Source organism: Tepidimonas fonticaldi (assembly GCF_001675355.1).
Lineage (GTDB): Bacteria > Pseudomonadota > Gammaproteobacteria > Burkholderiales > Burkholderiaceae_C > Tepidimonas > Tepidimonas fonticaldi.
In genome coordinates this window covers 1-54,962 of sequence record NZ_LZDH01000067.1, presented here as the reverse complement: position 1 = coordinate 54,962, position 54,962 = coordinate 1, and the positions used below count along the sequence as shown (strand labels likewise).

Sequence of the window (54,962 nt, the reverse complement as noted above, 5' to 3'; positions counted from 1 at the left end):
GCGCGTGCGGCTGTAGCGGTGGGGCTGAAAGGCCAGCACCAGCCGGCGCCCGGGGAAGGCCCCGCGCGCCGCGGCCATGGTGGCGGCCATTTCGGCCGGGTGGTGACCATAGTCGTCGATGACGGTGGCCGTGCCGCCCGTGGGCAGCGGCACCTCGCCATAGGGCTGAAAGCGCCGGCCGACGCCTTTGAACTCCGCCAGCGCCTGCAGCACGGCCGTGTCGGGGACACCCAGTTCGACCGCCACGGCAATCGCCGCCAGCGCGTTGCGCACATTGTGCTCACCCGGCAGGTTGAGCACGACCTCCAGATCCGGCAGCGCCACGCCGTTGCGCCGCTGCACGCGAAAATGCATTTGCGCCCCGACCGCACGCACGTCCAGGGCGCGCACCTGGGCGTCCTCGCTCAGGCCATACGGTGTGATCGGGCGCTGGATGGCCGGCAGCAGCGCGCGCACGTGCGGGTCGTCGATGCAGACCACGGCTGCGCCGTAGAACGGCATGCGATGCAAAAAGTCCACGAAGGCCTGCTGCAGCCGGCCGAAGTCGTGGCCATAGGTGTCCATGTGGTCGGCGTCGATGTTGGTCACGACCGCCATCACGGGCAGCAGGTTGAGGAAGGAGGCGTCGGACTCGTCCGCCTCGACGACGATGTATTCGCCCTGTCCCAGCCGCGCGTGCGCGCCGGCGCTGTTGAGCCGCCCGCCGATGACGAAGGTCGGATCCAGCCCCGCGGCGGCCAGGACGCTCGCCACCAGGCTGGTGGTGGTGGTCTTGCCGTGGGTGCCGGCGATGGCGATGCCTTTCTTCATGCGCATCAGCTCGGCCAGCATGACGGCGCGCGGCACCACCGGCAGCAGGCGCGCCTGGGCGGCCAGCACCTCGGGGTTGTCGGGTTTGACCGCCGTCGAGACGACGACGCAGTCGGCACCGGCGATGTGTGCCGCGTCGTGGCCGAGCAGCACGCGCGCGCCGAGCTGGCGCAGGCGCTCGGTGGCGGCGCTGTCGGCCAGATCGGAGCCGGAGACGGTGTAGCCCAGGGTGAGCAGCACCTCGGCGATGCCGCTCATGCCGGCGCCGCCGATGCCGACGAAGTGGATGTGACGAATCGCGTGTTTCATGATGGGGTGCGGGGGCTGGGTCGGGCCAGCGCGGTACAGGCGCGCACCATGGCATCGACCGCCTCGGTCTTGCGCTGGGCATGGGCGCGCTCGGCCCGCTGGCACAGGTCGGCGCGGGTCAGACTGCGCAGCCAGTCGGCCAGCCACGCGGGGGTCAGCTCGGCCTGCGGGCGCAGCCACGCCGCGCCCTGATCGACCAGAAACCGCGCATTGGTGGTCTGGTGGTCGTCCACCGCGTGCGGGAACGGCACGAACAGCGCCGCCGCCCCGACCGCGGCGATCTCGGTGACGGTGCTGGCACCGGCGCGGGCAATGATCACATCCGCCTCGGCAAAGGCCGCGGCCGTGTCGTCGATAAAGGCCACGCACTCCGCCTCGACCCCGGCCTGGGCATAGGCCGCGCGCAGCGCCTCCAGGTGGCGCTCGCCGCTTTGGTGCCGCACCTGCGGCCGTTGCCCGGCCGGCAGGCGGGCCAGCGCCTGCGGCACGGTCTCGTTGAGGGCCTGCGCACCCAGGCTGCCGCCCACCACCAGCAGGCGCAGCGGCCCATGGCGACCGGCAAAGCGCTGCGCCGGCGCGGGTTGCTGCACGAACGCGGCTCGCAAGGGGTTGCCGATCCACTCGCCCTGGGGCAGCACCTTCGGAAAGGCGCAAAACACCCGGTCCGCCACCTGGGCGAGCACGCGGTTGGCCAGCCCCGCCACCGAATTCTGCTCGTGCAACACGAGCGGCCGGCCCGCCAACACCCCCATTAGCCCGCCGGGGAAGGTGATGTAGCCGCCCAGACCCACCACCACGTCCGGCCGCACGCGGCGCACCACACGCCACGCTTGCCAGAACGCGCGCAGCAGGCGCAGCGGCAGCAGCGCCAGCGTCAGCGGCCCTTTGCCGCGCACGCCGCCAAAGGCCACCGCCTCGAACGCAAAGCCGCGCGGCGGCACCAATCGGGCCTCCATGCCGCCGGGCGCGCCCAGCCAATGCACGCGCCAGCCCTCGGCGCGCAGGGCCTCGGCCACCGCCAGCCCGGGGAAGATGTGCCCCCCGGTGCCACCGGCCATCACGAGCGCGCAGGGCTGCGTCATGCGCGACCTCCGTGCATCAAGGCCTTGTTCTCCCAGTCCACGCGCAGCACGAACGCGACCGCGACCAGATTCATCAGGATGGCCGATCCCCCGTAGCTCATGAACGGCAGCGTCAGCCCCTTGGTCGGCAAGGCCCCCAGGTTGACGCCGATGTTGATGAAGGCCTGAAAGCCGATCCACAGCCCCACGCCCTGCACCGCCAGCCCGGCGAACACCTGGTCCAGCGCGATGGCCTGACGGCCGATCTGCATCATGCGTCGGGTCAGCCACATGAACAGCGCGATGAGCGACAGCACGCCCACGAAGCCGAACTCCTCACCGATGACGGCGAGCAAAAAGTCGGTGTGCGCCTCCGGCAGCCAGTGCAACTTCTCGACGCTGGCGCCCAGCCCGACACCGAACCACTCGCCGCGGCCCAGCGCGATCAGCGCGTGCGTGAGCTGGTAGCCCTTGCCCAGCGCGTGCTGCTCGCTCCACGGGTCCAGGTAGGCGAAGATGCGCTCGCGCCGCCACTCGTTGGTCAACACCACCATCGCAAACGCCGCGACCACCACCAGCGCGATCAGGAAGAACATACGCGCGTTGACCCCCCCCAGGAACAGGATGCCCATGGCGATGACGGCGATCACCATGAAGGCGCCCATGTCCGGCTCGGCCAGCAGCAGCACGCCAACCAGCCCGACCGCCATGGCCATGGGCCAGACGGCGCGGAAAAACTTCTCTTTCACCTCCATGCGCCGCACCATGTAGCCGGCGGCATAGAGCAGCACGGCAAACTTGGCCAGCTCGGACGGCTGGAAGTTCATCACCCCGAGCGGAATCCAGCGCCGCGCCCCGTTGACCCCCTTGCCAATGAAGGGCACGAGCACGATGACGAGCAGCGCGATCGCCACCAAAAAGAGCGGATTGGCAAGCGTCTGCCAGCGGCTCGTCGGGACCTGGAATGCGATCACTCCGGCCACCGCGCCGATGCCGATCGCCAGCGCATGCCGCAGCACGAAGTGGTATGGGCTGTAACTGGCAAAGCGGGGGTTGTCCGGCAACGCGACCGAGGCCGAGTACACCATCACCAGCCCCCACGACAGCAGCGCCACCACCACCCACAGCAGTGGCTGGTCGATGCCACTGGCGCTGGCCGCCGGCGCGGGCGATCGGGTCCAGTCCCGGCGCATCAGCCGCACCGGGATCTCGCCACCCGCGGCGGCAGCCGCCCGCGGGCCCGAGCGGCCCTGGGGCAGCAGCGCGGCCACGGCGGCCAGCCAACGGTGCCAGCGCTCGCGTGCGTTCATGCGGGCGTGCCCTCCTCGTGCTGGAGCGCGCGCACGGTCTCGACGAACACCTGGGCGCGGTGGGCATAGTCGCGGAACATGTCCAGGCTGGCACAGGCGGGCGACAGCAGCACCGCATCCCCTGCCTGCGCCTGCGCAGCGCACCAGCGCACCGCCGCCGGCAGATCGTCGAAGCGCGCACGCAACACCCCGGTGTCGGCCAGCGCCGCCTCGATCGCCGCGGCGTCGCGGCCGATCAACGCCACCGCGCGGGCGTGGCGGGCAACAGCCGCCGCCAGCGGGCGGAAGTCCTGCCCCTTGCCATCGCCCCCCAGAATCACCAGCAGGCGGCGCTGCGCCCCCAGGCCCTCGATGGCCGCCAGCGTCGCGCCCACATTGGTGCCTTTGCTGTCGTCGATGTATTCCACGTCGCCGACGATGGCCACCGACTCCACCCGGTGCGGCTCGCCGCGGTAGTCGCGCAGCGCATGCAGCAGCGGCGCGAGCGGCACGCCCGCCGCCGTCGCCAGGGCCAGGGCGGCCAGCGCATTGGTGGCGTTGTGGCGCCCCTGGATGCGCAGCGCTTCGGCCGGCATCAGGCGCTGGATGTGCAGCTCGGCATCGGCGGTGCGCGGACGGCGCGATCCGGCCTCGTCGTCCGGCAAGGCCCGCACCAGCCAGGTGATGCCGTTGACCGTCTCCAGCCCCCAATCCCCGGGGCGTGTGGGCACGCCGGTGCCAAAGCTGGTCCACGCGCGCCCCGGCGCGGGGCGCCCGCGCGGCCCCCCGGCGGGCGGCTCGGGCGGCTGCCACGCGGCCACGATGGGGTCGTCGCGGTTGAGCACCATCAGCCCCTGCGTGCCAAAGATCCGCGCCTTAACGGCCGCATACGCCGCCATGGTGCCGTGCCAGTCGAGGTGGTCCTGCGTCACGTTGAGCACGGTCGCCGCGGTGGGTTCGAAGCCCTCCACGCCATCGAGCTGAAAGCTCGACAGCTCCAGCACCCAGGCACGCGGCAGCGCCTGCGCGGCCAGCCGCTCGGCCAGCGTGTCGAGCAGGGACGGGCCGATGTTGCCGGCCACCGCCACGTCCCAGCCCGCGGCACGCAGCAGGTGCCCGGTCAGAGCGGTGGTGGTCGTCTTGCCGTTGGTGCCGGTCACGGCCAGCACGGCCGGCCGGTAGGCGTGCGACTCGGCCAGCGCCCGCAGCGCACCGTCGAACAGGCCCAGCTCGCCCAGCACCGGCACGCCCACGGCGGCGGCGGCCGCGGCCAGGGCCGCCATCTGCGCGGGGGCGATGCCGGGGCTGCGCACCACCATCGCCCACGGCGCGCGGGCGAACAGGTCGGCATCGAACGCCACCCCCGTCCACAGCCGGCTGCCCGGCGCCGCCTCGGCCAGGGCCGCGACCTGGGGCGGTGCCGGGCGGGTGTCCGCCACGCTCACCCGGGCACCGGCCGCGTGCAGCCAGCGCGCCACCGCCAAGCCGGTGGCGCCCAGCCCGAGCACGAGCACGTCGCGCTCTCGCACACCGGGCAGCCAATCGTGGGTCCAGGGCATGGGGTTCACCGCAGTTTGAGCGTGGACAGGCCGATCAGGCACAGCAGCATGGTGATGATCCAGAAGCGCACCACCACCTGGGTCTCGCGCCAGCCGGACTTCTCGAAGTGGTGGTGCAGCGGCGCCATCTTCAGCAGGCGACGGCCCTCGCCATAGCGGCGCTTGGTGTACTTGAACCAGCCCACCTGCAGCATCACGGACAGCGCCTCGACGACGAAAATGCCGCCCATGATGGCCAGCACGATCTCCTGCCGCACGATGACGGCGATGGTGCCCAGCGCCCCGCCCAGGGCCAGCGCCCCCACGTCCCCCATGAAGACCTGCGCCGGATAGGCGTTGAACCACAGGAACGCCAGCCCCGCGCCGGCCATGGCGGCGCAAAACACCAGCACCTCGCCCGTGCCGGGGATGAAGGGCACGAGCAGATAGCGCGCAAAGACGGCGTTGCCCGTCACATAGGCAAACACCCCGAGCGCCGAGCCCACCATCACCACCGGCATGATGGCCAGGCCGTCCAGGCCATCGGTCAGATTGACCGCGTTGCTCGCACCCACGATGACCAGATAGGTCAGGAGGACGAAACCCGTCACGCCCAGGGGATAGCTGATCTCCTTGAAAAAGGGCACCATCAGGCCCGCCTGCTGCGGCAGATCGATGGTGAAGCCGGAGCGGATCCAGTCGGTGAACAGCGCCCACACGCCGGCGTTCGACCCCTCCGAGATGGCGAACACCAGATAGAACGCCGCCACCAGCCCGATGACGGACTGCCAGAAGTATTTCTCGCGCGAGCGCATCCCCTCGGGGTCCTTGCGCACCACCTTGCGCCAGTCGTCCACCCAGCCGATCGCCCCCATGGCCCAGGTGACGGCCAGCACGACCCAGACGAAGCGGTTCGACCACTCGAACCACAGCAGCGTCGAGACCGTGATGGCAAACAGGATCAGCACCCCGCCCATGGTCGGGGTGCCGCTCTTGCTCAGGTGGGCCTGCACGCCGTAGGCGCGCACCGGCTGGCCGATCTTGAGCGCGGTCAGGCGCCGGATGAACCACGGCCCGGCCGCCACGCCGACCAGCAAGGCGGTCATCGCGGCCATCACGGCGCGAAAGGTCAGGTACTGGAAGACGCGCAGGAAACCCAGCTCGGGCCAGACGCCCTGCAGCCACTGCGCCAGACTAGGCAACATGCGTCGAGCCCTCCCCATCCGTGGCGCGCGCCAGCGCCTCGCAGGCGGCGATCACCCGCTCCATGCGCATGAAGCGCGACCCCTTGACCAGCAGGCTGCCCCCGCCGGCCGGCACGGCCGCGGGCAAGGCGGCCAGCAGCGCCTCCACCGAGGCGAAATGCCGCACCGGCGCCGGCGCGGTGGAGTGGGTGGCGGACACGGCGGCCGACGCGCGCCCCATCCAGTCGCCCGCCAGCCAGATGCGGTCGATGCCGCGTGCGAGCGCGTGGCGCAGCACCTCGTCATGGAAGGCCAGCGCCTGGTCGCCCACCTCGCCCATGTCGCCCAGCAGCAGCCAGCGCGGCCCGGGCAGTTCGGCCAGCACATCGATGGCCGCGCGCACCGAGTCCGGGTTGGCGTTGTAGCTGTCGTCCACCACGGTCCAGGCGGCGCCGGCCAGCCGCAGCGACTGGGTGCGGCAGCGGCCCGTCACGGGCTCGAAGGCGGCCAGCCCCGCCGCGATCGCGTCCAGCGCCACCCCGGCCGCCAGCGCGCAGGCCGTGGCCGCCAGGGCGTTGCGCACATGGTGGCGGCCGGCAATGCGCAGCCGGGTGTCGAATACCCCGGCCGGCGTCGTCACACGCAGCGCCCAGGCCCCGTCCACCCAGTCCGCCTGCGCGGACACGTCGGCCCCCGCCGCACCAAAGGTCAGCGTCGCGCGGCCCGCCGCCAACGTGCGCCACAGCGGCGTGAACGGGTCGTCGGCCGGGAACACCGCGGTGCCCTCGGCCGGCAAGGCGGCCAGCACGGCGCCGTTTTCGCGCGCCACGGCCTCCACGCTGGCCATGAATTCCTGGTGTTCGCGCTGGGCGTTGTTGACCAGGGCCACCGTGGGGCGGGCCATCGCGGCCAGCTGGGCGATCTCGCCTGGGTGATTCATGCCCAGCTCCACCACTGCCAGCCGGTGCATGGGGCGCAGGCGCAGCAGCGTCAGCGGCACACCGATGTCGTTGTTCAAATTGCCCTGGGTGGCCAGGGCCGCCTCGCCGACCGCCGCGCGCAAAATCGCCGCGGTCATCTGCGTGACGGTGGTTTTGCCGTTGCTGCCGGTGACGGCGATGAGCGGGCCGTGCCAGCGGGCGCGCCACGCCGCGGCCAACTGACCCAGGGCCAGGCGGCTGTCCGGCACCTCCACCCCGGGCAGCCCGGCCGCGGCCAAGCCCCGCTGCGCCACCGCCCCGATGGCGCCGGCTGCGGCGGCCTGCGGCAAAAAGTCGTGCGCGTCGAAGCGTTCGCCGCGCAGCGCGACGAACAGATCGCCCGCTTGCAGGGTGCGGGTGTCGGTGTGCACCCGTTGCGGGGCCAGCGCCTCCACGTCGCCGACGGCGCGGGCGCCCGGCAAAGCGGCCAGCAGGGCCCCCAGGCCCTCCATCGGCAGCCGCTCCAGCGGTGTCCGGGGGGGCGTCATGCGTCTGCCCCCCGGCGCCGGCGCAACGCGGCGCGCGCCTGGTCGAAATCGGAAAACGGCCGGCGCACGCCGGCGATCTCCTGGTAGTCCTCGTGCCCCTTGCCGGCCAGCAGCACCACGTCACGGGCCTGGGCCTCGCGCACGGCGCGGTCGATGGCGGCGGCGCGATCGGGCTCGACCCAGGCACGCGCCGGCGCCGCCAAGCCGGCCTGCATCTGGGCCAGGATCTGCAACGGGTCCTCGCTGCGCGGGTTGTCGCTGGTCAGCACCACGCGGTCGGCCCCCTGCTCGGCAGCGGCGGCCATGAGCGGGCGCTTGCCGGGGTCGCGGTCGCCCCCGCAGCCCAGCACACACCACAGTTGCCCGCCCCGGCGCGCGGCCAGGGGGCGCAGCGCCTGCAGCGCCTTGTCCACCGCATCCGGCGTGTGGGCGTAATCGACCAGCACCAGCGGCAGACCGTCCGCGGGACCGTCGGCCGCCCCCCACGCCGACTGCATGCGGCCGGGCACGGGGGTCAGCCCGTGGCTGGCGCCCACGATGGCCGACCACGGCAGCCCGCGGCTGCGCAACACCGCCATGGCGGCCAGCAGATTGCCCAGGTTGTAGTCCCCCACCACCGGCAACTCGAACGTGGTGTGGGTGGCGCCTTCGGCGACCGTGAAACGGGCCCCGTTGGGCAACCATTCGCGCGTCAGCAGGCGCAGGCGGGCGTCCGTCGCCGCCGGGCCGGTGGCATAGGTCCAGAGGTCCAGCCCCCCATCCGCCGGACGCGCGGCCAGCGCCTGCGCCAACTCCCGCCCGTAGGGGTCGTCCACGCACACGACCGCCACCTGCAGGCCCGGCCAGTCGAACAGGCGCCGCTTGGCGGCCCAATAGGCCTCCATGGTGCCGTGGTAGTCCAGGTGGTCCTGCGTCAGGTTGGTGAAGATGGCCGTGTGGACACGGGCACCGTCCAGCCGGCCTTCCTCGATGCCGATGGAGGATGCCTCCAGCACCACCGCGCGCAGGCCATCGTCAGCAAAGGCGCGCAGCGCGCGCTGCAGCGTCACGGGATCGGGGGTGGTCAAGCCGGTCGGCACCAGGGCCGCGTCCGGCCGACCGATGCCCAGCGTGCCGATCAGGCCCGCCCCCACGCCGGCCGCCTGCAGCCACTGCGCCGTCCACCACGCGGTGGAGGTCTTGCCGTTGGTCCCGGTCACGGCGATCAGATCGAGCGCGCGGCTGGGCGCATGCCAGAACGCGCTGGCCAGCGGCCCCGCCGCCGCGCGCAGGCCGGCATAGGCAACCACCCGCGCCGGGCTGGAGGGGGCATCGGCCGGGGCGAGGTCGAAAGCCGCATCGGGGTGAGCGCTCAGCCAGCCGGCCAGCCCCTGCGCCTCCACGACGGCGGCCACAGCGCCGGCCTCGAGGGCCGCGCGCACGAAGCGCCGGGCATCGGCCGCCGCGCCCGGCCATGCGACGAACGCATCGCCGGGGCGGACCTGGCGGCTGTCCGCGCACAACCCGGTGGCGCCGCGCGCGCGCAGCCACGCCAGCAGGGCGTCGAGGGTAGCGCAGGACGGTGCCATCAGACCGGCTCCTCCTCGATCACGTCGGCGACGATCTGCGGCTGCACCCGCATGTCGGGCGGCACGCCGAGCAGGCGCAGCGTCTGCTGCGCCACGTCCGAAAACACCGGCGCGGCCACCGCCCCGCCGTAGATGACGCCGTTGCCCGGCTCGTCCACCATCACGGCGATGACCACCCGCGGCTGATCCACCGGCGCCAGCCCGACGAAAAAGCTGCGGTATTTGCGCGCCGCGTAGCCCTTGCCCTCCTGCTTGCGGGCGGTGCCGGTCTTGCCGCCGACCGAGTAGCCGACCGTTTGCGCCAGTTGGGCGGTGCCCCCGGGCCCCGCGGCCATGTGCAGCATGCGCCGCACGGCCAAGGCATTGCGTTCGCTGAACACGCGCACGCCGTGCGCGGGCTGGTCGGTGCGCATCAGCGTGATCGGGACCAGCTCGCCATCGCGGGCAAACACCGTGTACGCCTGGGCCAGTTGCAGCAGCGACACCGACAGGCCGTAGCCGTAGCTCATGGTCGCCTGCTCGATGGGCCGCCACGTCTTGTAGGCGCGCAGACGGCCGCTGGTCGCACCGGGGAAGGGCACCTGCGGCTTGTGCCCGAAGCCCGCGCGCGTGTAGGTCTCCCACATGTCGCGCGGCTGCATCTGCATCGCCATCTTGACGGTGCCGACGTTGCTGGACTTCTGGATCACCTCGTTGACGGTCAGCACGCCGTACGCATGCACGTCCGAGATGGTGAACCCGCCCATCTGCAGCCGGCCCGGCGCGGTCTGGATCGGCGTCTCGGGAGTCACCAGCCCCTTGTCCAGGGCCAGCGCGGCGATGAAGGGCTTCATGGTCGAGCCCGGCTCGAAGCTGTCGGTCAGCGCCCGGTTGCGCAACTGCTCGCCGGTCAGGTTGCGGCGGTCGTTGGGGTTGTAGCTGGGGTAGTTGGCCAGCGCCAGCACCTCGCCGCTCACCGCATCCAGCACCACTGCGCTGCCGCCGCGCGCGTTGTGCTGCTGCACCGCCTCCTTCAGGCGCTGGTAGGCAAAAAACTGGATCTTGCCGTCGATGGAGAGCTGCAGGTCTTTGCCATCCACCGGCGGCACGATGTCGCGCACATCCTCGACGATGCGCCCCAGGCGGTCCTTGATGACCCGGCGCGACCCGGGGCGGCCGAGCAGCTCGCGCTCGAACGCCAGCTCCACCCCCTCCTGGCCGCGGTCCTCGACGTTGGTGAAGCCGACCACGTGCGCCACGGCCTCGCCCTGGGGATACTGCCGCTTGTACTCCTTGCGCAGATACAGGCCCTTGATGCCCAGCGCCTGCACCTGGCGCGCCACGGGTTCGTCCACCTGGCGCTTGATCCAGACGAAGTTCTTCTCGCCCACGTCCAGCCGGCGCTGCAGCTCGGCCAGCGGCATGCCCAGCAGCCGCGCGGCGTCGCGCAGCCCGGGGTGGTTGCGGTCCACGTCCTCGGGGTCGGCCCAGACGCTTTGCGCCACCACACTGGTGGCCAGGATCATGCCGTTGCGGTCCAGAATGCGCCCGCGACTGGCCGGCAGCTCCAGCGTGCGCGCGTAGCGGACCTCGCCCTGGCGCTGGAAGAAATCGTTGCCGATCACCTGCACATAGGCCGCGCGCGCCGCCAACCCGACGAAGGCGAGCGCCAGCATCCCGACGATGAGGCGGCTGCGCCAGACCGGCGTCGCGCTGGTCAGCAGCGGGCTGCTGCCATAGGGAATGCTGCGCGCGGACACGGGCGCGGTGACGGGCCGGCGACTCATGGGCGGCCTCCCGCAGCGACCTCGGTCGACGACAGGGCCACATACTCGGTGATGCCGGGGTGGGCCGGGCGCATCTGCAACTGGCGCTGGGCGATCTGCTGCACGCGCGAGGGGGCGGCCTGGGCGCGCTGCTGGGCGACCAGGCGCTCGTGCTCGGCCGCCAGCCGGCTGGCCTGCGCGCGCGCGCGTTCGTTGGCCACATACAGCCGCCGCGATTCGTATTGCAGCGTCACCAAATAGAAGCTGCTGGCCAGCACGGCCAGCAGGAGGGCGAGGTTCAGGCGCGTCATGCCCGCCGCCTCCCGACCGGCCCCGCAGCCCCCATGCCCTTTCCGGCGCCCGCGGCCAGCGGGGCGGCGGTGCGGGTCGCGGCGCGCATCACCGCGCTGCGCGCCCGCGGGTTGGCCTCCACCTCGGCCGCGCCGGGCATGGTGCGCGCCACGTGCGCAAGCAGCGGCGGCGGCGGCTCGACCATCGGCGCGCGCCGGTCCACGGCCGGCCGGGCGTGCCGGGCCATGAACTGCTTGACCATCCGGTCCTCCAGCGAATGGAAGCTGATCACCACCAGCCGCCCACCCGGGCGCAGCACGCTCAGACTGGCGTCGAGCGCTTGTTGCAGCTCTTCAAGCTCGGCGTTGACGTGAATCCGAACAGCCTGAAATGTGCGCGTTGCAGGGTCCTTGCCCGGCTCGCGGGTTTTGACCGCGCCAGCCACGATTTCGGCCAGCTCGGCGGTGGTTCGAACAGGCCCCCGTTCCTGTCGGCGACGATCAATCGCCTTTGCAATCGGTGCAGCAAACCGCTCTTCGCCGTATTCACGAATCACCTCCGTCATCTCGGCCACCGAGGCCGTGGCCAGCCACTCGGCAGCGCTCGTGCCGCGCGTGGGGTCCATGCGCATGTCCAGCGGGCCGTCGTGGCGGAAGGAAAAGCCGCGCGCCGGATCGTCCAGTTGCGGCGAGCTGACCCCCAAATCCATCAGCAGTCCGTCCGCGCTGGCCGGCGGCAGCGTGCCCAGGGCCGCAAAGCCCTCGTGCCGCACCGCCACGCGCGCGTCCTGCGCGGCCAGCGCCTGCGCCACCGCGATGGCCTGGGGGTCTTTGTCGAACACCGTCAGGCGCCCCGCCGGCGACAGGCGCGCCAGGATCGCGCGGCTGTGGCCGCCGCGACCGAAGGTGGCGTCGATGTAGTGTCCGTCCGGTTGGATCTGAAGGGCCTCGACCGCTTCGTTCAACAGGACGGTGCGATGGGGGTAGGTCATCTGCACCGCCCGGCCCTCAGAAAGAAAAGTCCTGGAAGGCCTCGGGCATCTCGCCGCGCATCGCCTCGGCCTCCTGGGCCGCGTAGGTGGCCGCGTCCCACAGCTCGAAGTGGTTGCCCATGCCGAGCAGCATGGCCTCCTTGGTGATGCCGGCGGCGGCGCGCAGCTCGGGGGCGATCAGCACGCGGCCCTGGGCGTCCATCTCCACGTCCTGCGCATTGCCCAGAAAGATGCGCTTCCACCACTGCGCCGACATCGGCAGCTGCGCGATGCGCTGGCGAAACGCCTCCCACTCCGGGCGCGGAAAGATCATCAGACAGCCGTGCGGATGCTTGGTGATGGTGAGCTGGCCCGCCGCGGTCGCGCTCAGGACGTCGCGGTGCCGGGTCGGCACCGAGAGCCGGCCTTTGGCATCGAGACTGAGGGACGAGGCGCCTTGGAACACGGGTCAGATCCGGCTGAGGGGAACCACTTTTCACCACTTTTTTGCACTTGTTCCCACTGTAGCACCAAAAGCCGGTGCATCACAAGCCGGTCATCGCCTTTTTTCTTGTGAAATCAAAGACTTAAGGCCGATTTGCAGGGCAAATCGGCCTTCAAAAGACACGCAAAATCAAGCGTTTGCAAAACAGCTTGAAAGCGGCACCTGAGGAGTAAAGCCCCCCTCAAAGGATGAAGCGCGACAGATCCTCGTTGCGCGCCAGCGCCGCCAGCCGCTCGTCCACGTAGGCCACGTCGATCGTGACGGTCTGCCCCGTGCGGCGGGACGCTTCGAAGCTCACCTCGTCGAGCAGATGCTCCATCACCGTGGCCAGCCGGCGCGCGCCGATGTTCTCGGTGCGCTCGTTGACCTCCCAGGCGATGGCGGCGATGCGGCGGATGCCGTCGTCGGTGAAGGCGAGCGTCACCCCCTCGGTGGCCAGCAGCGCCTGGTACTGGCGCACGAGGCTGGCATGCGTCTGCGTCAGGATCGCCTCGAAGTCCTGCACCGACAGCGGCTGCAGCTCCACCCGGATCGGAAAGCGTCCCTGCAGCTCCGGGATCAGGTCGCTCGGCTTGCTCAGGTGGAACGCCCCGCTGGCGATGAACAGGATGTGGTCGGTCTTGACCGGCCCGTACTTGGTCGAGACCGTGGTGCCCTCCACCAGCGGCAGCAGGTCGCGCTGCACGCCCTGACGCGACACGTCGGCGCCGGCCACGTCGCTGCGCGAGGCGACCTTGTCGATCTCGTCGATGAAGACGATGCCGTTCTGCTCCAGGTTGTGGATCGCCTCGGCGCGGATCTCTTCCTCGTTGACGAGCTTGGCCGCCTCCTCCTCGACGAGCAGGCGGCGCGCCTCGGCGATGCACAGCTTGCGCGTCTTGCGCCGGCCGAGGTTGAGCTGGCCGAACAAGCCGCGCAGCTGCTCGGCCATCTCCTCCATGCCGGCCGGGGTCATCACCTCCAGCTGCGGCTGCGGCGCGGCCAGCTCGATCTCGATTTCCTTGTCGTCGAGCTGACCCTCGCGCAGCTTCTTGCGGAACACCTGCCGCGCGGGCCCGTCGCGCTCGACGTCGCCGTCGCGCGGCGGCGGCAGCAGCGCGTCCAGGATGCGCTCCTCGGCCACGTCCTCGGCGCGCGTGCGCACGCGCGCCATCGCCGCCTCGCGCGTCTGCTTGACGGCCACGTCCGCCAGGTCGCGGATGATGCTGTCGACATCCTTGCCGACGTAGCCGACCTCGGTGAACTTGGTCGCCTCGACCTTGATGAACGGCGCGTTGGCCAGCTTGGCCAGCCGGCGCGCGATCTCGGTCTTGCCGACCCCGGTTGGGCCGATCATCAGGATGTTCTTCGGCGTGATCTCGGGCCGCAGCTTCGCGTCCACCTGCTGGCGGCGCCAGCGGTTGCGCAGCGCGATGGCCACCGCGCGCTTGGCGGCCTGCTGGCCGATGATGTGGGCGTCCAGCTCGGAGACGATCTCCTGCGGCGTCATCGCGGCACTCATGCCAGCACCTCCACGGTGTGGTGTTGGTTGGTGTAGATGCACAGGTCCCCGGCGATGCGCAGCGCCTCGCGCACCACGGCCTCGGCCGGCAGCGCCGTGTGCTCCAGCAGCGCGCGCGCCGCGGCCTGGGCGTAGGCGCCACCGGAGCCGATGGCGACGATGCCGTGCTCGGGTTCCAGCACGTCGCCGTTGCCGGTGATGACGAGGCTCGCCGTGCGGTCGGCCACCGCCAGCATCGCCTCCAGCCGGCGCAGCACGCGGTCGGTGCGCCAGTCCTTGGTCAGCTCCACCGCCGCGCGCAGCAGGTGGCCCTGGTGCTTCTCCAGCTTGGCCTCGAAGCGCTCGAACAGCGTGAAGGCGTCGGCCGTGGCGCCGGCAAAGCCGGCCAGCACCTGGTCGCGGTGCAGGCGGCGGATCTTGCGCGCGCTGGCCTTGACGACGATGTGACCGAGCGTGACCTGGCCGTCGCCGCCCATGGCGACCTGAAACCGCCCCGGCTCCGCGGGATCGGGGCGGCGCACACAAACGATCGTGGTGCCGTGAAAGACGGCACCGGCAGAGGATTCTCGTTCCATGGTCAGTATTGTCGCAGCCGGACGGTGGCGACCTCGTCGATGCCCACCACATGGAACAGCGCCGCCAGCAGGTGGTTGACGCCGTCCAGCTCGACCCGCACGCCCCGCCCGCGCGCCGCCAGCAGCCACTGCAGCAAGGCCCCGGCCGCCGCAAAATCGACGCGCTGCAGCCGCCGTGCGTCGATGACGAGCACGCGGCTCGGGGATGACACCGCACCCTCCCCCGGCGATGAGGTCCGGGGCGCCACACCCTCCACGGCGGCATCGAGTGCCTGGAGCGCCTGGGCCATGTCGCCCTGCAAAACGCCCTCCAGGTGGACGGCCGGCCCCGCCTCGCCCCCCTGGGTTTGGATCGACCAGCCTGCCATTTGGGTCGGTACGGCGGGGAACTCGGACTCGCCGGCCGTCACCGAGCTGACGACCCCGGGCCATGCGAGCGTCGATTCGGCCGGCGCGGGCTCGGGCGGCACCTCGGTGGGGGACGCGGCCGGGGGGGGCTCGGGCAGCACCTCGGCCGGCTCGACGTGGGCCACCGGGTCGTGCCATGTGGGCGGCAACTCGCCGTAGGTGACGCAGTAGTCCAGCGCGACCAGATCGAATTCGTCGCGCCGCCCCATCAGGCGCAGCGCCGCCAGACGCAGGCGCCACCACACGGGGGGGTTCTCCCGCCGCCCGGACGGGGTGCTGGCCTTCAGGCGCCGCCGCAGCACCGCGCCGCCCCGCCAGCGCATCGTCAGGGGCTGGTCGGCCCAGTGCTCGAACAGGGCGGCCAGGCGTTCGGCGGCCTCGGCGTCGGCCGACAGCAGGTCCGACCAGTCGAGCCATGGGGCCCCGTCGCTGCGCTCGGCCAGCGCGGCCAACGCCGTCACCGCCGCCGCATCCAGCAGCGGCGGACAGACCCAGGTGTGCCAGGCGGCGGTCGCTGCGCCCCCCGACGTGCCTCCGGACGTGCATCCCGATGCGGCGCCCGACGTGGACTCGGCGGGCGGCACAGGCTGCCGCACCACCGGCCAGCGCGGGACCGGCTGCCGAAAACGGTCCGCCCATTCGGCGGCCCATTCCTCGAAGCCCTCCACGTCGCCGGCGGCCCACAGCACCTCCAGCAGCATCAGGCCGGCCAGGCGGGCCAGCGGCGTTCGCACCTCCTGGGCCTGCACCGTCTCCAGCACCTGCCGCGCCTCATCCAGCCGGCCGTTGGCAAAACGGACGGCCGCCTCGGTCAGGGCGGGATGGGTGAGCAGCGCCTGCGGCTCGGCCGCTGGCGCGGACGGCTCGGCGGTCACCAGATCGATGCTCATGCCAAAGCCATCGGCACGCGCCTGCAGATGGCGGCTGACGATGGGGCCGGCGGAGGCCGGCGCTGGCGCACCGATGCGCAGGCCCGAGGATTCGGCCGCGCGCGGCGTCCAGTGCTGCGCCATCTGCGCCTCGATACGCGCAATCTGCTCGATGGTGTGGGACTTGTCCGGCCCGCGGCGGGGCCACCCGCTGCGCGCGCCAGCGGCGCCGGGCAGGCTGGGTGGGCTGGCCGACGGCGATTCCGCGGGTGGGGCGGCGGCGCGCTGGGCGCGAATCCACGCCCGCAGTTCGTTGAGTTCGTTGTGGCGTACCCGGTCGTTGCGGCGCTTGCGCAGGATGGCCGCCTTCAGGGCGCGCCGCTCCTCGTCCAGGCCGCGGACGGCACCGTCCTCCGATGCCTCGGTGCGCAGCCGCCAGATTCGGCTCCACCAGCCGCCGCTGTCCGGGGGATTCGGCGGGGCGGACATGGTGGCGGATGGGGGAGAGTGCCGGCCCCGAGGGGCCGCGCGGGACTCAGTCGCCGAACAGCTTTTGCTTGAGCTCGCGGCGCTGCTGGGCCTCGATGGACAGGCTGGCGGTCGGCCGCGCCAGCAAGCGGCCCACGCCGATGGGCTCGCCGGTTTCTTCGCAATAGCCGTAGTCGCCGCTGTCGATGCGCGCCAGCGACTGCTCGATTTTTTTGAGCAGCTTGCGCTCGCGGTCGCGCGTGCGCAGCTCCAGGGCGTGCTCTTCTTCGATCGTGGCGCGATCGGCCGGATCGGGCACGACCACCGTGTCCTCGCGCAGATGCTCGGTCGTCTCGCCGGCGTTGTTCAGGATGTCCTGCTTGAGCGCCTGCAGCTTGCGCCGGAAGTAGGCCAACTGGACGTCGTTCATGTATTCCGCATCCGGCATGGCCAGGATGTCGGCGTCCGTGAGCTGCTCCAGGGGCAGCTTCTTCCAGTTGTCGGCTCGTGCGGGGTCTTTGCGCAGCGCGGCGGCTGCGGGCGTGGCGGTCGTGGTCATGACGGGTTCGGGTGAATAACTGGCCTTGGCCGCATGCGGATCGTGGGTCGGCGCGACGGCCTCGGTGGTCTGCGCACGCATGGCCGCCTTCTCGGCGCGGCGGGCGGCCGCGGCGGAGGGTTTGCGCGCCGCGCGCGCCTTGTCGTCGCCCCCGGCCGCGGCGGGCGGGAGGTCGGAACCGGCATCGGGGGACGGGGCCCCGCTCGACGGCGGACGGTTCTTCACGGCGCATCTCCTCTGGCTGGCCGGGTGCTGCCGCGCTGCGGCGGCGGCCCCGCAACCTCCCTGTCGCGGGGGCGCACCCGTCCGAATTGGGGGCCGATTGTAAGCGCAGTCATCAGCGCAGTCGCCAATGCCGCCGCGCACGGCCGATGCGGGCGTTGCGGCCAGGGCACACGCGGCTCAGGCCAGCGACTGCTCCAGCCCCTGCGTCAGGATGTCGCGCGGCAGGTCGATGCCGATGAACACCATCTTGCTCTCGCGCTTTTCGTGGGGCTTCCACACCGGGCCGAGGTCGCTACCCATGAGCTGGTGCACCCCCTGAAAGATCACCTTGCGGTCGGTGCCCTGCATGTGCAACACGCCCTTGTAGCGCAGCAGCTTCGGTCCCCAAACCTGCACCACCGCGCCCAGAAAATCCTCCAGCTTGTGCGGATCGAACGGCCGCTCGCTGCGCCAGACGAAGCTCTTGACATCGTCGTCGTGGTGGTGGTGCCGGGCATGGCCGTGTCCATGCCCATGGTCGTGGTCATGGTCGTGCGCGCAGTGCCCGTGGTCGTGGTCGCAGTGGCTGTGGTCGTGGTGATCGTGCGCGTCCGCCTTCAGGAAGTCCGGATCGATGTCGAGCTTGGCGTTCAGGTTGAACCCCCGCAGATCCAGCACCTTGGCCAGCGGTACCTGACCGAAGTGCACGGTCTCGATCGGCGCGCGCGGGTTCATGTGCTTGAGGCGATGGATCAGCGCGTCGAGCTCGTCGGCCGACACCAGATCGGCCTTGCTGATGAAGATCTGGTCCGCGAAGCCGACCTGGCGGCGGGCCTCCTGCCGGTCGTCGAGCTGCTGCTGGGCGTGCTTGGCGTCCACCAGCGTCACGATCGAGTCGAGCAAAAAGCTCTCGGCCACCTCGTCGTCCATGAAGAAGGTCTGCGCCACCGGCCCCGGGTCCGCCAGACCCGTGGTCTCGATGACCACGCGGTCGAACGCCAGCAGCCCCTTGCGCCGCTTGGCCGCCAGCAGCGACAGCGTGCTGCGCAGATCCTCGCGGATGGTGCAACAGACGCAGCCGTTGCTCATCTGGATGATCTGCTCCTCGGTGTCGGCCACCAGGATGTCGTTGTCGATGTTTTCCTCGCCGAACTCGTTTTCGATGACGGCGATGCGCTGGCCGTGCGCCTCGGTGAGGACGCGCTTGAGCAGCGTGGTCTTGCCCGAGCCCAGAAAGCCGGTCAGGATGGTTGCAGGAATGAGTGCCATGGCATCAGTGTAGGGGGACTGTCAAGGCCTGGGCGCCGTCAGGGCCGGCGCCAGACCACCAGGCCCTTGAGGTACTCGCCCTCCGGGAAGGCCAGCCCCGTCGGGTGATCGGGGGCGCCGCCGTGGCGGGCCAGGATGGTCGCCTCCACACCCGCCTCGTGCGCGGCACTGGCGACGATCTTCTGAAACAGCTCCACCCCGACCGCGCCGGAACACGAGTAGGTGAACAAGACACCGCCGGGCTGCAGCAGCTTGAAGCCCAGCCGGTTGACATCCTTGTAGGCGCGCGCGGCGCGCTCCAGGTGCGCCGCGGACGGCGCGAGCTTGGGCGGGTCGAGCACGATGGCGTCGAAGCGCCGCCCCTCGGCCCAGAAAGCACGCAGGCTGGCGTTGACGTCCGCGTCCAGAAAGGTGCAGCGCGCCGCGTCGAAGCCGTTGAGCGCCACGTTGCGCCGCGCGCGCTCCAGCGCCGGGCCGGAGGAATCGATCGACGTCACATGGCGCGCACCCCCCGCGAGCGCCGCCACCGTGAAGCCGCCGGTGTAGCTGTAGCAGTTGAGCACATCGCCCCAGCCAAAGCGCCGCGTCAGCTCGGCGCAGGCGCGCCGGCTGTCGCGCTGGTCCAGGTAATAGCCGGTTTTGTGGCCCTCGGCCACGTCCAGACTCAGGCGCCAGCCGTTTTCGTGGATCACGCATTCGGTGGGCCCGTCGCCGCGCAGCCAGCCGGTCGCCGGCGGCAGGCCTTCGAGCTGCCGCACGCTCGCGTCCGAGCGCTCATACAGACGCTGCAGGCCCGTCACCCGCAGCAGGGCGTCGGCGATCACGGCCTTGTGCCGCTCGGCGCCGCTGCTGCCAAACTGGGCCACGAGGACATCCCCGTAACGGTCCACCACCAGGCCCGGCAGGCCGTCGGACTCGCCGTGCACCAACCGAACCCCGTCGCTGTCGATGGCGAGCCGCTCGCGCAACTGCACGGCCGCGCGCAACCGGCGCTCGAAAAACGCGGCATCGATGCGCTCGGCTTCGTCGAAGCTCCACACGCGCACCCGAATCTTGGAGCTGGGCGCATACGCCCCCCACGCCAGAAAGCGCCCCTCGGCGCTCTCCACCCGCACCGTCTCGCCGGGATCGGCCCGGCCGCGGTCGATGGCACCATCGAACACCCAAGGGTGATGGCGCAGCAGCGAGCGTTCCTTGCCCGCCTTGAGTCGGATCGTCTTCATGGGGGTGGATTGTCCCACCCCGGGCGGCGCGGACTCAGGGCCGCAGGTAGACGAAGCCCTCGCGCGCCTGCAGCCGCGCGACTTCGGCCACGCCGGAGGGCACGATCTTGGCCTCGGGCACCAGTTTGGCGGCGTCGATCTTGCGCGACACCAGGGTGTTGTTGCACACGCGGAACTCGATGCCGCGGTTGGCCAGATCGGCCACTGCGCCGGCAAACGGCTGCTCCATCTGGTTGGTGGCGCCTTCGAGCAGGAAGTCGATGCCCAGGCCGTGCGTCACGACCACGATCTTGGCCGACGGATCGGCCGCCAGGTGGTTGCGGATGTTCTGGACCGCGCGCGATGCCTGGGGGATGCCTTCGCTCAGGTGGTAGACGACCTTGACGGGTTCGGCCGCCTGGGCCGCCGCGGCAAAGGCCAATGAGGCGAAAAACAGCGTGAGGGTGCGCCAGAGGGCTTTCATGGACCGGTCTCCTAATGAGGATGTGGCAGGGGCCGGGGAGGTCTGGATCGCCTCCCGGTCGGGTTGGCCATTGTCGCGCGAGCGGATACCCGACTACCCATCGGGGTTACCCGCAGCGGCGGGCGGTGTGGACTCTGCCGCGCCCGGCCCGGCCGCATCGCCGGCGCCACGGCGGGCGCGCGGATGGGCGGCCTCGTACACCCGGCTCAGGTCCTGAAAGTCCAGCCGCGTATAGATCTGGGTGCTGGCAATGCTGGCGTGGCCCAGCAGCTCCTGCACACCGCGCAGGTCGCCGCTGGACTGCAGCACATGGCTGGCAAAGCTGTGCCGCAGCATGTGGGGATGCACATGCACGGGCACGCCGGCCTCGGCCGCCCAGGCCGCCAGACGGCGGCGCGCCACCTGCGGCGTGAGCCGCTCGCCGCGCGCGCCGACGAAGAGCGCCGGCTCGTCCGGCAGCCGCAGCAGTTGCGCGCGCACCGACAGCCAATCGGCCAGCGCCGCCAGGGCCGGGCCGCCGACCGGCACGGTGCGCCATTTGCCCCCCTTGCCGCACACATGGGCCTCGCCCGCCTGGGCATCGACCCACCCCCGGGCGTGGGGCCCGGCCTGCACGTCCAGCCCCAGCAGCTCCCCCAGGCGCAGGCCGCTGCCGTAGAGCAGCTCCACCATGGCCCGGTCGCCGCGGCGCTGCGCATGCGCGAGCGCCTCGGCCGCCCGGTCACCGGACACGGCCTGCCCGGGGCCTTGCGCCAGCCGCAGGGCCTCCTCCACCGCCAGGGCCTTGGGCAGCGGCTTGCCCGCTTTGGGCGGCCGCACCCCCTGCAGGGGGTGGCGGTCGATGCCCCCCGTGCGCCCCATCCAGTCGTAGAACCCGCGCCAGCTCGACACCACCAAGGCAATACCGCGCGGCTGCCGGCCGGCCGCGTGCAATTGGGCCACCCAGCGGCGCGCCTGGGACGGGGTCACGGCCTTCAGTCCGGTGCCCTCGGCCTGGGCGCGGTGATACAGATCGTGCAAATGCTCGGCGTACAGCGCCTGGGTGCGTGCGGCCAGCCGCTTTTCCACCCGGACATGGGTCAGATAGTCCGCGATCAACGCCAGATCGTCGGTCGCCGCATCCATCGCAAGCGCCGGCGCACCGCCGGTCCGGTCAGTCCACCGCCGGCAGCAGGCGGCTCAACGCCGCGGCCGCCTGATCGCCGATGCGGGCCAGAAACTCGGTCCCCGCACTGGCCTGGAACCGGCGCGCATCGGGCGAGGCCAACACCAGCAGCCCAAAGGCGGGTGCGTCCTCCGCGCGCCGCAGCGGCAGCAGCGCCAGCGACACCGCGGCGTCGGGGTTGGCCAGCCACTGCACCGGCTCCACCCCGGGGTTGGCACCACAAAACGGCTGGCGCAAGGAGGTGGCAAAGGCCCGGGCATCGTCGCTGGCGCCCTGCGCAAACGGCGCATCCGCCCACGGCGGGGCCACCCCCCACAGCTTCAGCGCGACCTGCGGCACGTCAAAGCGCACCGCCAACCCGTCCGTGACGGCAGCGGGCAGCGCAGCCGGGTCGTTGACCGCCAGCAACTCGCAGGTCCAGCGGTGCAGACGGTCGAGCAGGCCGGTGTTCTCCTGGCCGTGGCGGATCATCTCGGCCGCCCGCAGCTCGAGCTGGCGCAGCCGCTCGCGCAGGATCTCGACCTGCCGCTCCATCAGGCTGACCGCACGGCCGACGTGCGGGCTGGTCAGTTGCACCGACGCGAGCAGTTCGGCGTGGCGTTCGAAAAAGTCCGGCGTGTTGACCAGAAACTGGGCGATGTCGTCCTCGGTGATGGGCTGCAGCGGGGCGGTGGGGTTCAAGGGCGGGTCTCCGGCGTGCGCCACGGGGCGCGAGCAGCCCCGATTGTGGCGCAGGACGGGCGGCGCGCGGGCGCCTGCCGCGCCGCCGTGGCGCCGTCAGCGCAGGTCCGGCACCTCCACCACGCCCGTGAACACCGGCTCGGCCGGCCCCGTCATCCGCACGGGGGATTGCACGCCCTGGCGCATGGGCCACTCGATGGTCAGGCGGCCGCCCGGCAGGTCCACATCCACGCGCTCGTCGAGCCAGCCCAGCCGGATGCCGGCCACCACGGCCGCGCAGGCGCCCGTGCCACAGGCCAGCGTCTCGCCGGCGCCGCGCTCGTAGACCCGCAGCCGGGCGCGGTCGCGCCCGAGGACCTGCAAAAAGCCGACGTTGACCCGGCGCGGAAAGCGCGGGTGCGACTCGATCGCCGGCCCCCACTGCGCCACCGGCGCGGTGTCCACGTCCTCGACGCGGAGCACGGCGTGCGGATTGCCCATGGACAACACCGCCACCGGCACGGGCGCGGGGCCCGCCGCCGCCACGGCCAGCGGCCAACGCTCCCAGGCGCCCTCGGGCATCGGTTGCAGGCCGGCGGGGTCGAACGGCACCCGGGCCGGCTCGAACACGGGGGCGCCCATGTCCACGGTCACGCGCCCGTCGTCCTGCAGCGCCAGCGTCAGCACCCCGGCGCGGGTCTGCACCCGCACGGTGCGCTTGGGCGTCAGCCCCGCGTCGTGCACGTAACGCACGAAGCAGCGCGCCCCATTGCCGCAGTTTTCCACCTCGCCGCCGTCGGCGTTGTGGATGACGTATTCGAAGTCCACCTCCGGCGTCGGCGCCGGCCGCACCGTCAGAATCTGGTCCGCCCCGATGCCGAAGTGCCGGTCGGCCAGCCAGCGGTACTGCGCGGGGGTCAGACCGTGGCGCTGGCGCGTCTCGTCGAGCACGACGAAATCGTTGCCCGCCCCCTGCATCTTCGTGAACGACAGCCGCATCAGCTCGCCTGCTCCGCGACGAAGATCTCGACCCGGCGGTTGCGCGCGCGCCCCTCGGCGGTGTCGTTGCTGGCGACGGGCTCGCGCGATCCGCGCCCGTCGATCGCGATGCGCCCGACCGCCACACCCCGTGTGGTCAGGTAGTCGCGCACCGCCGCCGCGCGCTGGACCGACAGGGGGTTGTTGATCGCATCGCTGCCGGTGCTGTCGGTGTGGCCGACGATGGTCACGCGCGCCGCAGGGTTGCGGTTCAGGCCGGCGGCAAAGGTGTCGAGCACGGCCCGGAAGTTGGGCTTGATGTCGGCACGGCCGACGTCGAACGAGATGTCGCTCGGGATTTCGAGCTTCAGGCGGTTGTCGGCGGTTTGCGTCACCGCCACGCCGGTGCCGGCGGTGGCCTGCTCCATCTCGCGCTTTTGCTGCTCCATGCGGTTGGACCAGACATAGCCGCCGAGCGCCCCGGCCCCGGCCCCGATGGCCGCGCCCCGCACCGCCCCCTTGCCGCCATCGGTCACGGCACCCAGCACAGCCCCGGCGGCGGCGCCGATCATGGCACCCTTGGCGGTGCCCGACTTTTGCTCTTCGGACATGTTGGCGCAACCGCCCAGCGCCACGGCGGTGGCGAGCGCGGCGACCCAAACGCCGTGCAACGGGCCACGGGATGGGCCTTGGGACGGCCCCTGGGAACGGACGAAATCCAATGGTGTCATGGCGGGACTCCTGCGTGACGCGCCCGGTGGCGCGGGATCGCTACCATTGTGATCCAGATCCGCCCGGCCGGCCACTGCGGGGCCGCCGCTGTTACCAACGGTGACAACCGATACACGCCATGGTCCGCCCCCACCTGCGCCTGCGCCCGCCCCAACCCCCTGCCCCCGTGCGCCCGGCGGCGACCGTGCTGCTGGTGCGCGATGGCGACGCGGGCCTGGAGGTGCTGATGACCCGGCGCTCGGCGCGCGCCAGCTTCGCGCCCGGCGCGTACGTCTTTCCCGGCGGCGCCATCGACGAGGCGGACCGCGACGCCGCGCACGACCCGGCGCTGGCCTGGCGACCGGACCAGGACGAAACCCTGCGCCCGGCCCTGCTGGCCGCCGTGCGCGAGAGCTTCGAGGAGCTGGGCGTGCTGCTCGCTCGCGACGCGCACGGCCGCTGGGTCGACCCCGCCACCCTGGCGGCCCTGGACCGGCACGGCCCACTGCTGCCCCAGTGCCGGACGCACGGTCTGACGCTGGCGCTGGACGCGCTGTGGTGGCTGGCGCACTGGATCACGGACCGCGATCTGCCCAAGCGCTTCGACGTGCCCTTTTTCATCGCCCGCATGCCGCCGGATCAGACGCCGCAGGCCGACAACCGCGAGCAGTTCGAACCCATCTGGGTGGCCCCGGGCGAGGCGCTGCGCCGCCACGCGGCCGGGGACTTTCCCATGGTCTATCCGACCGTGCGCACCCTGGAGTATCTGCAGCGCTACCCGGACAGCGCGGGCCTGCTGGACGCCTGCGCGGCCCGCCAAGGCCCGCAATGGGTCAGCTGCCCCCGCGCGGGCTGGCTGCGCGGGCAGGAGGCGCGCTTCATGGAGCACGAGCCGCCCTTTGGCGAACTGGAGCTGACCTGCCCCGACGGGCAACTGGAGCACCACCTGGACTGGCGGCATGACGCGCCGGTGGCCCTGACCCGCCATGTGCAGCGCCTGACTGCCGCCAACGCCGGGCCGATGACCGGCCCCGGCACCAACAGCTACCTGGTGGGCGAGGCCGCCACTGGCTACATGGCCATCGACCCCGGGCCCGACGACGCCGATCACCTGCGGCGGTTGTTCGAGGCGGCGGGCGGTGACTTGCGCGCCATCGTCTGCACCCACTCGCACCCGGACCACTCCCCGGGCGCCTACCCCTTGCAGGCGCTGTGCCGCGCCGCCGGCCGCCCCGCCCCGCCGGTACTCGGCCTGCCCAGCGCGCCGACGGCGCGGGCGCACAGCCATTTCCGCCCCGAACGGGCGCTTTCGGACGGCGAACGGCTGGTGCTGTCCGCGGCCGATGGCGGCCATCGCCACACCCTGCGCGTGCTGCACACACCCGGCCACGCCGCCAATCACGTCTGTCTGGTGCTGGAAGAAGACGGCCTGCTGTTCAGCGGCGACCACATCCTCAATGGCAGCACCACCGTCATCGACCCGCCCGACGGCGACATGGATGCCTACCTGGCCTCGCTGCGGCGGCTGCGCGCGGCCTGCGACGAGCACGGCATCCGTTACATCCTGCCGGCACACGGCCACGTGCTGGGCGATGCCCCGCGCGCCATCGAACGGCTGCTGGCCCACCGGCTGCAGCGCGAGGCCAAGATCGCCCGCGTGCTGGCCGAACACCCCGACGGCGATCTGGCGGTCTGGGTGCGCCACGCCTATGATGACGTGCCGCCGCACCTGTGGCCGGTGGCCCGGCGCTCGCTGCTGGCGCACCTGCAGCGCCTGGACCGTGCACGTTTCGATGATGCTTGGATGGAGGACCGACCGTGAACCCCCTCCCGCTGCCCCGGTCGCGGGGCATGTTGCCGCGCTGGGCGCTCACCGGGCCGACGCCGCCATGGCGCTCGACAAAGGCTGTCTGAGCTGCCACGGTGACCCGCCGCGCGGCAAGGCGCCGACGATGGCGGCGCTGGCACAACGCTACGCCCAGCTGAGCGCCGACGAGCTGACCAAAAAAGCCGAGAAGCTGTGCGAGCACCGGCTGCTCGGCGGCGTCGCGGCGCACGAAAAGCTCACGCCCGAAGAATCGCTGCGGCTGGTGCGCTGGATCGCCACCGGCGCGCGCTAACCGCGCGGCCTGCAGCGCGCTCGTAAAGGGTGAAGTCCGCCGGTACGCCGGATTCTGTGCACGGGGCCCGAAGACCCCGCGTGACCGCCATTCCTCTGGGCCGCCGGTCACCCGGACGGCTCGATGCCACCTACCCACCGACACGGCCCGCGGGACCACGGGTGGCCCCGGACTTGCGCCCGGAGCCGGCCGGCCTACTTGGTGTTGCTGCGCGTAGAGATTGCCCGTTTCACCCGAACTGAATCGGCTCGTCTCTGTTGCTCTGATCCTCACCTCGCGGTGGAGAGGCGTTACCTCCTACGCTGCCCTGCGCAGTCCGGACGTTCCTCCAGCGCACCCTTGCGGGCCTTGCGCCAGCGACGGTCTGGCAGACTTCACGGGCAGATTATCCTTGGTATTGACGTCGTGCGCTTGGCCCGCACCCCGGGTCTGCGTATCATCTGCGCCCATGCCCGATCACCACGGGCCCCGAGGACCGACGCATGATCCGCATTGCCGAACTGAAGCTGCCGCTGCAGGCCCTGCCCGTCGAAACCCGTCGCGCAGCCGACGCCCCGGCCGAGACCGAGGCCGACCGCGCCCCGCCCCCACACCCCATCGCCGCGCTGCGGGCACTGGCCGCCCAGGCGCTGGACGTACCCCCCGACGCGATCGCCCGGCTGGAGGTGCTCAAGCGCGCGTTCGACGCACGGGGCGCGCAGATCCGCGCCGTCTTCATCGTGGACGTGGCCCTGGCCGATGCCGCCCAGGAAGCCGCCGTGCTGCAACGGTGGGCGGGCCATGCGCACATCCAGCCCACGCCGGACATGTCGTGGCGGCCGCCCGCGCGGGCGGTACCGGACGCGGCGCCCGCCGATGGCGAGCGGCCCGTCGTGGTGGGCTTTGGGCCGTGCGGCATTTTTGCCGCGCTGACGCTGGCCGAGATGGGGCTGCGCCCCTTGGTGCTGGAACGCGGCCGCCCAGTGCGCCGCCGCACGAAGGACACCTGGGGGCTGTGGCGCAAACGGGTGCTCACGCCCGAGTCGAACGTGCAATTTGGCGAAGGCGGTGCCGGGCTGTTTTCGGACGGCAAGCTCTACAGCCAGATCAAGGACCCGCGGCACCTGGGGCGGCGGGTGATGCAGGCCTTCGTGGACGCCGGCGCGCCGCCCGAGATCCTGTACGAGGCGCACCCGCACATCGGCACCTTCAAACTCGTCAAGGTGGTGGAGGCGCTGCGCGAGCGCATCACCGCGCTGGGCGGCGAGGTACGCTTCGAGCAGCAGGTGACGGACTTCGTGCTGGAGCGCACGGCCGACGGCCGGCTGGCGATGCAAGGGCTGCGCGTGCGCGACCTGGCCAGCGGCCAGGAGACCACTCTGAGCGCGCGCCGCGTGGTGCTGGCGCTGGGCCACAGCGCGCGCGACACCTTCGAACAGCTCCACCGCCACGGCGTGTTCCTGGAGGCCAAGCCGTTTTCGATCGGCGTGCGCATCGAGCACCCGCAAAGCGTCATCGACCGCGCGCGCTGGGGCCGCCACGTCGGCCATCCGCTGCTCGGTGCGGCGGCGTACAAACTGGTGCACCACGCCCACAACGGCCGCGCTGTGTACAGCTTCTGCATGTGCCCGGGGGGCACGGTGGTGGCGGCCACGAGCGAGCCGGAGCGCGTCGTCACCAATGGCATGAGCCAGTACTCGCGCGCCGAGCGCAACGCCAACGCCGGGCTGGTGGTGGGCATCGGCCCCGCGGATTTTCCGCAACACGACGCTGCCGCCTGGCGCGCCGCCTTTGGCGACGACGCGGGCAGCCGCTACGCCGCCGAAGCCGCCGCGCTGGGGGCCCACGGCGGCGCCCACCCGCTGGCGGGCGTGGTGCTGCAGCGGCAACTGGAGAGCGCCGCCTACCGCGCCGGGGGCGGCGGCTATCTGGCGCCGGGCCAGTTGGTGGGGGACTTTTTGGCCGCCCGGCCCTCCCGCGCCCTTGGGGACGTGGTGCCGTCGTACAAACCGGGCGTTACCCTGGGCGATCTGGCCACGGTGCTGCCCGCCTACGCGGTGCAGGCCATGCGCGAGGCGTTGCCCGTCTTTGGCCGGCAGATCCGCGGCTACGACCGCGCCGATGCCGTCATGACCGGGGTGGAAACCCGCACCTCGTCGCCGCTGCGCATCACCCGCGGGGCGGACTATCAAAGCCTCAACACCGCCGGTCTGTACCCCGCGGGCGAGGGGGCCGGCTATGCGGGCGGCATTCTGTCGGCGGGGGTGGACGGCATCAAGGTCGCCGAGGCGCTGGGCTGCCACCTGCTGGGGGTGGAGCCGCCGCCGCCCGACCGGAGCACCCGTCTGGCCGTCACCTACGGCTGACGGCGGCGGGCGCCCGGTGCATGCGCTGCCGGGCCAGGGCCGCGGTCAGGCCGCCTGCAGCGCCGCGATGCGCTCTTCGATCGGCGGGTGGGTGCTGAACAGCTTGCCCAGCCCGCCAGTGATGCCCAGCGTCTGCATGCCCTGCGGCAAAGCCCCGGGCTGCAGCCCGCCCAGACGCGCCAGCGCATTGATCATCGGCTGCTTGCGCCCCATCAAGGCCACGGCACCGGCGTCGGCGCGGAACTCGCGCTGGCGGCTGAACCAGGCCACGATGATCGCGGCGAGGAAGCCCAGGATCACCTCCATCACGATACTGGTAATCAGGTAGCCGATGCCGGGGCCGGACTGCTCGCTGTCGCCACGGCGCAAAAAGCTGTCCACCACGTAGCCGATCACACGGCTCAGGAACACGACGAAGGTGTTCATCACGCCCTGGATCAGCGTCATCGTCACCATGTCGCCGTTGGCGATGTGCGCCACCTCGTGGCCGATGACGGCCTCGACCTCTTCGCGCGTCATGTTTTGCAGCAGGCCCGTGGAGACCGCCACCAGCGCCGAATCCTTGAACGCCCCCGTGGCGAAGGCGTTGGGCTCACCTTCGTAAATGCCGACTTCCGGCATGCCGATGCCGGCCTTGTCGGCAAAGCGGCGCACCGTGTTGACGATCCACGCCTCGTCGGCGTTGCGCGGCTCGTTGATGATGACCAGCCCGGTCGTCCATTTGGCCATGGGCTTGCTCATCAACAGCGAGATGAAGGCGCCGCCAAAGCCGATGACGAGCGAGAAGATCGCCAGCGCGGTCAGATTCAGGCCGTTGGCGCTGAGGAAGCGATCCACGCCCAGGATGCGGGTGGTGATCAACAGCACCGCCATCACGGCGAGGTTGGTCAAGACCAGCAGCAGGATGCGTTTCATGGAGTCTCCGTTGCAAGGTTGAGAGGGGCCGTGCCCTCGGCACCGCCCGCGTCCCCCACATGAGGCCGCGCCAGCGCGGCTTCAAGGGACGGTGGGTCGATGGTAGCAAGCGCTCAGAGTCGGGCGGGCGCGGCGAGTTCCAGCAGCAGCGGCTGGTGGTCCGACAGCCGGGTGTCGGGGTCCAGCCGCACGGCCCGCACGCCGTCCGCCAGCCCCGGGGTGACGAAGATAAAGTCGCAGGCAACGGGCGTCTCGCCGGGCTCGTGCACGCGAAACGTGGGGGGCTGGGGCTGCGCGCCGCGGGCCAGACCCCAGGCATCCAGAAACGCGGGGGGTGCCGCCCCGTCCGGCTCGACCAGGGTGCGGTAGGCGTCGCTGCCGGGCGCGGCGTTGAAGTCGCCGCACAGAATCGCGTCACGAGCCTGCACCCGCGCCTGAAAGGGGGTGTCCGGAGGCTCCACATCGGTGCGGGGAGGTGCCTCGGCGCCGGCCGCCGCCTCGCGCTGCCACGCGACCAGGGCACGTGCCTGTGCCAGGCGCTGGGCGGCGGAGTAGTAGGCCAGGTGGGTGCAGCCCACGCGCAACGGCCCCCAGGGGGCCTCCACCGTCAGCGCGGCCAGAACCCGGGGCATGGACGGCACCGCCGGATCGGCCGGGTACGGCAGGGGCAGGTGCCGCACCTGCCACACCGGCACCCGGGTGGCGATCAGGTTGCCGAAGCGCTGGCGCGTGGCACGCCCCGGGCGCCAGTCGTCCACCGCCGCGGCGAAGAACAGCTCATACCCGGGCAGCGCTGCCGCCACGGCAGCGAGCTGGTCGGTCTCCCCCGCACCGGCCAGGCCAGGCAAGTGCTGCGCCACCTCCTGCAAGCACAGCACCTCGGGCCACTCCCCCCAGCCGAGGGCGTGCGCCAGCACCCGCGCGACGTCGACGCGGCCATCCATGCCGCGAAACCACTGCACGTTCCAGGTCAGGATGCGCATCATCACCTCCATGCCGTCGCCGCCGCACGCGCATCCGCTGTGGCCGCGGCCGCACCGGCTGCGGGGTCGCGCGGCGGACGAAACACGCGAACGTCGTCGTAGAACGACGGATCAGCATTGTCGGGCCACCAGCCCGGAATGCCCAGCACCGGCAGCGGCGTGAAGGGCTTGGCGGCCCAGGTGTCGCCGCTCCAGCCGTCGATGCAGGCCGCCAGAGCGGCGTCCCAGGGATGGGGGTCGGCTCCCGTCCCGGCCCCGGCATCGGCCCCGACGGCGGGCATGGGCACACACAGCACGTGGGCCGTCAAGGCTTTGTGCGGCTGTTGCAACTGTTCCAGCAGCGCATGCCCGAACAGCACCACGGCTGCCTCGCGCCACCAGGCGCGCTGCGTGGACGAACAGCGTGCGCCAATCGCGTGCCCGCAAGGCCGCCCACAGGGCGGGCGGCGCATGCAGCAGGGCCCCGTTTTCGTCGAAGACGGTGAGCGCATCGCGCACCGGACCGCGCCGGGCGCCGACGCCCAGGCGGGCGATCTCGGTCGCCTGCAACCGGTTCAAGCGCGCCTTGGTGGCCGGGAAGCGCCACCAGACCAAGCCGTTGAACCCATCGTGATCGTTGTCGCGCGTGGGGACTTCGCCGGTGCGGCGGATGTAGGCCTCGTAGGCCTCGCCCGCCGGCAGCCGCTCGTGCGGTACGAACACCGGCACCTCCGCAGCAGCGCCGGATTGGCGCCGCAGGGCCTCCAACCGCTCGGCGGTGCGCCAGGCGGGCGACGCCGTCTGCAGCCGCGCCAGCAGCCCAGCGTAGGGCCGCAGCCAAGGCGCGACCGCCGCCGGGAGGCTCACGCCACCAGACGCCAGCGCAGGGTCTCGCCGGCGCGCAGGGGCTTGACCACCGCCTCGCCGAAGGGGTAGGACTCCGGCAACGCCCACGCCTCGCGCCGCAGCGTGACGCGCTCGGTGTTGCGCGGCAGACCGTAGAAATCCGGGCCGTGGAAGCTGGCGAACGCCTCCAGCCGGTCCAGCGCGCCCGCGTCCTCGAATGCCTCGGCATACAGCTCCAGCGCGGCCGGCGCCGTATAGCAGCCGGCGCAGCCGCTGGCGTGCTCCTTGAGGTGCGCCGGGTGCGGGGCGCTGTCCGTGCCCAGGAAGAAGCGCGGGTCGCCGCTGGTGGCGGCGGCGACCAGGGCGCGGCGGTGCTCCTCGCGCTTGAGCACGGGCAGGCAGTAGTAGTGCGGCCGGATGCCGCCGGTGAAGATGGCGTTGCGGTTGTAGAGCAGGTGGTGCGCGGTGAGGGTGGCCGCCAGGTTCTGCGGCGCCGAGGCCACGTACTGCGCGGCCTCCTTGGTCGTGATGTGCTCCATAACGATGCGCAGCCCGGGGAAGTCGCGCCGCAACGGCGCCAGCACGCGCTCGATGAATACCGCCTCGCGGTCGAAGATGTCGATCTCGCCGTCCGTCACCTCGCCGTGCACCAACAACAGCAGGCCCTCGCGCTGCATCGCCTCCAGCGTGCGGTAGGTCTTGCGGATGTCGGTCACGCCGGCATCGCTGTTGGTGGTCGCCCCGGCCGGATACAGCTTGAGCGCGAAAACGCCCGCGGCCCGCGCGCGGCGGATCTCTTCCGGCGGCAGGTTGTCGGTCAAGTACAGCGTCATCAGCGGCTCGAAGCGCACCCCGGGCGGCACCGCTGCGAGGATGCGCGCGCGATAGGCCGCGGCCTGCGCGGCGGTGGTCACCGGCGGGCGCAGGTTGGGCATGATGATGGCGCGGGCGAACTGCGCCGCCGTGTGCGGCACGACGGTGGCCAGCGGCGCCCCGTCGCGCACGTGCAGGTGCCAGTCGTCGGGGCGGGTCAGGGTCAGGGTGGCGGGGGCATCCATGGCGCGATTCTCGCATCGCCACGCTCCCGGGTTCACGACACGCCTGCGCACCTGGCTGGACCTGCGGGAGACCCCAAGGCCACGGCGGCCGACGCCCACCTGGGCGCCCTGGTTCGCCCGGCCATGCTCAGAGCGTGAAGTCGCCGCTGGCCTCGGGCTGGAACAGCAACGCCAGCACGCGCGCGCCAAAGCGGCGGCCGTCCGGCGAGGACCAGTGCACCTCGTCACCCACCCGCGCGCCCAGCAGCGCGGTGCCCAGCGGTGAGAGGACCGACAGGAAACCGGCGGCCGGCTCCGCGTCGTCCGGGTAGCACAGCGTGACGCGGCGCGGCACACCGCCGCCGGCGTCGGCCAGCAGCACCTGCGAATACATCGTCACCAGACCGGGCGGGACCTCGCGCGGGGGCAACAGATCGGCGTTGTCGAGCAGATCGCGCAGCAAATCCTGCGCGCCGGCCTGCGGCAGCAGGCGCAGGATGCGGACGTGATCGAGCGCACTGAGGGTGCGCGGGTGGGAGGAAACCATGAACGCTCTCCTGAGCGAAGGCCCGGGTCGCGGCACGGTGCGCGACGGCCAGGGCGGCGCCTGGCAGGTGCCCGGGGTCCAGGGGTGGCGCGAAAGGGTGGGGGCCGGACCGCCGGGCTCAGGACTCTGCGGCCGCGCACGGCGACCGCGGCAGCGTCGAGGGCAGGCGCACACCGGCGGCCGCGCGCCTGACGGCAGCGCAGCACGGCGACATCCGGTGCGCGGGAACGTTCATGATGTCATTGTAGGCAGAAAACGCTCAGTGCGACAAGATCTTGTTGAGGAAATCCTTGGTGCGCGGCTGGCGCGCCTCCGGGTTGCCGAAGAATTCCTCCTTCGGGCAGTCCTCCAGGATCTTGCCGCCGACGTCCATGAAGATGACGCGGTCGCTGACCTTGCGCGCAAAGCCCATCTCGTGCGTGACGACCATCATGGTCATGCCTTCCTGCGCCAGGCCGATCATCACGTCGAGCACCTCGCCGACCATCTCCGGGTCCAGCGCCGAGGTCGGCTCGTCGAACAGCATCACGATCGGGTCCATCGACAGCGCGCGCGCGATCGCCACGCGCTGCTGCTGACCGCCGGAGAGCTGCCCGGGATACTTGTCCTTGTGCGCGATCAGGCCGACGCGCTCCAGGTACTTCAGCCCGTGCTTCTTGGCGTCCTCCGGGTTGCGGCCCAGCACCTTGATCTGCGCCAGCGTCAGGTTCTCGGTCACCGTCAGGTGCGGAAACAGCTCGAAGTGCTGGAACACCATGCCGACGTGGCTGCGCAGCTTGGGCAGGTTGGTCTTGGGGTCGTGCACCGGCTGGCCGTTGACCCAGATCTCGCCCTTCTGGATCGGCTCCAGCGCGTTGATGGTCTTGATCAGCGTCGATTTGCCCGAGCCCGACGGCCCGCAGACCACCACCACCTCGCCCTTGCGGATCGCGGTGGAGCAGTCGTTGAGCACCTGCACGGCGCCGTACCACTTGGACACGTTCTTCAGTTCGATCATCGGTCGTTCCATGACGACTCCTCAGCGTTCGGATGGGGAGCACGCGGGCCGCGGTGTCGGCAGCCCTGCGGTCCCGGGGTTCAACGGATGATGGCGATGCGGGCGTGCAGGCGCTTGACCAGCGCCGACAAGCCGTAGCAGATGGCGAAGTACACCACCGCGGCAGCCAGATAGGCCTCGATGGGGCGGCCGTAGTTCTTGCCCGCGACCTCGAAGCCCTTGAGCATGTCGTAGGCCCCGATCGCGTACACCAGCGAGGTGTCCTGGAACAGAATGATGGTCTGCGTCAGAAACACCGGCAGCATGTTGCGAAACGCCTGCGGCAGGATCACCAGGCGCATGTTCTGACCATACGTCAGCCCCAGAGCGTGGCCGGCCATCACCTGCCCGCGCGGGATGGACTGGATACCGGCGCGCACGATCTCGCTGAAGTAGGCCGCCTCGAACGCGATGAAGGTGATGATCGCCGACAGCTCCGCACCGATCGGCCGGCCGATGACGAACGGCACCAGCAGGAAGAACCACAGAATCACCATCACCAGCGGGATGCTGCGCATGCCGTTGACATAGATGGTGGCGGGCAGCTCCAGCCATCGGCGGCCGGACAGCCGCATGAGCGCGAGCACCGTGCCAAACGCCACGCCGCCCAGGGTGGCCACCACCGTCAGCAGCAGGCTGAACTGCAGCCCCTTGAGCACGAAGCTGCTGATGACGTCCCAGCGGTAGAAGGACCAGTCGAGGTTGAGCATCTCAGTGCCCCCCCGCCGCGCCGCTGGCGATGAAACCCGGCACGCGCACGCGCCGCTCGATGAAGGCCATCAGCCGGTTGATCGCAAACGCCGAAACGATGTACAGCCCCGTGACCGCCAGATAGATCTCGATGCCGCGCGCGGTCTCCTCCTGCGCCTGCATCGCAAACATCGTCAGCTCCGCCACCGACACGGCAAACGCCACCGACGAGTTCTTGAAGATGTTCATCGTCTCGCTCGTCAGCGGCGGGATGATGATGCGAAACGCCATCGGCAGCAGCACATACCGGTAGGCCTGCGCGGTGGTGAGTCCAAGCGCCAGCGCAGCGTAGCGCTGGCCGCGCGGCAGGGCCTGGATGCCGGACTTGACCTGCTCGGCAATCCGCGCCGAGGTGAACAGACCCAGTGCGATCACCACCAGCACGAAGCCGGGCACGCCCTTGAGCGCCGGCACCAGTGCGGGAATGACGTGGTACCACAAAAAAATCTGCACCAGCAGCGGAATGTTGCGAAACAGCTCGACCCAGGCGTTGCCCAAGCGCACGATCCAGGGGCTGCCGGGCAAGGTGCGCAGGGTGCCGATCACGCTGCCCGCCAGCAGCGCCAGCACCAGGGCCAACAGCGACACCGACACCGTCCAGCCCCAGGCGGACAGCATCCAGTCGAGGTAAGTGATGTCGCCGCCCTGCCCAAAGCAGCGCGGCTGGACGTCGCGGGTGATGGTGTCCTCGCAGAACACCTGCCAGTCCCATTGCATGCGATGTGCTCCCGTACCAAAACAAAAGACCCCGAGGCGCCGGACGCGCCCGGGGTTCAGCAGCGCCTTCGGGACCGGTTACTTGGCCGCGTAGGCCTCCATCGGCCGGTCGTTCGGGCTGGCGATGGCGGCCTTGAGGGCCTCGCTCATCGGCATGTTCATGCGCACATTGCTCGGCGGCGTGGGCTGCATGAACCACTTGTCGTAGATCTTGGCCAGCTCGCCGGACTTCATCATCGCGACGATGGAGTCGTCCACCGCTTTCTTGAACGCCGGGTCGTCCTTGCGGAACATGATGGCGATGGGCTCGACGCTGAGCACCTCGCCGACGATCTTGAAGTCGGCCGGATTCTTGGAGCGGGCGATCAGGCCGGCCAGCAGCGAGCCGTCCATCACGAAGGCGTCGGCGCGGCCCGACTCGAGCAGCAGGAAGCTGTCGGCGTGGTCCTTGCCGTACACCTCCTTGAAGTCCACGCCGCCGGCGCGCTCGTGGCGGCGCAGCGTCTGCACCGACGTGGTGCCGGTGGTGGTCGCGACGTTCTTGCCGTTGAGGTCCTTGATCGAATTGATGCCCGAGTTGGCCTTGACCGCGATGCGCACTTCTTCGATGAAGGTGGTGACGGCAAACGCCACGTCACGCTGGCGCGCCTGGTTATTGGTGGTGGAGCCGCACTCGATGTCCACGGTGCCGTTTTGCACCAGCGGGATGCGGTTTTGCGAGGTCACCGGCTGGTACTTGATGTCCAGCTTGGCCAGGCCGAGCTGCTTCTGGATGTCGGCCAGCACCCGCTGGCAGATCTCGACGTGGTAGCCCGTGTACTTGCCATCGCCCAGCGTGTAGGACAGCACGCCCGACGATTCGCGCACCCCCATGGTGACCGAGCCGGTGGACTTGATCTTGGCCAGGGTGTCGTTGGCCTGGGCGTTCGCGGCGGTGGCCGCCAGGGCCGTCAGGGCCAGTGCCAGCAGTTGCTTCTTCATGCAGCAATCCTTTCCATTGGGATGAACGGTAACGCGAATCTTACAAGCATCCGCCATGCCAGGCCCGGGGAAAAACCCGCGCCACGCGCGCCGACAGTCAGGGGGGCGAGCCGCCCAGGCGTTGCACATCCTCCCAAAACCGCTGGGCGGCGGCCTTGGGGCGCCCGCCGCGCGCGCGGTACAGACGGATGTCCAGCTCGCCTTGCCAGGTGCCCTCCCGCGGGGCGGCGGGCACCAGCCGGCCGTCGGCCAGCGCCGGCTGGACCGCGCTGGTCGGCAAAAAGGCCACCCCGTGCCCCTCGATGGCCATGGCCTTGAGGCTCTCGGCCATGTCGGTCTCGTACACCCGGTCCAGGTAGGCCGGCTCGGCGGACTGGCGCAGCACCCAGTCCACCACCCGCCCCAAATACGCGCCCGGGGCATAGGCCAGGTACGGCACCGGTGCACGCGCCGCACCAGGCAGGCGCATCAGCGGTCGCCCATCGGGGCCGGGCCGGCTGAAGGGGGCCAGCACCTCGCGCCCCAGGGGCAGCATCTCGTAGCGCGCGGCGTCCAGCTCGATCGGCTGCGACGCGTGGTGATACGCCAGCAGCAGATCGCACCCGCCTTCGGTCAACCGCATCACCGCGTCGTGCACATTCAGCGCCACCAACCGCGTCTTGATCGGCCCGAGCTCCGCCCGCAGCCGCGACAGCCACGCCGGCACGAAGGTGAACGCCAGCGTGTGCGGCACGGCAAACTCGATCGTGTCCTTGGCCACCGCCGTGTGCTGGCGCAGCAGCGCCCGCGTGGTCTGGAGGGTGTGCAAGATTTCGATGGCCTGGGCGTACAGCGTCTGGCCGGCCTCGGTCAAGCGGGTGGGGTACGAGGAGCGGTCCACCAGGTCCACCCCGGCCCACGCCTCCAGCGACTGGATGCGGCGCGAGAACGCCGGCTGCGTGACGTGGCGCAACTGCGCCGAGCGGCTGAAGCTGCGCGTCTCGGCCAGACTGACGAAGTCTTCGAGCCACTTGGTTTCCATGCCCTCCTCCCTGTGCCCCGCCGGCCCGATCAGGCGCCGTCGGCACCGCTTTGCTGCAACGCCCACATCTGGGCATACCGACCCCCTTGCGCCAGCAACTCGGCGTGGCGGCCGCGCTCGACGATGCGGCCGTGCTCCAGCACCACGATCTCGTGCGCATCGACCACGGTGGACAGCCGGTGGGCGATGACCAGCGTCGTGCGGTCGCGCGCCAGCCGGCGCAGCTCGGCCTGGATGGCGCGCTCGTTGGCCGAATCCAGCGCGGAGGTGGCCTCGTCCAGGATCAGAATCGGCGGGTTCTTGAGCAGGGTGCGCGCAATGGCGACGCGCTGCTTTTCGCCGCCCGAGAGCTTGAGGCCGCGCTCGCCCACGACCGTCTGCCAGCCCTGTGGCAGGCGCTCGATGAAGTCGAGGATGTGGGCCGCCCGCGCCGCCTCGCGGACCTCGTCGGCCGTCGCATCGGGGCGCCCGTAGCGGATGTTGTATTCGATGGTGTCGTTGAACAGCACCGTGTCCTGCGGCACGATGCCGATGGCCCGGCGCAGGCTGGCCTGGGTGACGTGGCGCACATCGTGGCCATCCACGGTGATGCGCCCCGCCGCCGCGCGGGCCGCGTCGTCTTCGCCCGGGCGGCCGACGTCGTAGAAGCGGTACAACAGCCGCGCCAGCGTCGATTTGCCCGAACCCGAAGGGCCGACCACCGCCACCGTGCGCCCGGCCGGAATGACCAAGTCCACGCCGTGCAGAATGTCGCGCTCGCGCTCATAGCCAAAACGCACCGCCTCGAAGCGCACCTGCGGTGCGTGCGCCACAGCCAGTTCGCGCGCATCGGGGGCATCGCGCACCTCGCACTCCCGCTCCAGCAGATCGAACATCCGCCCCAGATCGGTCAGACCCTGGCGGATCTCGCGGTACAGCACCCCCAGAAAGTTCAGCGGCAGGTACAGCTGGATCATGAAGGCATTGATCATGACCAGATCGCCCAGCGTCATGCGCCCTTCGGTCACCGCGACGGTGGCGCGCCACAGTATGGCCACGAGGGCCACGACGATGATGAGCTGCTGGCCCGCGTTGAGCAGCGACAGCGAGGCCTGCGTGCGCACCCGCGCGCGCCGCAGGCGGTCCAGGCTGTCGGCATAGCGGCGTGCTTCCCAGGCCTCGTTGTCGAAGTACTTGACCGTTTCGTAATTGAGCAGCGCATCGATCGCCCGGGTCTGGCTGGCCGACTCCAGCTCGTTCATCTGGCGCCGGATACCGGTGCGCCACTGGGTGACCTTGACCGTGAACGCCACATACGCCACCAGCGCCAGCCCCGTCGTCCAGACGTACCACGCCTCGAACCGGGTGCCCAGCAACGCCAGCACGAGCGCCACCTCGATCAGCGTGGGCACCACGCTGTAGAGCGAATACGAGATCAGCGACTGCACCGCGCGCGTGCCGCGCTCGATGTCGCGGGTCAGCCCCCCGGTCTGGCGCTCCAAGTGAAAGCGCAGGCTCAGCGCATGCAGATGCGAAAACACCTGCAGCGCGATGGCGCGGGTGGCGCCCTCGGTGGCCTTGAGGAACACCAGCTCGCGCAGCTCGGCAAACAGCGTCGCGCACAGCCGCAGCGCGCCGTACGCCAGCAAAAGCCCCACCGGCACCACGAGCAGCCCCGTTGCCTGCGCGGACAGGCCCGGCAGCGGCGTCAGGGCGTCCACCAGCTCTTTGAGCAACAGCGGCACGCCCACCGTGGCCAGCTTGGCCCCCACCATCAGGACCAGGGCCGCGGCCACGCGCCAGCGGTATTCCCACAAATACGGCAACAGGCGGCGCAGCGTCTGGCCGTCGCTGCGCGCCGGCGCGGCGGCAGCGGGCAAGGGTCGCGGCGCGGCGCCGGCCATGGCACGCTCACGCATGATCGACAATCGGGTTCATGACAGACGCCATCGTACCCTCAAGCACGGACACCCCGCCCGCCGCCGACGCCTCGTTGCCGCAGGACAAGGAGCTGGTTTTGCGGGTCATCCCCATGCCCGCCGATGTCAACGCCAACGGCGACATTTTTGGCGGCTGGGTCATGGCCCAGGTGGACCTGGCGGGGTCGGTCATCCCGGCACGGCACATGGGCGGGCGCTTTGCGACCGTCGCCGTCAACCAGTTCCTGTTCAAGCAGCCGGTCAAGGTCGGAGACCTGCTCAGCTTCTACGGCACCATCGTGCGCATCGGCAACACGTCGATCACGGTGCAGGTGGAGGTGTGGGCCGAGCGCCAGCGCCCCCACTACCAATGCGTGAAGGTGACCGAAGCGACGCTGACCTACGTGGCCATCGACGAGCAGGGCCGCCCGCGGCCGGTACCCCGCCCGGCGCCGGCCTGAGCGCGCGGGCGCCGCCCCCAGCGCCACCCAACCCGGCAGAAAAAAGCCGCCGGGGTTGAGCCGCGGCGGCCAAAGTCCATCACAGGACGTCGTTGGGATTCGGTGGACGACCGCAGATGGGCAATCCGCCCGCCGCGCCTGGCACACGGCGGGGGTTGCCGACACGCCCCGGCCAATACCGGGGCCGTGTCGGGCCCCTGGCTTTGGCCCTGATGGGTGTTGTTGTGTTGGGCCAGGGCGCGTGGGCGTGTGACAGCGTCCGGATCCAATTGTGCGCGCAAAAAGCGCCGCGCCGCCTCCCCTGTTTGGGGGAGGCGGCGCCCCGTTCAGCGCGCGTCGGGCGCCAGCCGCCGCCCGGCCCACGTCACCAGCAGCAGCACGGGCACCCCCAGAACCGACGTCAGCACGAAGAACCCGGGGTAGCCCAACGCATCGACCATACCGCCCGAGTAGCCGCCCAGAGCCTTGGGCAGCAGGGTCATGAGCGAGCTGAAGATGGCGTACTGCACCGCCGTGAAGCGCACCTGCGTCAGGCTGGACAAAAACGCGACGAATGCCGCGCTGGCAAAGCCCGCGGCCAGGTTGTCCGCCGCCACCACCGCATACAGGAAGGGCCGCTGCGGCCCGGCCAGGGCCAGCGCAACGAACCCCAGATTGGTCAGGGCCGACAGCACGGCCCCCCACCACAACGAGCGCATTACCCCCATGCGCGTCGCCAGAATGCCGCCCAAAAATCCCCCAGCGATGCTGACGATGACCCCAAAGGTCTTGACCGCCGTCGCAATGTCCGGTTTGGAAAACCCCAGGTCCTGGTAGAAAACGTTCGAAATCACCCCCAACACGATGTCGGAGATGCGGTACAGGCCGATGACCGCGAGCAGCAGCGCCGCATCCGCCCAGCCGTGGCGCACGAAAAACGCCCGCACCGGCTCCACCCACGTCTGCCGCGCGGCCACCCGGCTGGCCACCCCCGCTCGCACCAGCAGCCCGCCCGTGACAAAGGCCACCCCCAGCGCCACGGCCAGGCGCACGCCCTCCCACCCCAGCGTCGGCAACGGCCCCAGCGCCCCCGCGCCCAACGCGGTGCCGGCCGCCCCCAGGGACCAGAACACCCCGACGAACGCCGCGACCGCCAGCGCAAACACCGCCAGCAAGCGGGCGTGCTCGCCCGCGGGGGCGGGCGCCTCGGCGTCGGAAAGGCGGGGCTCCGGCACCAGCGCCGTGGTCACCAGGCCCGTCACCATGGCCAGCGCCGCCACCGCATAGGCCGCCGCCCATGCGCCGTAGTCGTACCCCCCCTTGGTCGATCCCCATGCCGCGGCCAAAAACAGCACCCCTGCCCCCGCCACCACCATACCGATGCGGTAGCCCGCGATGTAGGCCGACGACAGCACCCCCTGCTGCTCGGGGGCCGCAATCTCGATGCGGTAGGCGTCGATGACGATGTCCTGCGTGGCGGACATGAAGCCCAGCAGCACCGCAAACCCCGCCATGCGCACCAGCGCCGCCGGGCCCGCGGCCGGGTCGGTGCTGGCCATCCCCAAGATGGCCACGACCACCCCCACCTGGGCCGCCAGCAGCCAGGCGCGCCGCCGCCCCAGGCGCGCCGTCAGCCCCGGCAACGGCAGCCGGTCCACCAACGGCGCCCACACAAACTTGAACGAATACGCCAGCGCCGCCCAGCTGAAGAACGTGACCGCCCGGCGCTCCACCCCCGCCTCACCCAGCCAAAGGGACAGCGAGGAAAAAATCAGCAGCAGCGGCAAACCCGCGGAAAACCCCAGCGCCGCCATCGCGGGCACGCGCCAGTCCCACAGCACCCGCCACCACGGGGCGGGCGGGGACGAATCGGCGGGGCGGGCAGGCGGCGCGGACATGGATGCGAACGGGCGACGAGGTTACAAATGACACGATCGGTCACGACACAGGCCACCGATTGTGCCTATCATGCGCCCATGTGCTGGATGTGCGATGCTCGAGCCGCCCTGTCGGGCCGACGGGGATTTTTGCGCGCGGCGACGGCGGCGGCCGGGGCGAGTGCGCTGGCGCCGGTCTGGGGCCAGGTGCAAGTGGGGCAGCCCTCCGCGCTGCGCTCGCTGGTGCCCGCCGCGCAGTTGGAATCCGCGGCCAGCCAGCAATATGCCCAACTGCTGGCCGAAGCCCGCGCCAAGGGTGCGCTGGCGCCGGAGGGCCATCCGCAGCTGCGCCGGCTGCGCGCGATCGCCCAGCGGCTGGTGCCGCATGCGCTGCCGTGGAACGAGCGCGCGCGCCAGTGGCGCTGGGAGGTCAACCTGATCGGCAGCAAGCAGATCAACGCCTTCTGCATGCCGGGCGGCAAGATCGCCTTCTTCACCGGCATCCTCGACCAGCTGCAACTGAATGACGACGAGGCGGCGATGGTCATGGGCCACGAGATGGCGCACGCGCTGCGCGAGCACGCGCGCTCGCGCATCGCCAAGACGCAGGCCACCGGCCTCGGCCTGTCGCTCGGCGCGCAGCTGCTCGGGCTCGGCGACCTCGGCCGGCTGGCGGCGGACCTGGGCACGCAGCTGCTGTCGCTCAAGTTCAGCCGCGAGGATGAGACCGAGGCCGACCTGGTCGGGCTGGAGCTGGCCGCGCGCGGCGCCTACGACCCGCGCGCCAGCGTCGCGCTGTGGCAGAAGATGGCGCAGGTCGCCGGCGGCAACGGGCTGGAGTTCCTCTCCACCCACCCCAGCGGCCCGAGCCGGATCCGCGACCTGGAGGCCAACATCCCCAAGGTCGAGGCGCTGTACGAGCAGGCGCGCCGCGCGGGGTAGTGCCGGCCCGTTGCACCGCCACCGCGGCCGGTGCTATGCTGCAACATGTTGCAACGAGGAGCCTGCGCCGTGTCCACCCCCGCCGCCGTCCGTGTCGCCCGTGCCCGCGAGCGCAAGCGCCGCAGCGGCCTGCGGCTGGTTCAGCTCTGGGTGCCGGACACGCGCCAGCCCGGCTTTGCCGAAGCGTGCCGGCAGCAGAGCGCGCGCGTGGCGCAGGCCGACGCGCGGGATGCGGGGCTGGCGCGCTGGATGGACGAGGCCCTGGCCCAAGTGGACGGCTGGACCGACTGACGCGGGGCGAGCGCAATGGCGCACCGCGGCGATCTGGTGACGGTGGCGCCGGCCAACGGCCTGCGCAAGACCTCGCAGGTCATGGTCGACAAGGTGATGACGCTGCCGCGCGACAAGCTCGGGCCGCCGTTCGGCCGGCTGGAGGCCGACACGATGCTGCAGATGGAGCGCTGCCTGGCGCTGTTCCTCGGGATCGCGCGCTGATCAGGTCCCGCCGACGAACGGGTTGTGGCGGCGCTCCTCGCCGAAGGTGCTCTCCGGCCCGTGGCCGGGGATGAAGACGGTGTCGTCGCCCATCGGCCACAGGCGCTGCGTGATGCTGTCGATCAGCTGCGCGTGGTTGCCGCCGGGGAAGTCGGTGCGGCCGATGCTGCCGGCGAACAGCACGTCGCCGACGAAGGCGCGCCGGATCTGCGGCGCGTGAAACACCACGTGGCCGGGCGTGTGGCCCGGGCAGTGGCGCACGTGCAGCCGCTCCTGCCCCACGGTGACCTCGTCGCCGTCCTCCAGCCAGCGCGTCGGCGCAAACGGCCTGGCCGGCGGAAAGCCGAACATGCGGCTCTGCTGCGGCAGGCCGTCGATCCAGAACTGGTCGCCGCGGTGCGGGCCGACGATCGGCAGGCCGAGCCGCTCGGCCAGCTCGCCGGCGCCGCCGGCGTGGTCGATGTGCGCGTGCGTGAGCCAGATCTGGCGCAGGTCCAGTCCCAGCCGCCGCACCTCCTCCAGCACGGCGTCGAGGTCGCCGCCCGGGTCGATCACCGCCGCCTCGCGCGTGGCGTCGCACCAAACGAGCGAGCAGTTCTGGGCGAACGGGGTGACCGGGATCGTGGCGTAGCGCAGCATGGCGGCCATTGTAGGCAGCGGCCGCAGGGCCGGCCGCGCGGGGCGCGTCAGACGTTGGTGGCGGCGATGACCTCCGCCAGGTCGGTCAGGCCGGCCAGCACCTTCTCGATGCCGTCCTGGCGCAGCGTGTGCGTCCCGGCGGCCAGTGCGCTGGCGCGGATCTCGCCGGCGGAGGAGCGGCGGCGGATGTGGTGGCGGATGGTGTCGTCGCTGAGCATCAGCTCGTAGATGCCGAGTCGGCCATGGGGAGCGGGCGGTAACGCGGGCAAAGTCCGTGTCATTGTGCCCGGTTTGTCCCCATGCGGGGCACGTGCGGGCCCCCACGCCTTGCGGGACAATAGGCCGATGGACACACCCACCCCCTCCTCGCGCATCGCCCTGGTCACCGGCGCCAGCAGCGGCATCGGCCGGGCCTGCGCCATCGCTTTGCTGCGCGAAGGCTGGACCGTCTGGCTGGTCGGCCGTCGCGCCGAAGCCTTGCAGGAGGCCATCACCCAGGCCGCCCTCGGCCACCCGGACGTGGCCGCCCGTGCGCACCCGGTCGTGGCCGACATTGGCGACCCCGCCGCGGTGGAGCGGACGTTTGCCGCGGTGCGCGCCCGCCATGGGCGGCTGGATCTGCTGTTCAACAACGCCGGCGTCTTCACCCCCGCCGCAACGCCGGACGCCACGGCGCTGGAGCACTGGCACCAGTCGGTGCAGACCAACCTCAACGGCGCGTTTTACTGCCTGCGCGCGGCCTTCGCGCTGATGCGTGAGCAGTCTCCGCGCGGCGGTCGCATCATCAACAACGGTTCCATCTCGGCGCACACGCCGCGGCCGGGCTCCATCCCCTACACCGCGACCAAACACGCGATCACGGGCCTGACCAAGGCGGCAGCGCTGGACGGCCGGGCATTCGACATCGCGGTCGGTCAAATCGACATCGGCAACGTCGCCAGCGACATGACCGAGCGCATGGGCGCCGGCGTGCTGCAAGCCGATGGCAGCGTGCGCCCCGAAGCGCGCATGGACATGGACGCGGTGGTGCAGACCTTCATGGCCATGGTGCGCCTGCCGCTGGAAGCCAACGTGCTGTTCACCACCGTCATGGCCACCAAAATGCCCTTTGTCGGGCGGGGGTGAAGCCTCTCGCTCAGCGCTCGCCCAGGGCCGGAAACGGCGGCAGCGCGGGCGCACCGGACGGCTCGGTGTCGGCGAACGCCGCCGGGTCGATGCCGTCCAGCACGACTTGGTTGCGACCGGCGTGCTTGGCAGCGTAGAGGGCGCGGTCGGCGCGCATCAGCAGCGCATCGGCGTCCTCATCGGGCAACGCCACCACCGCGCCGACGCTGACGGTGGCCTCCAGCGCCGCGCCGTCTGGCAGCTCGAACGGCGGCTCGGCCACCCCGGCGCGCAGCCGCTCGGCAATCGTGCCGATCTGGCCGGGATCGGCACCGGGCAGCATGGCACCAAACTCCTCCCCGCCCAGGCGGCCGAGCACGTCGCTCGGGCGCAGCGCCGCCTGGCAGCGCTGCACACAACCGCGCAGCACGACGTCGCCCGCCGCGTGGCCATGGGTGTCGTTGATGGATCGCGTTGCCCACGATGGCCTGCAACTGCCCGTCGTCGTCCAGCACCGGCGCCAGCATGCTGCGGTGGTAGCACACCCGGCCGTCGCGGTGCAGCACGCGGTAGGTCAGCGGCGGCAGCACCCGCCGCTCGCGCAGCGTGCGCGCCAAAAAATCCTCGCACAGCGGCACGTCCTCCGGATGGACGAAGGGGCGAAAATCGCGACCGATCACCTCCTCCACCGGGTGCCCGAGCAGCACGGTCCAGCTCGGTGACACGTAGGTCAGACGGCCGGCATTGTCGATGGTGTAGATGATGGACTGCGTGTGCTCGGCCAGCAGCCGGTAGCGCCGCTCGGCAGTCTGCAGTGCCAGCAACAGCCGCTGCCGCGCGTCGATGTCGACGTCGCAGCCATGGCCGCCATCGGGCTCATCGATATCAAGGGCGTTCTCCCGGTGGCCACCTTCCCTGTGCCGGCGAACCCTCCCCCCGGCCAGCCGGCCAGCTTGGTACTTTGTAGCACAGCGCGGCCTCGCAGGCCACCCCTTGACCATCAACCGTCCAGCGGCAGCGCGCTGGTGCATTTGATCTCGTCCAGACAGACGCTGGAGCGCACGCCGTTGACGCCGGGCAGCTGTGCCAGCGTGCCGAGCAGAAAGTCCGACAGCGCCTTCAGATCGCGCGCCACCACCTTGAGCACATAGTCGAAATCGCCCGTCACTGCGTAGCACTCCTGCACCTGCGCCATGTCGCGCACCCGCTGGCGGAATCGCTCCACCTCGCGGATGTGGCCGCGCTCCATCGTCACATGCACGAACGCGGTCACGCCCAGCCCCAGCCGCGGCGCGTCCAGCCGCGCCTCGTAGCGGCGCACATAGCCCTGCTCCTCCAGCCGGCGGTGGCGGCGGTTGCACTGCGCCGGGGACAGATGCACGGCTTCGGCCAAGGCCTGGTTGGTGATGCGCCCGTCCTCCTGCAAACGGGCCAGGATGCGGCGGTCCACCGCGTCGATGGAAGGGCTGGACGTCATGGGGCTCTCCTGGGTCAGAACAGTGCGGGTTTTACCCGAAACCCGCAACGATTTTTCATGATTGCGGGTTTTCCGGTCGTCGAAACGCAAGCCCATTGCGCCGACACGGACATATGCTTCCGGCTTTCAATTTCAGTGCAGGAGTCGTGACCATGGCCGACCTCTTCGACAACCCCATGGGTCTGTGCGGATTCGAGTTCGTCGAATTTGCCGCGCCCACCCCCAACGTGCTGGAGCCGCTGTTTCAGGCGCTGGGCTTCACCCGCATCGCGCGCCACCGCTCCAAGGATGTGGAGCTGTGGCGCCAGGGGCAGATCAACTTCATCATCAACCGCGAGCCGCGCAGCCTGGCCGATTACTTTGCGCAGGAGCACGGGCCCAGCGCCTGCGGGCTGGCGTTCCGCGTGAAGGACGCCCACAAGGCCTACTACCGCGCGCTGGAGCTGGGCGCGCAACCCATCGACATCCCCACCGGCCCGATGGAGCTGCGCCTGCCGGCGATCAAAGGCATCGGCGGCGCGCCGCTGTACCTGATCGACCGCTACGAGGACGGCAAGAGCATCTACGACATCGACTTCGAATTCCTGCCCGGCTTCGAGGACCCGGCCAACCGCCACCCCGTGGGGCATGGGTTCAAAATCATCGACCACCTCACGCACAACGTCTACCGCGGGCGCATGGCCTACTGGGCACAGTTTTACGAGCGCCTGTTCAACTTCCGCGAGATCCGCTACTTCGACATCCAGGGTGAGTACACGGGCCTCAAGAGCCGCGCAATGACCGCGCCCGACGGCCTCATCCGCATTCCGCTCAATGAGGAAGGCGGCTCCGGTGGCAACGGCCAGATCGAAGAATTCCTGATGCAGTTCAACGGCGAGGGCATCCAGCACATCGCCCTGCTGACGGACGACCTGCTGGCCAGCGTGGACGCCCTGCAGATGGCCGGCGTGCCGCTGATGAGCGCGCCCAACGACATTTACTACGACATGTTGGAAGAACGCCTGCCGGGCCACGGCGAGCCGGTGGCCGAGCTGCAGGCCCGCGGCATTCTGCTGGACGGCTCCACCGCGGGTGGTGACAAGCGCCTGCTGCTGCAGATCTTCAGCCAGCCGCTGCTCGGGCCGGTGTTCTTCGAGTTCATCCAGCGCAAGAACGACGAGGGCTTTGGCGAAGGCAACTTCAAGGCCCTTTTCGAAAGCCTGGAACGCGACCAGATCCGACGCGGCACGCTCAAGGTCGAGACCGCCGCAGCCTGATCCCCACAGAAGGAAAACCACCATGACCAAGCTCGAAGGCCCCGCCCTGCAAGCCGCTCTCGCCCAATTGCCCGCCTGGACGTTCGACGCCGAGCGGCACGCCATCCGCCGGGCGCTGCGCTTTGCGGACTTCAACGCGGCCTTCGGCTTCATGACACGCGCCGCCCTGGAGGCCGAGCGCCGCGACCACCACCCGGAGTGGTTCAACGTCTACAACCGGGTGGACATCCTGTTTTCCACGCACGATGCCGGGGGGCTGACCGAGCGCGACATCGCGTTTGCGCGCTGGGTCGACGCGACCGCCCCGGCCATGGGGGCGATCGATGAGCGCAACCGCTGAACCCGTCCTGCACGGCCTGGCCGCCGGCGAGGCCGGACGCCCGGACAGCCCGGACTGGACCATCCCGCAAAACTGGGCCGCCTACACCCCGCAGGAACACGCCACCTGGGCCACGCTGTACCAGCGCCAGATGGCCCTGCTGCCCGGCCGCGCCTGTGAGGCCTTCGTGGACGGCATGCGCCGCCTGCCCATCGAGCCCGACCGCATCCCGGACTTCGAGCGCCTGTCCGAGGTACTCATGCGCCACACCGGCTGGCAGGTGGTCGCCGTGCCCGGACTGGTGCCCGACGACGTGTTCTTCGAGCACCTAGCCCACCGGCGCTTTCCGGCCGGACAGTTCATCCGCCGCGCCGACCAGTTGGACTATCTGCAGGAGCCCGACGTTTTCCACGACGTCTTTGGCCACGTCCCGATGCTGATGCACCCGGTGATGGCCGACTTCATCCAGGCCTATGGACACGGCGGCCTGCGCGCGCAGCGCCTGGGCGCGCTGGACATGCTGGCCCGCGTGTACTGGTACACGGTGGAGTTTGGCCTGGTGCGAGAAAGCGGCGCGCTGCGCATCTACGGCGCAGGCATCGTGTCGTCTGCGTCCGAGAGCCGCTTTTGCCTGGAATCCCCCTCGCCCCACCGCCTGGGCTTCGATCTGGCGCGGGTGATGCGCACCCGCTACCGCATCGACGACTTTCAGCAGACCTACTTTGTGCTCGACCACCTGGACGACCTGCTGCGGCTGGCCGAGATCGACTTCGCCCCGCTGTACGAACAAGTGAGCCGTTTGGACACTCTGAGCGCCGACGCGGTGCTGCCGCAGGATACGGTGATTACGCGGGGCGACGGGCGCTACCACCGACAGCGCGCGCTTGAGCTTCAGGATCGCTGATTCACAACTCTCGGGGCGCTCGCCGAGGCCGAGCCAGCAACAGCCACGCCAAAACCACGGACCGCGGAAAAGCCTTGGTAACCTGTGCGCCGCGCTGGCAACCAAGGGAAAACCCCTGTGGCGAATATCACGAATTTTTTCTAAGAAAGGTCTGCACAACCCCCGCTGGGGCGGCTGTTGTCGGCTGATGTTTCAGATGGCGATATCGTGGGGCGTTCGATGGGCAATTTCGGGGTCTTTTCGGCCCCGTTTGAGGCCCCGTGGCCCATTTGGCGAAGCCTTTTCAGGCTTTTGGGCGCACTCATCCCTGTGCCCCCATGTTCAAAAGTCGCTTGCGCACCATCCACAGGTTGGACAGCGCGAACAGCGTCATCAGGTTGGCCGTGTTCTTGGCCAGCCCGCGGTACTTGACCTTGACATAGCCGAACTGCCGCTTGATGACCCGAAACGGGTGTTCGACCTTGGCGCGGATGCGCGCCTTGATGCGTTCGAGCTGCTCAAGCACGGCGCCCATCGGGCAGTTCTTGTCCAGCGTACGGCGTTTGCCCGGTCGCATGGCCACATGCCACTGGGCGTTGATGTCTTGTGTCTCCGGCCGCTTGGCCACACCCTGGTAGCCCGCATCGGCAAACACATCGGTCTCTTCACCGTGCGCCAGCCGGCTGGCCTGCGTCACATCGTTGACGTTGGCAGCCGTGCCCACCACGGTGTGCACCAGACCCGAATCAGCATCCACGCCAATATGCGCCTTCATGCCAAAGTGCCACTGGTTGCCCTTCTTCGTCTGGTGCATCTCGGGGTCACGCAACCCATCCTTGTTCTTGGTCGAGCTGGGCGCCGCAATCAGCGTGGCGTCGACCACCGTGCCCTGCTTGAGCAGCAAGCCCTTGGCCATCAGCGTGGCGTTGACGGTGGCCAGGATTTGCAACGCGAGGTTGTGCTCTTCGAGCAAATGCCGGAACCGCAGGATGGTGCTCTCATCGGGCAGGTTGTCTTCGCCGATGTCCAGCCCGGCAAACTCGCGAAACATGGGCGTGTCGTACAGCGCCTCTTCCATGGCCGGGTCGGACAGGTTGAACCACTGTTGTAGGAAGTGGATACGCAGCAGGGTCTCGACAGCAAACGGCGGGCGTCCGCCCTTGGGGCTGCGCGCCGGTGCATGCGGGGCAATCAGCGCCACCAGTTCGGCCCACGGCACCACCAGGTTCATCTCATCCAAGAACTCGCGCTTGCGAGTCCGCTTGGTCTTGCGCTCGAATCCAGTGGTGCCAAGGCTCATCTGCTTCATGTCGTTACTGTCTCATATCCGGCGGTGACCGCCGGGGTTGTGCAGACCTTCCCTAACGATCGTTCGCTTCTAGGGCGCCATTGACTACCATGACGTTGCAGTATGCCGACCGGGCCATACCGCCCCATCGTTTTTCGCGCACAAATTCAATCCAAGAGGAGTCTGTCGTATGCAAAAGAAAATTGTGGCTGCCCTGGCGCTGTGCGGCGCGGGCGTGGCAATGGCCCAGTCCGCCGGTACCAGCAAGGTGGAGCTGTGGGGTATCGTGGATGCCGCCGTGCGCCACACCAACAACGAAGGTGCCGGCAAGGATGGCCTGACGAGGATGATCGGTGGCGGCATGTCGCAAAGCCGCTGGGGTATCAATGTGGAGGAGGACCTGGGTAGCGGGTCCAAGGCCCTGGTGGTGCTGGAAAACCGTCTCAATGCCGATGACGGCAGTGTTTCCACCCCCTTCTTCCAACTGTCCTATCTGGGTCTGCAAGGCCCTTATGGCCGCCTGACTGCCGGACGTCAGTGGAACGTCCTGTTCGACGTGGTGACCAGCACCTACGCTTCGTTCCCGTACTCCCCCTACATGGAAGCCTACAAGCCTGAGTTGGGAATGGCCATGGGCGCGCGTACCAGCAACATGCTGAAGTACACCTTCGCAACGCCGGACCGCAGCTTCGTAGGCTCGCTGCAATATTCGTTTGACGAGAACAACGACACCAAGGCATTGGAAGCTGGCCTGCCTGCCTCGCAGGCGCAAGTGCCTGCCTTCGTTGCAGGCACCCTGGGTGGTGGCGCCTGGAAGACGGTTGGCGGCTACCTGCGCTACTCCGCGAGCGGGTTTGCCGTCGGCGGCGGCTACATGCGCACGACGCTGCCAGGCGGCACCGACGTAGACGCCTGGACTCTGGGCGGTTCGTACCGCACGGGTCCGTGGTACTTCAGTACAGGCTATGGCCTGAACAAGGCGAAATACGCTAAGGTGACCAACCCGATCCAGGGTTTCCGTAATACCGTCGACGGACTGATTCTGGGGCAATTCTGGGCCGGCCAGACCAATGGCGGCTTCCAGCCGGGCGACGCCAACAAGCGCCAGCTGTTCAAGGTGGGCGTGGGCTATCAGCTGACTCCTCAGGTGAACCTGGGTGCGCACTACTTCCGCGGTAAGCAGTCGGGCTCGGCCACGGGTGCTTCCAACGGCAACGCCAACTTCTACGTGGCGGTGGTGGACTATGCCTTCAGCAAGCGCACCGATGCCTACTTCGGCGTGGACCACACCAGCATCAGCGGCGGCAGCGCGGTCGTGCTGGATCAGCTGAGCCGCGCACGCAGCCGTACCGGCATCACCGTGGGTGTCCGCCATCGCTTCTAACGCGTATTGAGTGGACAGGGGAAGGGTCCTTGTGGGCCCGCCACGATTTCAAACAACCTCCTTCGGGAGGTTGTTTTTTATGTGCGCCCGTGCCGGGCGCACATAAAAAAGCCGCGGCGTATTTTCCGCGGCTTCGGTCGTTCTGTGGATGCATGCGGCCCGATCGGGCCGCTGGGGACTCAGAACGTATGCTTCAGACCGACGCCGAAGCGGCTGTCCGGCGCACCGGCGCGGCCGTTGACGGCAGCGGCGTTGGCGTCAAAGAAGCCGGCGTACGCCGTGGTCCGCTTGGACAGCGCGTAGGCAGCCGCCACGCTCCAGCCACGCTCGGCCTTGCCGCCGTCTTGCTTGCTCTGGGCGTAACCCACCGAGACCACCAAGTTCGGTGCCACCGGCACGTCCGCGCCAATCGACCACTCATCCACATCCGCGTTCTTGGCGCGGCCGTAGGTGCCCAGCAGCTTGGCCACGCCCAGGTCGTAGGACGCGCCGAGGCGGGTGTACTTCTCGTTGGTCAGCTCGTCATCCTGATAACCCAGCGCGACGAACAGCGGGCCACCTTCGTACTTGACGTGGAAGGCCGAGACACGGCTGTTGGCCACGCCTTCGCGCAGGTTGGTGCTGAACGCACCGCTGAAGCCACCGAACGACGGCGAAGCGTAGTAGAAGCCGTTCTTCGGGTTGGCGGTGTACTCGTACTGGCTTTGGAAGATCAGGGCAACCGGGCCCAGGACGTTGGCGTTGAACGCCGCGTCGGTGGCGCCACCGATGTCGTCGTACGCCGTCCAGATCTTGCCCAGCTTGATCTCGCCAAAGCCACCCGACAGGCTCAGGTAGGTTTGACGGTCAAAGCCAGGGCCGGCAGCGCCGTTGTCGAGGGCAATCGCTTGCTCGTACAGGAAGCCGGCCTTCAGACCGCCACCCAGATCTTCCTCACCCTTGATGCCCCAACGGCTGGTGGAGACACCACCGCTGGTCAGTTTGGTGGAGGCGTTCTTGTCCTTGTGCAGAACCATGTCCGCAACACCGTACAGCGTCACGGACGACTGGGCCATGGCAGCGCCCGAGGCGGCCAACACGGCCAGCGCAATCAGAGTCTTCTTCATGAGGTTCACCTTTCGACGGGTTGAGGGTGTTCGCCGCATCCGGCAGGAATGCAGCACACAGCCCAATGGTAGTGGCATTTTCTTGACGATCAGGGTTTTCCCCCATTTTGGGCATCCCGTTCGTTGCAAAGCCGCAACACGCCAGCCGGTTCGTGCGAACGAACACGCAACTCATGCAAAACACAGGCCAACAAAAAAGCCCGCTGCGGCAGCAGCGGGCTTTTCATCCGACGACCCGGCGGTCGATCAGAAGTTGTGGCGGATACCCAGACCGAAGCCACCGACGTCCTTGCGCGCCGTGGCTGCCTTGAAGGCGCCATCTTTCTTCTTGCCGTCACGCAGGTAAGCGGCGTAAGCGAAGGTGCGCTTGGACAGCGGATACTTGGCTTCCAACACGAAGTCGGTGTCCTTGGCGTCGGTGTCGCGGACGAAGTCAGCCGTCAGCGTGACCGTACCGACGGTGGTGCTGCCACCGATCGAGAAGCCCTTGGCGGTACCGGCCGGATCGATCCACGCACCCGCGACCTTGAAGCCGCCGAAGTCGTAGCTCGCGCCCAGGTGCTTGTTGTTACCGGTGCCGCCCGCATTGTTGTTGTAGTTGAACGCCACCACCAGCGGGCCTTGGCCGTAGCGCAGCGACAGATCGTTGCTGGCCTTGGTGCCATTATCACCCTTCAGGCGGTGACCAAACTGGGCCACGAAGCCGTTCATGTTGGGCGACGTGTACATGATCATGTCGCTGGTGCGGATGCCGACCAGCACACCGCCGAACTGGCTCACGACGGCCGAGTAGTTGGCGGCGCCGGTCAGTTCCCACGCGGCGGCGGTGTTGAACGCCGGGTTCAGACGGCGACCCAGGCTCAGTTCACCGAAACCACCCGACAACGTCATGAACGCGTTGCGGCCAAAGTAGTTGCCGCTGAACGTGCCGGCGGCGCCGTTGTCGAGCGACAGGCCCGCTTCGAAGTTGAAGCCAGCCTTCAGGCCACCGCCCAGGTCTTCCGTGCCACGGATGCCCCAGCGCGAGGTGCCGTTGTTCATCGTGCTCGAGCTGTTCAGTTGCAGCTTGGAGCCAGGCGCATTGGTGTCCTGAATACCGATATCCGCCACACCGTACAGGGTGACCGACGACTGGGCAAACGCCGCACCGGTGGCCGCAACGGCGGCCAGGGCGATCAGAGTCTTTTTCATTCGAATCTCTCCAAGAGTGTCCAGGGTTTGGAACAGGGGCCGGGGTCCGCCCGACCGGCCTCCGTGGGGAAGCTGACCCGTATTGCACCAGAAGAGGTGCCGGGTACGGTTAGGGTTCCCCCTAATAATGCATGCTTGTGTCGCTTTCGCGCAACACTCGCCGCGGCTACGTGCCGCCTCCACCCACTCGCTGTGCCACCGCCTCGCACAAACGCTCTACGGCGACGCTCTACGGCGTGCTGCAGAGCAGGCACGCCTTGATGGGCCGCCATCAACGCAGCGTGCAAGTCGGCATCGGACTGCTGATATTCGTGGATCAGCCGGTTGCGCAGCTGGCGCAAGGCCACCCACTCATCGGTGCGCGACCCAAACACCCGCACCTGGGCACCGTCACCCAGCTCGGCACGCAACGGCGGCCCTGCCCGCTACAGCCGGTACGCATACTCCAGCGTCAACGGCGCATGGTCGCTGAACCGCTGGGCCTTGTAGATGCTGGCTCGCTGCGCGGTCGCCGCCAAGCCCGGGGTCGCCAAGTGGTAGTCGATGCGCCAGCCCACGTTCTTGGCCCAAGCCTGGCCGCGGTTGCTCCACCAGGTGTAGCCGTCGCCCTCCGCGTCGGGGTGCAGGCGCCGGTACACGTCCACCCACGCGCCGCCGCCGAGCAGTTGGGTCATCCAGGCGCGCTCCTCGGGCAAAAAGCCGCTGTTCTTCTGGTTGCTGCGCCAGTTTTTCAGGTCTTTTTCGGTGTGGGCGATGTTGACATCGCCGCAAACCAAACACTCGCGCTCGGCCGCCAAGCGGGCGAGCTGCGGCGCGATTTCGTCCAGAAACCGAAACTTGGCCTGCTGGCGCTCGTCGCCCGAGGATCCGCTGGGAAAGTACACGCTCACCACACTGAAGGCGCGCGCCGGCGTGTCGAAGCGCAGCTCCAGATACCGCCCCTCGTCGTCGAACTCCGGCACACCGATGCCGACGACGACGTCACTGGGCTCGTGCCGGGTGTAGATGCCCACACCCGAGTAGCCTTTCTTGACGGCGCAGTGAAAATACCCTCGCAGACCCGCCAGGGTGTCGAAACGGCCGGCCATGTCGGGGGGCTGGGCCTTGAGCTCCTGCACGCACAGCAGGTCCGGCGCCGTGGCGGCGACCCAGTCCTCCAGCCCCTTGCTGGCGGCAGAGCGGATTCCGTTGAGGTTGAGGGTGGTGACGGTCAGCATGGGCGCGATGGCGTGCAACGAGGGCCTGTCTGAATTTTTGTGTGCGAGGCGGTTTTCTGAATCAGCCTTTGTGCCGCTCAGCGCGGCGTGAGGGTGAAGCGGTCTCCGTACAGTATCGCAAACTGGTTCATTGCCGATTTCCACTCCTTGCTCGAGCGCTTCCAGTCGGCGGTGATGTTGCGCAGGGCCAGCCAGATCAGCTTGGTGGCGGCCTCGTCGCTCGGGAAATGCCCGCGGCTCTTGATGATCTTGCGCAGCCGCGAATGCACGCTCTCGATGGCATTGGTGGTGTAGATGATCCGCCGCACCTCGGGCGGAAAGGCGAAGAACGGAATCACCCGGCCCCAGGCCCGCCGCCAGGCCGCCACGACGGTCGGG

General features: G+C 70.0%; 54 protein-coding genes, 1 other RNA gene and 2 pseudogenes (1 of these 57 running past the window's edge). 12 read left to right on the top strand and 45 right to left on the bottom strand.

All coding sequences use genetic code 11. The features are described from left to right. The 22 genes from murC to A9O67_RS13905 form a co-directional block, all read right to left on the bottom strand. Positions 1-1,119, bottom strand: the 5' portion of a protein-coding gene (gene murC / locus A9O67_RS12710) for a UDP-N-acetylmuramate--L-alanine ligase (protein WP_068610929.1). It extends 315 nt beyond the left edge of the window; 1,119 of the gene's 1,434 nt are visible here — the first part of the coding sequence; the start codon lies at positions 1,117-1,119; its stop codon lies beyond the left edge, outside the window. Continuing rightward, entirely contained in the window at positions 1,116-2,201 is a 1,086-nt protein-coding gene (murG, locus tag A9O67_RS12705) for an undecaprenyldiphospho-muramoylpentapeptide beta-N-acetylglucosaminyltransferase (RefSeq protein ID WP_068610927.1), read from the bottom strand. Before murG ends, murC begins: the two co-directional genes overlap by 4 nt. After that, on the bottom strand, positions 2,198-3,490 hold the full coding sequence (ftsW, locus tag A9O67_RS12700; protein WP_068610924.1) for a putative lipid II flippase FtsW: 1,293 nt from the start codon (positions 3,488-3,490) through the stop codon (positions 2,198-2,200). The genes murG and ftsW overlap by 4 nt, the downstream gene beginning before the upstream one ends. Beyond that, the gene (locus A9O67_RS12695) at positions 3,487-5,028 is read right to left on the bottom strand and encodes a Mur ligase family protein (RefSeq protein ID WP_068610923.1); all 1,542 of its coding nucleotides are present in this window, start codon (positions 5,026-5,028) and stop codon (positions 3,487-3,489) included. Before A9O67_RS12695 ends, ftsW begins: the two co-directional genes overlap by 4 nt. Positions 5,029-5,033: 5 nt before the next feature. After that, positions 5,034-6,212 carry a phospho-N-acetylmuramoyl-pentapeptide-transferase gene (gene mraY / locus A9O67_RS12690; RefSeq protein WP_068610921.1) on the bottom strand — a complete coding sequence of 393 codons (1,179 nt, stop codon included), beginning with the start codon at positions 6,210-6,212 and terminating at the stop codon, positions 5,034-5,036. Continuing rightward, a complete protein-coding gene (locus tag A9O67_RS12685; protein ID WP_082955588.1) occupies positions 6,202-7,623 on the bottom strand; it encodes a UDP-N-acetylmuramoyl-tripeptide--D-alanyl-D-alanine ligase in 1,422 nt (473 codons plus the stop codon). The genes mraY and A9O67_RS12685 overlap by 11 nt, the downstream gene beginning before the upstream one ends. Before the next feature lie 32 nt (positions 7,624-7,655). Then, positions 7,656-9,227 (bottom strand): UDP-N-acetylmuramoyl-L-alanyl-D-glutamate--2,6-diaminopimelate ligase, encoded by a 1,572-nt coding sequence (locus tag A9O67_RS12680; RefSeq protein WP_068610917.1) that lies wholly within the window; start codon positions 9,225-9,227, stop codon positions 7,656-7,658. Then, entirely contained in the window at positions 9,227-10,993 is a 1,767-nt protein-coding gene (locus tag A9O67_RS12675) for a peptidoglycan D,D-transpeptidase FtsI family protein (RefSeq protein WP_068610915.1), read from the bottom strand. The genes A9O67_RS12680 and A9O67_RS12675 overlap by 1 nt, the downstream gene beginning before the upstream one ends. Next, positions 10,990-11,283, bottom strand: coding sequence for a cell division protein FtsL (gene ftsL, locus A9O67_RS12670; protein WP_068610913.1), 294 nt, complete (start codon positions 11,281-11,283; stop codon positions 10,990-10,992). The genes A9O67_RS12675 and ftsL overlap by 4 nt, the downstream gene beginning before the upstream one ends. Then, positions 11,280-12,254 (bottom strand): 16S rRNA (cytosine(1402)-N(4))-methyltransferase RsmH, encoded by a 975-nt coding sequence (gene rsmH, locus A9O67_RS12665; RefSeq protein WP_082955587.1) that lies wholly within the window; start codon positions 12,252-12,254, stop codon positions 11,280-11,282. The genes ftsL and rsmH overlap by 4 nt, the downstream gene beginning before the upstream one ends. 16 nt (positions 12,255-12,270) lie before the next feature. Next, complete coding sequence (mraZ, locus tag A9O67_RS12660) at positions 12,271-12,699, bottom strand: division/cell wall cluster transcriptional repressor MraZ (protein ID WP_068610912.1); 429 nt, start codon at positions 12,697-12,699, stop codon at positions 12,271-12,273. A 220-nt stretch (positions 12,700-12,919) separates the two neighbouring features. Next, positions 12,920-14,239, bottom strand: coding sequence for an ATP-dependent protease ATPase subunit HslU (gene hslU, locus A9O67_RS12655; RefSeq protein ID WP_068610909.1), 1,320 nt, complete (start codon positions 14,237-14,239; stop codon positions 12,920-12,922). Further along, positions 14,236-14,814: an ATP-dependent protease subunit HslV gene (hslV, locus tag A9O67_RS12650; protein ID WP_068610907.1), complete on the bottom strand. Its 579-nt coding sequence runs from the start codon at positions 14,812-14,814 to the stop codon at positions 14,236-14,238. Before hslV ends, hslU begins: the two co-directional genes overlap by 4 nt. Before the next feature lie 2 nt (positions 14,815-14,816). Continuing rightward, entirely contained in the window at positions 14,817-16,580 is a 1,764-nt protein-coding gene (locus A9O67_RS12645; RefSeq protein WP_068610905.1) for an STAS domain-containing protein, read from the bottom strand. A 46-nt stretch (positions 16,581-16,626) separates the two neighbouring features. Beyond that, a complete protein-coding gene (dksA, locus tag A9O67_RS12640; protein WP_231960351.1) occupies positions 16,627-17,343 on the bottom strand; it encodes an RNA polymerase-binding protein DksA in 717 nt (238 codons plus the stop codon). 177 nt (positions 17,344-17,520) lie between these two features. Next, positions 17,521-18,591 (bottom strand): CobW family GTP-binding protein, encoded by a 1,071-nt coding sequence (locus A9O67_RS12635; protein ID WP_068610903.1) that lies wholly within the window; start codon positions 18,589-18,591, stop codon positions 17,521-17,523. A gap of 38 nt (positions 18,592-18,629) precedes the next feature. Beyond that, the gene (locus A9O67_RS12630; RefSeq protein WP_068610900.1) at positions 18,630-19,814 is read right to left on the bottom strand and encodes a class I SAM-dependent rRNA methyltransferase; all 1,185 of its coding nucleotides are present in this window, start codon (positions 19,812-19,814) and stop codon (positions 18,630-18,632) included. Positions 19,815-19,848: 34 nt separating this feature from the next. Next, positions 19,849-20,277 (bottom strand): DsrE family protein, encoded by a 429-nt coding sequence (locus tag A9O67_RS12625; RefSeq protein WP_082955586.1) that lies wholly within the window; start codon positions 20,275-20,277, stop codon positions 19,849-19,851. 93 nt (positions 20,278-20,370) lie between these two features. Continuing rightward, entirely contained in the window at positions 20,371-21,402 is a 1,032-nt protein-coding gene (locus A9O67_RS12620) for a tyrosine-type recombinase/integrase (RefSeq protein ID WP_068610898.1), read from the bottom strand. Between the two features lie 28 nt (positions 21,403-21,430). Further along, entirely contained in the window at positions 21,431-22,123 is a 693-nt protein-coding gene (locus tag A9O67_RS12615) for a DUF484 family protein (protein WP_068610949.1), read from the bottom strand. A 96-nt stretch (positions 22,124-22,219) separates the two neighbouring features. After that, positions 22,220-23,101, bottom strand: coding sequence for a diaminopimelate epimerase (dapF, locus tag A9O67_RS12610; protein ID WP_068610896.1), 882 nt, complete (start codon positions 23,099-23,101; stop codon positions 22,220-22,222). Beyond that, on the bottom strand, positions 23,101-23,691 hold the full coding sequence (locus tag A9O67_RS13905; RefSeq protein ID WP_269451568.1) for an OmpA family protein: 591 nt from the start codon (positions 23,689-23,691) through the stop codon (positions 23,101-23,103). Before A9O67_RS13905 ends, dapF begins: the two co-directional genes overlap by 1 nt. Before the next feature lie 239 nt (positions 23,692-23,930). Here A9O67_RS13905 and A9O67_RS12600 point away from each other — a divergent pair, with 239 nt between their 5' ends. Both A9O67_RS12600 and A9O67_RS12595 read left to right on the top strand, forming a co-directional pair. Continuing rightward, entirely contained in the window at positions 23,931-25,613 is a 1,683-nt protein-coding gene (locus A9O67_RS12600) for an MBL fold metallo-hydrolase (protein WP_068610892.1), read from the top strand. Between the two features lie 67 nt (positions 25,614-25,680). Next, positions 25,681-25,911 carry a hypothetical protein gene (locus A9O67_RS12595; protein WP_068610888.1) on the top strand — a complete coding sequence of 77 codons (231 nt, stop codon included), beginning with the start codon at positions 25,681-25,683 and terminating at the stop codon, positions 25,909-25,911. A 27-nt stretch (positions 25,912-25,938) separates the two neighbouring features. Here the strand turns inward: A9O67_RS12595 and rnpB are convergent. Further along, positions 25,939-26,287, bottom strand: an RNA gene (gene rnpB, locus A9O67_RS12590) — RNase P RNA component class A. Between the two features lie 106 nt (positions 26,288-26,393). Between rnpB and A9O67_RS12585 the strand changes: the two genes are divergently transcribed. Further along, positions 26,394-28,256 (top strand): NAD(P)/FAD-dependent oxidoreductase, encoded by a 1,863-nt coding sequence (locus tag A9O67_RS12585; protein ID WP_068610886.1) that lies wholly within the window; start codon positions 26,394-26,396, stop codon positions 28,254-28,256. Between the two features lie 45 nt (positions 28,257-28,301). Here the strand turns inward: A9O67_RS12585 and htpX are convergent, their stop codons facing one another. The 11 genes and pseudogenes from htpX to A9O67_RS12530 all read right to left on the bottom strand — a co-directional run bounded on the left by htpX (position 28,302) and on the right by A9O67_RS12530 (position 38,966). Then, positions 28,302-29,171, bottom strand: coding sequence for a protease HtpX (gene htpX / locus A9O67_RS12580; RefSeq protein ID WP_068610885.1), 870 nt, complete (start codon positions 29,169-29,171; stop codon positions 28,302-28,304). 113 nt (positions 29,172-29,284) lie between these two features. Beyond that, positions 29,285-30,166 (bottom strand): endonuclease/exonuclease/phosphatase family protein, encoded by an 882-nt coding sequence (locus A9O67_RS12575; RefSeq protein WP_331711367.1) that lies wholly within the window; start codon positions 30,164-30,166, stop codon positions 29,285-29,287. Beyond that, positions 30,157-31,000 (bottom strand): annotated as a pseudogene (locus tag A9O67_RS13265) (DUF3025 domain-containing protein). The gene A9O67_RS12575 and the pseudogene A9O67_RS13265 overlap by 10 nt, the downstream one beginning before the upstream one ends. Further along, entirely contained in the window at positions 30,997-32,037 is a 1,041-nt protein-coding gene (gene pyrC / locus A9O67_RS12565) for a dihydroorotase (protein WP_068610881.1), read from the bottom strand. Before pyrC ends, A9O67_RS13265 begins: the two are co-directional and overlap by 4 nt. A 127-nt stretch (positions 32,038-32,164) precedes the next feature. After that, positions 32,165-32,563, bottom strand: coding sequence for a GreA/GreB family elongation factor (locus A9O67_RS12560; protein WP_068610879.1), 399 nt, complete (start codon positions 32,561-32,563; stop codon positions 32,165-32,167). Between the two features lie 259 nt (positions 32,564-32,822). After that, positions 32,823-33,560, bottom strand: a complete 738-nt coding sequence (locus A9O67_RS12555) for an amino acid ABC transporter ATP-binding protein (protein ID WP_068610877.1) — start codon at positions 33,558-33,560, stop codon at positions 32,823-32,825. A gap of 80 nt (positions 33,561-33,640) precedes the next feature. Continuing rightward, positions 33,641-34,309, bottom strand: coding sequence for an amino acid ABC transporter permease (locus A9O67_RS12550; RefSeq protein WP_068610875.1), 669 nt, complete (start codon positions 34,307-34,309; stop codon positions 33,641-33,643). A 1-nt stretch (position 34,310) separates the two neighbouring features. Next, positions 34,311-35,066, bottom strand: coding sequence for an amino acid ABC transporter permease (locus A9O67_RS12545; RefSeq protein ID WP_068610873.1), 756 nt, complete (start codon positions 35,064-35,066; stop codon positions 34,311-34,313). A gap of 78 nt (positions 35,067-35,144) precedes the next feature. After that, entirely contained in the window at positions 35,145-36,047 is a 903-nt protein-coding gene (locus tag A9O67_RS12540; RefSeq protein WP_068610872.1) for an amino acid ABC transporter substrate-binding protein, read from the bottom strand. A 97-nt stretch (positions 36,048-36,144) separates the two neighbouring features. Then, positions 36,145-37,068: a LysR substrate-binding domain-containing protein gene (locus A9O67_RS12535; RefSeq protein ID WP_068610870.1), complete on the bottom strand. Its 924-nt coding sequence runs from the start codon at positions 37,066-37,068 to the stop codon at positions 36,145-36,147. A gap of 29 nt (positions 37,069-37,097) precedes the next feature. Then, on the bottom strand, positions 37,098-38,966 hold the full coding sequence (locus tag A9O67_RS12530; RefSeq protein ID WP_068610868.1) for an ABCB family ABC transporter ATP-binding protein/permease: 1,869 nt from the start codon (positions 38,964-38,966) through the stop codon (positions 37,098-37,100). Positions 38,967-38,983: 17 nt separating this feature from the next. On the opposite strand from A9O67_RS12530, the gene A9O67_RS12525 reads away from it, so the two are divergent. After that, a complete protein-coding gene (locus A9O67_RS12525; protein ID WP_068610866.1) occupies positions 38,984-39,427 on the top strand; it encodes an acyl-CoA thioesterase in 444 nt (147 codons plus the stop codon). A 326-nt stretch (positions 39,428-39,753) separates the two neighbouring features. On the opposite strand, the gene A9O67_RS12520 is transcribed toward A9O67_RS12525, so the two are convergent. After that, positions 39,754-41,304 (bottom strand): AmpG family muropeptide MFS transporter, encoded by a 1,551-nt coding sequence (locus A9O67_RS12520; protein WP_068610864.1) that lies wholly within the window; start codon positions 41,302-41,304, stop codon positions 39,754-39,756. A gap of 78 nt (positions 41,305-41,382) precedes the next feature. On the opposite strand from A9O67_RS12520, the gene A9O67_RS12515 reads away from it, so the two are divergent. The 3 genes from A9O67_RS12515 (at position 41,383) to A9O67_RS12505 (ending at position 42,720) form a co-directional block, all read left to right on the top strand. Next, positions 41,383-42,225 carry a M48 family metallopeptidase gene (locus A9O67_RS12515; protein WP_068610862.1) on the top strand — a complete coding sequence of 281 codons (843 nt, stop codon included), beginning with the start codon at positions 41,383-41,385 and terminating at the stop codon, positions 42,223-42,225. Between the two features lie 69 nt (positions 42,226-42,294). Next, the gene (locus A9O67_RS12510) at positions 42,295-42,516 is read left to right on the top strand and encodes an antitoxin MazE family protein (protein WP_231960350.1); all 222 of its coding nucleotides are present in this window, start codon (positions 42,295-42,297) and stop codon (positions 42,514-42,516) included. 15 nt (positions 42,517-42,531) lie between these two features. Further along, complete coding sequence (locus tag A9O67_RS12505) at positions 42,532-42,720, top strand: type II toxin-antitoxin system PemK/MazF family toxin (RefSeq protein ID WP_068610858.1); 189 nt, start codon at positions 42,532-42,534, stop codon at positions 42,718-42,720. Here the strand turns inward: A9O67_RS12505 and A9O67_RS12500 are convergent, their stop codons facing one another. Continuing rightward, entirely contained in the window at positions 42,721-43,359 is a 639-nt protein-coding gene (locus A9O67_RS12500; RefSeq protein WP_068610856.1) for an MBL fold metallo-hydrolase, read from the bottom strand. Positions 43,360-43,406: 47 nt separating this feature from the next. Continuing rightward, complete coding sequence (locus A9O67_RS13260) at positions 43,407-43,640, bottom strand: ATPase, T2SS/T4P/T4SS family (protein ID WP_231960349.1); 234 nt, start codon at positions 43,638-43,640, stop codon at positions 43,407-43,409. Between the two features lie 64 nt (positions 43,641-43,704). Between A9O67_RS13260 and A9O67_RS12495 the strand changes: the two genes are divergently transcribed. Then, positions 43,705-44,484, top strand: coding sequence for an SDR family oxidoreductase (locus A9O67_RS12495; RefSeq protein WP_068610854.1), 780 nt, complete (start codon positions 43,705-43,707; stop codon positions 44,482-44,484). A 10-nt stretch (positions 44,485-44,494) separates the two neighbouring features. Here the strand turns inward: A9O67_RS12495 and A9O67_RS13895 are convergent, their stop codons facing one another. The 3 genes and pseudogenes from A9O67_RS13895 to A9O67_RS12480 form a co-directional block, all read right to left on the bottom strand. Then, complete coding sequence (locus tag A9O67_RS13895) at positions 44,495-44,893, bottom strand: GGDEF domain-containing protein (RefSeq protein WP_068610852.1); 399 nt, start codon at positions 44,891-44,893, stop codon at positions 44,495-44,497. Positions 44,894-44,993: 100 nt separating this feature from the next. Then, positions 44,994-45,464 (bottom strand): annotated as a pseudogene (locus A9O67_RS14060) (PAS domain-containing protein); the annotation flags it as partial. Beyond that, the gene (locus A9O67_RS12480) at positions 45,464-45,940 is read right to left on the bottom strand and encodes an Lrp/AsnC family transcriptional regulator (RefSeq protein WP_068610848.1); all 477 of its coding nucleotides are present in this window, start codon (positions 45,938-45,940) and stop codon (positions 45,464-45,466) included. The pseudogene A9O67_RS14060 and the gene A9O67_RS12480, both read right to left, overlap by 1 nt. A 152-nt stretch (positions 45,941-46,092) precedes the next feature. Between A9O67_RS12480 and hppD the strand changes: the two genes are divergently transcribed. From hppD to phhA, 3 genes are read left to right on the top strand one after another with little or no spacing between them, the layout of a single operon-like run. Next, positions 46,093-47,196, top strand: a complete 1,104-nt coding sequence (gene hppD / locus A9O67_RS12475; protein WP_068610846.1) for a 4-hydroxyphenylpyruvate dioxygenase — start codon at positions 46,093-46,095, stop codon at positions 47,194-47,196. Between the two features lie 22 nt (positions 47,197-47,218). Further along, positions 47,219-47,536, top strand: coding sequence for a 4a-hydroxytetrahydrobiopterin dehydratase (locus A9O67_RS12470; RefSeq protein ID WP_068610844.1), 318 nt, complete (start codon positions 47,219-47,221; stop codon positions 47,534-47,536). After that, a complete protein-coding gene (gene phhA / locus A9O67_RS12465) occupies positions 47,520-48,419 on the top strand; it encodes a phenylalanine 4-monooxygenase (protein ID WP_068610842.1) in 900 nt (299 codons plus the stop codon). Before A9O67_RS12470 ends, phhA begins: the two co-directional genes overlap by 17 nt. A gap of 301 nt (positions 48,420-48,720) precedes the next feature. Here phhA and A9O67_RS12460 read toward each other — a convergent pair whose 3' ends face one another. Beyond that, the gene (locus tag A9O67_RS12460; protein WP_068610840.1) at positions 48,721-49,707 is read right to left on the bottom strand and encodes an IS5 family transposase; all 987 of its coding nucleotides are present in this window, start codon (positions 49,705-49,707) and stop codon (positions 48,721-48,723) included. A gap of 169 nt (positions 49,708-49,876) precedes the next feature. Here A9O67_RS12460 and A9O67_RS12455 point away from each other — a divergent pair, with 169 nt between their 5' ends. After that, a complete protein-coding gene (locus A9O67_RS12455; protein WP_068610838.1) occupies positions 49,877-51,070 on the top strand; it encodes a porin in 1,194 nt (397 codons plus the stop codon). A 179-nt stretch (positions 51,071-51,249) separates the two neighbouring features. Here A9O67_RS12455 and A9O67_RS12450 read toward each other — a convergent pair whose 3' ends face one another. The 4 genes from A9O67_RS12450 to A9O67_RS12435 all read right to left on the bottom strand — a co-directional run. Then, positions 51,250-52,176 carry a porin gene (locus A9O67_RS12450; protein ID WP_068610836.1) on the bottom strand — a complete coding sequence of 309 codons (927 nt, stop codon included), beginning with the start codon at positions 52,174-52,176 and terminating at the stop codon, positions 51,250-51,252. Positions 52,177-52,422: 246 nt separating this feature from the next. Further along, positions 52,423-53,367, bottom strand: coding sequence for a porin (locus tag A9O67_RS12445; protein ID WP_068610834.1), 945 nt, complete (start codon positions 53,365-53,367; stop codon positions 52,423-52,425). Between the two features lie 425 nt (positions 53,368-53,792). Beyond that, a complete protein-coding gene (locus tag A9O67_RS12440) occupies positions 53,793-54,584 on the bottom strand; it encodes an exodeoxyribonuclease III (protein WP_068610832.1) in 792 nt (263 codons plus the stop codon). 77 nt (positions 54,585-54,661) lie between these two features. Further along, positions 54,662-54,962, bottom strand: a 301-nt coding sequence (locus A9O67_RS12435; RefSeq protein ID WP_197484490.1) for a transposase, incomplete at its 5' end; no start/stop codon positions are given.

Excerpts from the sequence above, each read along its gene's own strand:
- murG (WP_068610927.1), bottom strand. The coding sequence starts at position 2,201 with ATGACGCAGCCCTGCGCGCTCGTGATGGCCGGTGGCACCGGGGGGCAC.
- ftsW (WP_068610924.1), bottom strand. The coding sequence starts at position 3,490 with ATGAACGCACGCGAGCGCTGGCACCGTTGGCTGGCCGCCGTGGCCGCG.
- A9O67_RS12695 (WP_068610923.1), bottom strand. The coding sequence starts at position 5,028 with ATGCCCTGGACCCACGATTGGCTGCCCGGTGTGCGAGAGCGCGACGTG.
- mraY (WP_068610921.1), bottom strand. The coding sequence starts at position 6,212 with ATGTTGCCTAGTCTGGCGCAGTGGCTGCAGGGCGTCTGGCCCGAGCTG.
- A9O67_RS12685 (WP_082955588.1), bottom strand. The coding sequence starts at position 7,623 with ATGGAGGGCCTGGGGGCCCTGCTGGCCGCTTTGCCGGGCGCCCGCGCC.
- A9O67_RS12680 (WP_068610917.1), bottom strand. The coding sequence starts at position 9,227 with ATGGCACCGTCCTGCGCTACCCTCGACGCCCTGCTGGCGTGGCTGCGC.
- A9O67_RS12675 (WP_068610915.1), bottom strand. The coding sequence starts at position 10,993 with ATGAGTCGCCGGCCCGTCACCGCGCCCGTGTCCGCGCGCAGCATTCCC.
- ftsL (WP_068610913.1), bottom strand. The coding sequence starts at position 11,283 with ATGACGCGCCTGAACCTCGCCCTCCTGCTGGCCGTGCTGGCCAGCAGC.
- rsmH (WP_082955587.1), bottom strand. The coding sequence starts at position 12,254 with ATGACCTACCCCCATCGCACCGTCCTGTTGAACGAAGCGGTCGAGGCC.
- hslU (WP_068610909.1), bottom strand. The coding sequence starts at position 14,239 with ATGAGTGCCGCGATGACGCCGCAGGAGATCGTCTCCGAGCTGGACGCC.
- hslV (WP_068610907.1), bottom strand. The coding sequence starts at position 14,814 with ATGGAACGAGAATCCTCTGCCGGTGCCGTCTTTCACGGCACCACGATC.
- A9O67_RS12645 (WP_068610905.1), bottom strand. The coding sequence starts at position 16,580 with ATGTCCGCCCCGCCGAATCCCCCGGACAGCGGCGGCTGGTGGAGCCGA.
- A9O67_RS12635 (WP_068610903.1), bottom strand. The coding sequence starts at position 18,591 with ATGGCACTCATTCCTGCAACCATCCTGACCGGCTTTCTGGGCTCGGGC.
- A9O67_RS12630 (WP_068610900.1), bottom strand. The coding sequence starts at position 19,814 with ATGAAGACGATCCGACTCAAGGCGGGCAAGGAACGCTCGCTGCTGCGC.
- A9O67_RS12625 (WP_082955586.1), bottom strand. The coding sequence starts at position 20,277 with ATGAAAGCCCTCTGGCGCACCCTCACGCTGTTTTTCGCCTCATTGGCC.
- A9O67_RS12620 (WP_068610898.1), bottom strand. The coding sequence starts at position 21,402 with ATGGATGCGGCGACCGACGATCTGGCGTTGATCGCGGACTATCTGACC.
- dapF (WP_068610896.1), bottom strand. The coding sequence starts at position 23,101 with ATGCGGCTGTCGTTCACGAAGATGCAGGGGGCGGGCAACGATTTCGTC.
- A9O67_RS13905 (WP_269451568.1), bottom strand. The coding sequence starts at position 23,691 with ATGTCCGAAGAGCAAAAGTCGGGCACCGCCAAGGGTGCCATGATCGGC.
- A9O67_RS12600 (WP_068610892.1), top strand. The coding sequence starts at position 23,931 with ATGGTCCGCCCCCACCTGCGCCTGCGCCCGCCCCAACCCCCTGCCCCC.
- A9O67_RS12595 (WP_068610888.1), top strand. The coding sequence starts at position 25,681 with ATGGCGCTCGACAAAGGCTGTCTGAGCTGCCACGGTGACCCGCCGCGC.
- A9O67_RS12585 (WP_068610886.1), top strand. The coding sequence starts at position 26,394 with ATGATCCGCATTGCCGAACTGAAGCTGCCGCTGCAGGCCCTGCCCGTC.
- htpX (WP_068610885.1), bottom strand. The coding sequence starts at position 29,171 with ATGAAACGCATCCTGCTGCTGGTCTTGACCAACCTCGCCGTGATGGCG.
- A9O67_RS12575 (WP_331711367.1), bottom strand. The coding sequence starts at position 30,166 with ATGGAGGTGATGATGCGCATCCTGACCTGGAACGTGCAGTGGTTTCGC.
- pyrC (WP_068610881.1), bottom strand. The coding sequence starts at position 32,037 with ATGGATGCCCCCGCCACCCTGACCCTGACCCGCCCCGACGACTGGCAC.
- A9O67_RS12560 (WP_068610879.1), bottom strand. The coding sequence starts at position 32,563 with ATGGTTTCCTCCCACCCGCGCACCCTCAGTGCGCTCGATCACGTCCGC.
- A9O67_RS12555 (WP_068610877.1), bottom strand. The coding sequence starts at position 33,560 with ATGATCGAACTGAAGAACGTGTCCAAGTGGTACGGCGCCGTGCAGGTG.
- A9O67_RS12550 (WP_068610875.1), bottom strand. The coding sequence starts at position 34,309 with ATGCTCAACCTCGACTGGTCCTTCTACCGCTGGGACGTCATCAGCAGC.
- A9O67_RS12545 (WP_068610873.1), bottom strand. The coding sequence starts at position 35,066 with ATGCAATGGGACTGGCAGGTGTTCTGCGAGGACACCATCACCCGCGAC.
- A9O67_RS12540 (WP_068610872.1), bottom strand. The coding sequence starts at position 36,047 with ATGAAGAAGCAACTGCTGGCACTGGCCCTGACGGCCCTGGCGGCCACC.
- A9O67_RS12535 (WP_068610870.1), bottom strand. The coding sequence starts at position 37,068 with ATGGAAACCAAGTGGCTCGAAGACTTCGTCAGTCTGGCCGAGACGCGC.
- A9O67_RS12530 (WP_068610868.1), bottom strand. The coding sequence starts at position 38,966 with ATGCGTGAGCGTGCCATGGCCGGCGCCGCGCCGCGACCCTTGCCCGCT.
- A9O67_RS12525 (WP_068610866.1), top strand. The coding sequence starts at position 38,984 with ATGACAGACGCCATCGTACCCTCAAGCACGGACACCCCGCCCGCCGCC.
- A9O67_RS12520 (WP_068610864.1), bottom strand. The coding sequence starts at position 41,304 with ATGTCCGCGCCGCCTGCCCGCCCCGCCGATTCGTCCCCGCCCGCCCCG.
- A9O67_RS12515 (WP_068610862.1), top strand. The coding sequence starts at position 41,383 with ATGTGCTGGATGTGCGATGCTCGAGCCGCCCTGTCGGGCCGACGGGGA.
- A9O67_RS12505 (WP_068610858.1), top strand. The coding sequence starts at position 42,532 with ATGGCGCACCGCGGCGATCTGGTGACGGTGGCGCCGGCCAACGGCCTG.
- A9O67_RS12500 (WP_068610856.1), bottom strand. The coding sequence starts at position 43,359 with ATGCTGCGCTACGCCACGATCCCGGTCACCCCGTTCGCCCAGAACTGC.
- A9O67_RS13260 (WP_231960349.1), bottom strand. The coding sequence starts at position 43,640 with ATGACACGGACTTTGCCCGCGTTACCGCCCGCTCCCCATGGCCGACTC.
- A9O67_RS12495 (WP_068610854.1), top strand. The coding sequence starts at position 43,705 with ATGGACACACCCACCCCCTCCTCGCGCATCGCCCTGGTCACCGGCGCC.
- A9O67_RS12480 (WP_068610848.1), bottom strand. The coding sequence starts at position 45,940 with ATGACGTCCAGCCCTTCCATCGACGCGGTGGACCGCCGCATCCTGGCC.
- hppD (WP_068610846.1), top strand. The coding sequence starts at position 46,093 with ATGGCCGACCTCTTCGACAACCCCATGGGTCTGTGCGGATTCGAGTTC.
- A9O67_RS12470 (WP_068610844.1), top strand. The coding sequence starts at position 47,219 with ATGACCAAGCTCGAAGGCCCCGCCCTGCAAGCCGCTCTCGCCCAATTG.
- phhA (WP_068610842.1), top strand. The coding sequence starts at position 47,520 with ATGAGCGCAACCGCTGAACCCGTCCTGCACGGCCTGGCCGCCGGCGAG.
- A9O67_RS12460 (WP_068610840.1), bottom strand. The coding sequence starts at position 49,707 with ATGAAGCAGATGAGCCTTGGCACCACTGGATTCGAGCGCAAGACCAAG.
- A9O67_RS12455 (WP_068610838.1), top strand. The coding sequence starts at position 49,877 with ATGCAAAAGAAAATTGTGGCTGCCCTGGCGCTGTGCGGCGCGGGCGTG.
- A9O67_RS12450 (WP_068610836.1), bottom strand. The coding sequence starts at position 52,176 with ATGAAGAAGACTCTGATTGCGCTGGCCGTGTTGGCCGCCTCGGGCGCT.
- A9O67_RS12445 (WP_068610834.1), bottom strand. The coding sequence starts at position 53,367 with ATGAAAAAGACTCTGATCGCCCTGGCCGCCGTTGCGGCCACCGGTGCG.
- A9O67_RS12440 (WP_068610832.1), bottom strand. The coding sequence starts at position 54,584 with ATGCTGACCGTCACCACCCTCAACCTCAACGGAATCCGCTCTGCCGCC.